The sequence below is a fragment of the Luteimonas changyuni genome (genome assembly GCF_039548395.1).
Taxonomy (GTDB): Bacteria; Pseudomonadota; Gammaproteobacteria; order Xanthomonadales; family Xanthomonadaceae; genus Luteimonas.
The window spans coordinates 55,382-110,739 of sequence record NZ_JBCLUZ010000003.1; the positions used below are offsets into that span (position 1 = coordinate 55,382).

56 protein-coding genes and 1 tRNA gene (2 of these 57 running past the window's edge) are annotated in these 55,358 nt (G+C 67.7%); 22 read left to right on the forward strand and 35 right to left on the reverse strand.

The genetic code is table 11. The features are described from left to right. Positions 1-200 carry the final stretch of a GspH/FimT family pseudopilin gene (locus tag WCD84_RS01915; protein WP_343280227.1) on the forward strand. Its footprint begins 328 nt before the window's first position, so 200 of the gene's 528 nt are visible here — the last part of the coding sequence; the start codon falls outside the window, past its left edge; its stop codon occupies positions 198-200. Between the two features lie 58 nt (positions 201-258). Then, positions 259-335, forward strand: a tRNA-Asn gene (locus WCD84_RS01920). 49 nt (positions 336-384) lie between these two features. Here WCD84_RS01920 and WCD84_RS01925 read toward each other — a convergent pair. Continuing rightward, complete coding sequence (locus tag WCD84_RS01925; protein ID WP_343280228.1) at positions 385-1,425, reverse strand: magnesium transporter CorA family protein; 1,041 nt, start codon at positions 1,423-1,425, stop codon at positions 385-387. 156 nt (positions 1,426-1,581) lie between these two features. Between WCD84_RS01925 and WCD84_RS01930 the strand changes: the two genes are divergently transcribed. The 3 genes from WCD84_RS01930 to WCD84_RS01940 all read left to right on the forward strand — a co-directional run bounded on the left by WCD84_RS01930 (position 1,582) and on the right by WCD84_RS01940 (position 3,658). Beyond that, positions 1,582-3,000, forward strand: a complete 1,419-nt coding sequence (locus tag WCD84_RS01930; RefSeq protein ID WP_343280229.1) for an alpha,alpha-trehalose-phosphate synthase (UDP-forming) — start codon at positions 1,582-1,584, stop codon at positions 2,998-3,000. Positions 3,001-3,111: 111 nt separating this feature from the next. Beyond that, on the forward strand, positions 3,112-3,411 hold the full coding sequence (locus WCD84_RS01935) for a hypothetical protein (protein ID WP_343280230.1): 300 nt from the start codon (positions 3,112-3,114) through the stop codon (positions 3,409-3,411). Beyond that, positions 3,398-3,658 carry a hypothetical protein gene (locus tag WCD84_RS01940; RefSeq protein WP_343280231.1) on the forward strand — a complete coding sequence of 87 codons (261 nt, stop codon included), beginning with the start codon at positions 3,398-3,400 and terminating at the stop codon, positions 3,656-3,658. Before WCD84_RS01935 ends, WCD84_RS01940 begins: the two co-directional genes overlap by 14 nt. 137 nt (positions 3,659-3,795) lie before the next feature. Here the strand turns inward: WCD84_RS01940 and WCD84_RS01945 are convergent, their stop codons facing one another. Next, positions 3,796-4,377, reverse strand: a complete 582-nt coding sequence (locus WCD84_RS01945; protein WP_343280232.1) for a COG4315 family predicted lipoprotein — start codon at positions 4,375-4,377, stop codon at positions 3,796-3,798. 148 nt (positions 4,378-4,525) lie between these two features. Here WCD84_RS01945 and WCD84_RS01950 point away from each other — a divergent pair, with 148 nt between their 5' ends. Next, positions 4,526-6,196: an ABC1 kinase family protein gene (locus WCD84_RS01950; protein ID WP_343280233.1), complete on the forward strand. Its 1,671-nt coding sequence runs from the start codon at positions 4,526-4,528 to the stop codon at positions 6,194-6,196. Between the two features lie 74 nt (positions 6,197-6,270). Here WCD84_RS01950 and WCD84_RS01955 read toward each other — a convergent pair whose 3' ends face one another. The 3 genes from WCD84_RS01955 to WCD84_RS01965 form a co-directional block, all read right to left on the reverse strand. Next, positions 6,271-6,540 carry a hypothetical protein gene (locus WCD84_RS01955; RefSeq protein WP_343280234.1) on the reverse strand — a complete coding sequence of 90 codons (270 nt, stop codon included), beginning with the start codon at positions 6,538-6,540 and terminating at the stop codon, positions 6,271-6,273. Between the two features lie 299 nt (positions 6,541-6,839). Continuing rightward, the gene (locus WCD84_RS01960) at positions 6,840-7,256 is read right to left on the reverse strand and encodes a type IV pilin protein (protein ID WP_343280235.1); all 417 of its coding nucleotides are present in this window, start codon (positions 7,254-7,256) and stop codon (positions 6,840-6,842) included. Between the two features lie 5 nt (positions 7,257-7,261). Then, on the reverse strand, positions 7,262-10,456 hold the full coding sequence (locus WCD84_RS01965; RefSeq protein ID WP_343280236.1) for a pilus assembly protein: 3,195 nt from the start codon (positions 10,454-10,456) through the stop codon (positions 7,262-7,264). On the opposite strand from WCD84_RS01965, the gene WCD84_RS01970 reads away from it, so the two are divergent. Then, positions 10,449-10,658, forward strand: coding sequence for a hypothetical protein (locus WCD84_RS01970; RefSeq protein ID WP_343280237.1), 210 nt, complete (start codon positions 10,449-10,451; stop codon positions 10,656-10,658). The genes WCD84_RS01965 and WCD84_RS01970 overlap by 8 nt on opposite strands. Here the strand turns inward: WCD84_RS01970 and WCD84_RS01975 are convergent. The 4 genes from WCD84_RS01975 to WCD84_RS01990 are packed head-to-tail and all read right to left on the reverse strand — an operon-like array spanning position 10,645 to position 13,152. Next, a complete protein-coding gene (locus tag WCD84_RS01975; RefSeq protein ID WP_343280238.1) occupies positions 10,645-11,163 on the reverse strand; it encodes a pilus assembly PilX family protein in 519 nt (172 codons plus the stop codon). The genes WCD84_RS01970 and WCD84_RS01975 overlap by 14 nt on opposite strands. Next, on the reverse strand, positions 11,160-12,122 hold the full coding sequence (locus WCD84_RS01980; RefSeq protein ID WP_343280239.1) for a PilW family protein: 963 nt from the start codon (positions 12,120-12,122) through the stop codon (positions 11,160-11,162). Before WCD84_RS01980 ends, WCD84_RS01975 begins: the two co-directional genes overlap by 4 nt. Before the next feature lie 20 nt (positions 12,123-12,142). Then, on the reverse strand, positions 12,143-12,646 hold the full coding sequence (pilV, locus tag WCD84_RS01985; RefSeq protein ID WP_343280240.1) for a type IV pilus modification protein PilV: 504 nt from the start codon (positions 12,644-12,646) through the stop codon (positions 12,143-12,145). Continuing rightward, on the reverse strand, positions 12,637-13,152 hold the full coding sequence (locus WCD84_RS01990; protein ID WP_343280241.1) for a GspH/FimT family pseudopilin: 516 nt from the start codon (positions 13,150-13,152) through the stop codon (positions 12,637-12,639). The genes pilV and WCD84_RS01990 overlap by 10 nt, the downstream gene beginning before the upstream one ends. Positions 13,153-13,344: 192 nt before the next feature. Here WCD84_RS01990 and WCD84_RS01995 point away from each other — a divergent pair, with 192 nt between their 5' ends. Further along, positions 13,345-14,373, forward strand: coding sequence for a sensor histidine kinase (locus WCD84_RS01995; RefSeq protein ID WP_343280242.1), 1,029 nt, complete (start codon positions 13,345-13,347; stop codon positions 14,371-14,373). A gap of 106 nt (positions 14,374-14,479) precedes the next feature. On the opposite strand, the gene ppnN is transcribed toward WCD84_RS01995, so the two are convergent. The 5 genes from ppnN to grxD all read right to left on the reverse strand — a co-directional run bounded on the left by ppnN (position 14,480) and on the right by grxD (position 21,031). Next, the gene (gene ppnN / locus WCD84_RS02000; RefSeq protein WP_343280296.1) at positions 14,480-15,856 is read right to left on the reverse strand and encodes a nucleotide 5'-monophosphate nucleosidase PpnN; all 1,377 of its coding nucleotides are present in this window, start codon (positions 15,854-15,856) and stop codon (positions 14,480-14,482) included. A 127-nt stretch (positions 15,857-15,983) separates the two neighbouring features. Continuing rightward, positions 15,984-19,199 (reverse strand): TonB-dependent receptor, encoded by a 3,216-nt coding sequence (locus tag WCD84_RS02005; RefSeq protein WP_343280243.1) that lies wholly within the window; start codon positions 19,197-19,199, stop codon positions 15,984-15,986. A gap of 154 nt (positions 19,200-19,353) precedes the next feature. Then, on the reverse strand, positions 19,354-19,953 hold the full coding sequence (locus WCD84_RS02010) for a YhgN family NAAT transporter (RefSeq protein ID WP_343253787.1): 600 nt from the start codon (positions 19,951-19,953) through the stop codon (positions 19,354-19,356). Continuing rightward, complete coding sequence (locus tag WCD84_RS02015) at positions 19,950-20,708, reverse strand: SDR family NAD(P)-dependent oxidoreductase (protein WP_343280244.1); 759 nt, start codon at positions 20,706-20,708, stop codon at positions 19,950-19,952. The genes WCD84_RS02010 and WCD84_RS02015 overlap by 4 nt, the downstream gene beginning before the upstream one ends. Beyond that, positions 20,705-21,031 (reverse strand): Grx4 family monothiol glutaredoxin, encoded by a 327-nt coding sequence (gene grxD, locus WCD84_RS02020; protein ID WP_343280245.1) that lies wholly within the window; start codon positions 21,029-21,031, stop codon positions 20,705-20,707. The genes WCD84_RS02015 and grxD overlap by 4 nt, the downstream gene beginning before the upstream one ends. Positions 21,032-21,104: 73 nt before the next feature. Here grxD and WCD84_RS02025 point away from each other — a divergent pair, with 73 nt between their 5' ends. Beyond that, positions 21,105-21,692 carry a Fe-Mn family superoxide dismutase gene (locus WCD84_RS02025; protein WP_343280246.1) on the forward strand — a complete coding sequence of 196 codons (588 nt, stop codon included), beginning with the start codon at positions 21,105-21,107 and terminating at the stop codon, positions 21,690-21,692. Positions 21,693-21,904: 212 nt separating this feature from the next. Here WCD84_RS02025 and WCD84_RS02030 read toward each other — a convergent pair whose 3' ends face one another. After that, positions 21,905-23,062, reverse strand: coding sequence for a 5-(carboxyamino)imidazole ribonucleotide synthase (locus WCD84_RS02030; RefSeq protein WP_343280247.1), 1,158 nt, complete (start codon positions 23,060-23,062; stop codon positions 21,905-21,907). A gap of 29 nt (positions 23,063-23,091) precedes the next feature. Beyond that, entirely contained in the window at positions 23,092-23,598 is a 507-nt protein-coding gene (purE, locus tag WCD84_RS02035; protein ID WP_343280248.1) for a 5-(carboxyamino)imidazole ribonucleotide mutase, read from the reverse strand. Positions 23,599-23,655: 57 nt separating this feature from the next. Here purE and WCD84_RS02040 point away from each other — a divergent pair, with 57 nt between their 5' ends. Together WCD84_RS02040 and nadC are read left to right on the forward strand one after the other, a co-directional pair. Then, on the forward strand, positions 23,656-23,925 hold the full coding sequence (locus WCD84_RS02040; RefSeq protein WP_343253793.1) for a Trm112 family protein: 270 nt from the start codon (positions 23,656-23,658) through the stop codon (positions 23,923-23,925). After that, the gene (nadC, locus tag WCD84_RS02045) at positions 23,922-24,848 is read left to right on the forward strand and encodes a carboxylating nicotinate-nucleotide diphosphorylase (RefSeq protein WP_343280249.1); all 927 of its coding nucleotides are present in this window, start codon (positions 23,922-23,924) and stop codon (positions 24,846-24,848) included. Before WCD84_RS02040 ends, nadC begins: the two co-directional genes overlap by 4 nt. Here nadC and WCD84_RS02050 read toward each other — a convergent pair. Continuing rightward, positions 24,845-25,351: an FHA domain-containing protein gene (locus WCD84_RS02050; protein WP_343280250.1), complete on the reverse strand. Its 507-nt coding sequence runs from the start codon at positions 25,349-25,351 to the stop codon at positions 24,845-24,847. The two genes, nadC and WCD84_RS02050, sit on opposite strands and share 4 nt — an antisense overlap. Before the next feature lie 79 nt (positions 25,352-25,430). Here WCD84_RS02050 and WCD84_RS02055 point away from each other — a divergent pair, with 79 nt between their 5' ends. Then, a complete protein-coding gene (locus WCD84_RS02055; RefSeq protein WP_343253796.1) occupies positions 25,431-25,763 on the forward strand; it encodes a DUF3301 domain-containing protein in 333 nt (110 codons plus the stop codon). Between the two features lie 33 nt (positions 25,764-25,796). On the opposite strand, the gene WCD84_RS02060 is transcribed toward WCD84_RS02055, so the two are convergent. From WCD84_RS02060 to WCD84_RS02085, 6 genes are all read right to left on the reverse strand, one after another. After that, complete coding sequence (locus tag WCD84_RS02060; RefSeq protein ID WP_343280251.1) at positions 25,797-26,339, reverse strand: ClpXP protease specificity-enhancing factor; 543 nt, start codon at positions 26,337-26,339, stop codon at positions 25,797-25,799. A 29-nt stretch (positions 26,340-26,368) separates the two neighbouring features. Next, positions 26,369-27,004 carry a glutathione S-transferase N-terminal domain-containing protein gene (locus tag WCD84_RS02065; RefSeq protein WP_343253867.1) on the reverse strand — a complete coding sequence of 212 codons (636 nt, stop codon included), beginning with the start codon at positions 27,002-27,004 and terminating at the stop codon, positions 26,369-26,371. 16 nt (positions 27,005-27,020) lie between these two features. After that, positions 27,021-27,761, reverse strand: coding sequence for a cytochrome c1 (locus WCD84_RS02070; RefSeq protein WP_449280046.1), 741 nt, complete (start codon positions 27,759-27,761; stop codon positions 27,021-27,023). Between the two features lie 4 nt (positions 27,762-27,765). After that, complete coding sequence (locus WCD84_RS02075; protein WP_343253799.1) at positions 27,766-29,025, reverse strand: cytochrome b; 1,260 nt, start codon at positions 29,023-29,025, stop codon at positions 27,766-27,768. 3 nt (positions 29,026-29,028) lie between these two features. Further along, positions 29,029-29,664: a ubiquinol-cytochrome c reductase iron-sulfur subunit gene (gene petA, locus WCD84_RS02080; RefSeq protein ID WP_343280252.1), complete on the reverse strand. Its 636-nt coding sequence runs from the start codon at positions 29,662-29,664 to the stop codon at positions 29,029-29,031. A 151-nt stretch (positions 29,665-29,815) separates the two neighbouring features. Continuing rightward, a complete protein-coding gene (locus WCD84_RS02085; protein ID WP_449280047.1) occupies positions 29,816-30,769 on the reverse strand; it encodes a lytic transglycosylase domain-containing protein in 954 nt (317 codons plus the stop codon). 245 nt (positions 30,770-31,014) lie between these two features. On the opposite strand from WCD84_RS02085, the gene miaB reads away from it, so the two are divergent. The 9 genes from miaB (at position 31,015) to WCD84_RS02130 (ending at position 39,976) form a co-directional block, all read left to right on the forward strand. Further along, the gene (miaB, locus tag WCD84_RS02090) at positions 31,015-32,481 is read left to right on the forward strand and encodes a tRNA (N6-isopentenyl adenosine(37)-C2)-methylthiotransferase MiaB (protein ID WP_343280253.1); all 1,467 of its coding nucleotides are present in this window, start codon (positions 31,015-31,017) and stop codon (positions 32,479-32,481) included. Positions 32,482-32,489: 8 nt separating this feature from the next. Further along, the gene (locus WCD84_RS02095) at positions 32,490-32,753 is read left to right on the forward strand and encodes a hypothetical protein (protein WP_343280254.1); all 264 of its coding nucleotides are present in this window, start codon (positions 32,490-32,492) and stop codon (positions 32,751-32,753) included. A gap of 94 nt (positions 32,754-32,847) precedes the next feature. After that, entirely contained in the window at positions 32,848-33,873 is a 1,026-nt protein-coding gene (locus WCD84_RS02100) for a PhoH family protein (protein WP_343280255.1), read from the forward strand. A 10-nt stretch (positions 33,874-33,883) separates the two neighbouring features. Next, positions 33,884-34,372 (forward strand): rRNA maturation RNase YbeY, encoded by a 489-nt coding sequence (ybeY, locus tag WCD84_RS02105; RefSeq protein WP_343253804.1) that lies wholly within the window; start codon positions 33,884-33,886, stop codon positions 34,370-34,372. Positions 34,373-34,427: 55 nt separating this feature from the next. Next, entirely contained in the window at positions 34,428-35,306 is an 879-nt protein-coding gene (locus WCD84_RS02110; protein ID WP_343280256.1) for an HlyC/CorC family transporter, read from the forward strand. A 22-nt stretch (positions 35,307-35,328) separates the two neighbouring features. After that, complete coding sequence (locus WCD84_RS02115) at positions 35,329-36,546, forward strand: lipoprotein N-acyltransferase Lnb domain-containing protein (protein ID WP_343280257.1); 1,218 nt, start codon at positions 35,329-35,331, stop codon at positions 36,544-36,546. 7 nt (positions 36,547-36,553) lie between these two features. Further along, positions 36,554-37,552 (forward strand): magnesium and cobalt transport protein CorA, encoded by a 999-nt coding sequence (locus WCD84_RS02120; RefSeq protein WP_343280258.1) that lies wholly within the window; start codon positions 36,554-36,556, stop codon positions 37,550-37,552. Between the two features lie 124 nt (positions 37,553-37,676). Beyond that, entirely contained in the window at positions 37,677-39,752 is a 2,076-nt protein-coding gene (locus tag WCD84_RS02125) for a carbon starvation CstA family protein (RefSeq protein WP_343280259.1), read from the forward strand. Continuing rightward, positions 39,752-39,976, forward strand: a complete 225-nt coding sequence (locus WCD84_RS02130; protein ID WP_343277698.1) for a YbdD/YjiX family protein — start codon at positions 39,752-39,754, stop codon at positions 39,974-39,976. The genes WCD84_RS02125 and WCD84_RS02130 overlap by 1 nt, the downstream gene beginning before the upstream one ends. 32 nt (positions 39,977-40,008) lie before the next feature. Here WCD84_RS02130 and WCD84_RS02135 read toward each other — a convergent pair whose 3' ends face one another. The 11 genes from WCD84_RS02135 to ssb all read right to left on the reverse strand — a co-directional run bounded on the left by WCD84_RS02135 (position 40,009) and on the right by ssb (position 53,744). After that, positions 40,009-41,958 carry a hypothetical protein gene (locus WCD84_RS02135; RefSeq protein ID WP_343280260.1) on the reverse strand — a complete coding sequence of 650 codons (1,950 nt, stop codon included), beginning with the start codon at positions 41,956-41,958 and terminating at the stop codon, positions 40,009-40,011. Further along, positions 41,948-42,676 (reverse strand): class I SAM-dependent methyltransferase, encoded by a 729-nt coding sequence (locus tag WCD84_RS02140; RefSeq protein ID WP_343277863.1) that lies wholly within the window; start codon positions 42,674-42,676, stop codon positions 41,948-41,950. The genes WCD84_RS02135 and WCD84_RS02140 overlap by 11 nt, the downstream gene beginning before the upstream one ends. A gap of 2 nt (positions 42,677-42,678) precedes the next feature. After that, positions 42,679-43,905 carry a glycosyltransferase family 2 protein gene (locus WCD84_RS02145; protein ID WP_343280261.1) on the reverse strand — a complete coding sequence of 409 codons (1,227 nt, stop codon included), beginning with the start codon at positions 43,903-43,905 and terminating at the stop codon, positions 42,679-42,681. Continuing rightward, on the reverse strand, positions 43,902-45,173 hold the full coding sequence (locus tag WCD84_RS02150; RefSeq protein ID WP_343280297.1) for a DUF819 family protein: 1,272 nt from the start codon (positions 45,171-45,173) through the stop codon (positions 43,902-43,904). The genes WCD84_RS02145 and WCD84_RS02150 overlap by 4 nt, the downstream gene beginning before the upstream one ends. 158 nt (positions 45,174-45,331) lie before the next feature. After that, positions 45,332-47,410, reverse strand: a complete 2,079-nt coding sequence (locus tag WCD84_RS02155; protein WP_343280262.1) for a dipeptidyl-peptidase 5 — start codon at positions 47,408-47,410, stop codon at positions 45,332-45,334. Positions 47,411-47,542: 132 nt separating this feature from the next. Then, on the reverse strand, positions 47,543-49,495 hold the full coding sequence (locus tag WCD84_RS02160; RefSeq protein WP_449280050.1) for an alpha/beta hydrolase family protein: 1,953 nt from the start codon (positions 49,493-49,495) through the stop codon (positions 47,543-47,545). Positions 49,496-49,606: 111 nt separating this feature from the next. Continuing rightward, complete coding sequence (gene rfbD / locus WCD84_RS02165) at positions 49,607-50,506, reverse strand: dTDP-4-dehydrorhamnose reductase (RefSeq protein WP_343280264.1); 900 nt, start codon at positions 50,504-50,506, stop codon at positions 49,607-49,609. Next, positions 50,503-51,060 (reverse strand): dTDP-4-dehydrorhamnose 3,5-epimerase, encoded by a 558-nt coding sequence (rfbC, locus tag WCD84_RS02170; protein ID WP_343253815.1) that lies wholly within the window; start codon positions 51,058-51,060, stop codon positions 50,503-50,505. The genes rfbD and rfbC overlap by 4 nt, the downstream gene beginning before the upstream one ends. Beyond that, positions 51,057-51,944, reverse strand: a complete 888-nt coding sequence (gene rfbA, locus WCD84_RS02175; RefSeq protein ID WP_343253816.1) for a glucose-1-phosphate thymidylyltransferase RfbA — start codon at positions 51,942-51,944, stop codon at positions 51,057-51,059. Before rfbA ends, rfbC begins: the two co-directional genes overlap by 4 nt. Then, positions 51,941-52,996, reverse strand: a complete 1,056-nt coding sequence (rfbB, locus tag WCD84_RS02180; RefSeq protein ID WP_343280265.1) for a dTDP-glucose 4,6-dehydratase — start codon at positions 52,994-52,996, stop codon at positions 51,941-51,943. The genes rfbA and rfbB overlap by 4 nt, the downstream gene beginning before the upstream one ends. A 190-nt stretch (positions 52,997-53,186) precedes the next feature. Next, on the reverse strand, positions 53,187-53,744 hold the full coding sequence (gene ssb, locus WCD84_RS02185) for a single-stranded DNA-binding protein (protein ID WP_343280266.1): 558 nt from the start codon (positions 53,742-53,744) through the stop codon (positions 53,187-53,189). Positions 53,745-53,913: 169 nt separating this feature from the next. Here ssb and WCD84_RS02190 point away from each other — a divergent pair, with 169 nt between their 5' ends. Further along, positions 53,914-54,921, forward strand: coding sequence for a polyprenyl synthetase family protein (locus WCD84_RS02190; RefSeq protein WP_343280267.1), 1,008 nt, complete (start codon positions 53,914-53,916; stop codon positions 54,919-54,921). Positions 54,922-55,091: 170 nt separating this feature from the next. Here WCD84_RS02190 and murD read toward each other — a convergent pair whose 3' ends face one another. After that, on the reverse strand, positions 55,092-55,358 hold the 3' end of the coding sequence (gene murD, locus WCD84_RS02195) for a UDP-N-acetylmuramoyl-L-alanine--D-glutamate ligase (protein ID WP_343280268.1). The gene runs 1,173 nt beyond the window's last position; 267 of the gene's 1,440 nt are visible here — the last part of the coding sequence; the start codon falls outside the window, past its right edge; it ends in the stop codon at positions 55,092-55,094.

The following is a 55,358-nucleotide window of genomic DNA, read 5'->3' on the forward strand; positions in this document are numbered from 1 at the left end:
ACGCCCCCGCTGGCGGCGCGGAACGGCTTCGCCTCACCTCCACGCGCCCCTGGCTCCGCTACCAGGCCAACGGCATGGCCGCGCACAGCAACCTGAGCGTGAACGCCTGCGCCCGCGGGCTGCTGCGCGGAAAGGTGGTGGTGAACCGCCTGGGGAGGGTGCGAAGCGAGCGGCCACGGCAGGAAACGCCGTGTCCCTGAGCCGGTTCGTGCTTCCCTCCTTGACCCGGCCGGAACAAACACTAAAATGTGCGTCCCCGCCCGAATAGCTCAGCTGGTTAGAGCACTTGACTGTTAATCAGGGGGTCGTTGGTTCGAGTCCAACTTCGGGCGCCAGAAAATCCAGGAGGCCTGCGGAGCAATCCGCAGGCCTTTTTTTCGTCCGCTAGAACCAGCCCCGCGAACGCGCCAGCGCCACCGAGCCGCCGCCAAACACCAGCATCGCCCCCACGGCAATCAGGAAGCCGGCATTGCCGGCATCGAAGAAGCCGGCCTTGAAGTTCATGCCGAGCACTCCGGCCACCGTGGCCAGCAGGCCTGTGATCACGGTGACGAAGGTCAATACGCGCATCGATCGGTCGGTGCGCAGCGCGGTCTGGCTGCTGAACAGTTCGAAGCTGCCGATGACCAGGCTGCGCGCGTTTTCCACCATGTCCATGGCGCGCTCGAAGCGAGTGTCCAGCGCCGCGAAGTGCCGGTCCGATTCCGGGCGCTCGTCGTGGCGGAAATCCGGGCGCGACAGCGCCGCAAACACGGCGCGGTGCGGGGCCAGCAACCGGCGCAGGCGCGAGGCCGCCTGCCGCAGCTGGCGCAGTTGGGGCAGGCAGCTGCCTGCGTCCTCGGCCAGGATGGTCTGCTCCAGCGCATCCACCCCGGCCTCGAACGTGCTCACGGCTTCGAAGTAGGTCGACAGCTGCCAGTCCAGCAGCGCGGCCACGAAGCTGTCCGCGCCGAGCCGCCCGATATGCGAGGCCGCGGCTTCGCGGCTCATGAGGTCGTCTATGAAACCGATGTCGCGCCCGTGCACGCTCACGACGATGTTGTCGCCAGCCACCAGCACCAGCGGCGCGCCCTGGACTCCGGCCAGTCCATCGTCGACCACGGCGATCGCGCAAACCATGAAATGGCTGCCGAAGCGCTCCAGCCGCGGTCCGGACTCCTGTGCCAGGCAGTCCAGCATGTCCTCGGGCAGCCCGCACCCGGACCAGACCCGCCGCAGCGTGTCCCCGTCCGCGCGCACCAGGTCGACCCACAGCAGCGCGTCGCGGTCCGGGCAGACCGATCCAAGCTCTTCGCAGGCTAGTTCGCGAACGCTGGCGTCGGACAGGAACAGCCTGGCGCGACACGACGCCTCCGCGGGGCCTGCCCCGGTGTAGCGCACACGCGTCGCGGCTGGCGGCAGCGGTGCCTCGCGCTGAGTGGACATGGGCCTCCGGCTTTGGGAGAGGGCCAAGGCTCCCAAAAGCCACGCCAAGCCGGGGTGAACTTCCGCCGGTCGGGCAGCCGGAGACCGACGTGGCTTCATTCACGCCGCCTATCCATCAGCACGCTACCGTCGAAGACCCGACTTTCTTCGCAGCAGATGTCGCGCCTTGTCATCGTTTCCAACCGCGTCGCCGTACCGGGACAGTCGCGTTCGGGTGGGCTGGTGGTTGCGCTGGACGGCGCCCTGCGCGCCACCGGTGGCGTCTGGTTCGGCTGGAGCGGCAAGACGAGCCGCGACGGCACCCGCGGGCTGAATTCGACCAGCGAAGGCAACGTCGACTACGTGACCATGGACCTCACCGAGGCCGACGTCTCGGGCTATTACGACGGCTTTTCCAATCGCACGCTCTGGCCCGCGTTGCACTACCGCCTCGACCTGGTCGAATACAGCCGCGAGACCCACGTCGCCTACCGCCAGGTCAACGCGCAGTTCGCCGAGCGCCTGGCCGCGCTGTTGAGGCCGGACGACCGGGTCTGGATCCATGACTACCACCTGCTGCCGCTGGCCGGCGAGCTGCGTGCGCGGGGCGTGGAGAATCCGCTGGCGCTGTTCCTGCACGTGCCGTTCCCGCCGTCGGACCTCGCGCGCGCACTGCCCAACCACGACAGCGTCTTCGGTGCGATGTCCGCCTACGACCTGGTGGGCTTCCAGACCCGCCGCGACTGCGAGAACTTCGATGCCTACCTGCGCGATGCCGCGGACGCGGGGGAACACGCGCCCGGCCGACACGATCGCAGGCCGCTGACGCGTGCGTTTCCGATCAGCATCGACGAAGACGAATTCGCACGGGCGGCGGCGCGTGCGCGCGGTTCCGCCGGCCTGCGTGGCCTGCGTGGCCTGCGCGACAGCCTGGGCGGCAGCGCGCTGGCGATCGGCGTCGACCGGCTGGACTATTCCAAGGGACTGGCCGAGAAGTTCCAGGCCTTCGGCGAGTTCCTGCGCCGCCACCCGGCCAACGCCGGCGGCCTGACCCTGCTGCAGATCGCGCCGCTCTCGCGCAGCGGTGTGCGCAGCTATCGCGAACTGCGGCGCGAGCTCGAGCAGATCGCAGGCCACATCAACGGCGAGCACGCCAATCCTCAATGGACGCCGATCCGCTACGTCAACCGCAACCTCGGCCGCCAGACGCTGGCGGGGTTCTTTTCCGCCTCGCGCCTGGGCCTGGTCACGCCGCTGCGCGATGGCATGAACCTGGTGGCCAAGGAGTACGTTGCCGCGCAGGATCCGGACGACCCCGGCGTCCTGCTGCTGTCGCGCTTCGCCGGCGCCGCGGAGCAGCTGGGCGGCGCGCTGCTGGTCAATCCCTACGATATCGGCGGTGTCGCCAATGCGATCGCCGCGGCGCTGCGCCTGGACGTCGCGGAGCGGCGCGAGCGCCACCTGCAATCGCTGCGATCGCTGCAGGAAGAAGGCATCCACTGGTGGACGTCCAGCTTCCTGCAGGCGCTCGAATCCCGTGCGAACGGGGACGGCCCCGCTGCAGCGGCACGGGACGCGCCGCCGCGCCGGCCGTGACGCCGCGGGCCGTGACGCGGTGTTTCCACCGCCACTGCTATACACCAGCCATGGCGACCCCTGCCCAGCGCGCGGCTGGCTAGGTGCCAATCGACAGACAGGAGAAGAACGATGCCCGACAGGGACAGCCCGGAACGACCGACATCCAGCGGCTACGCCGAACGCGGGCCCGGGCGCGGGGATTACCCCGGCCGCGGCGAAGGTACGAGCAGAAAGCCGCAGGCCGAGGAGGAAGCATCCGATCGCAGCCGCTGGCGCGATGCCGACCCGGACGAACGCAGCGAACGGTGGAGCGACACCGGCGACGACGCGCTCGACCCCGAGATCCCCGCACGCGATGAAGAGGGTGGCGCCGGAAGCGCCGGCCCTACCGACACCGGCTCCGCGGACCAGGACCGTGCAGACCATTGAGCTGATGAGCCGGCTGCACGCCCTCGATTCCGCACTGACCTCCTGCCAGCGGCAGGCGATCGCGGTGGGTGAACTCCGCGCCGTGTGGGAACTGCACTCACATGGCCTGGACGAGATCGGTGGCAACGATGGCGAATGGGTCGACGTCCTGCTGAGGAGAATGGCGACGCGCCACGGCATCCTCGGACTGGTCAGCCTGCGTCCGCCTCCGCAGCCAGACGACGGCGGGACACTGCCCGAAGCCTGATCGCGGACCGCGCGAGACCGGCGTCGATGGTGCTGATCGGCGAGCAACCGGGCCCTACAGACTCGAAATGGGCGCAGAGTCGACGCCGAGTTCCCCGGGCACCGCGAACCCAGGCAGCAGGACGCGAGGCTGGATCCCTACTGCGGATCGGGCAAGGTCCGGCCGTCCAGGCCCACCAGCGACCATTTTCCCCACTGGTCATCCACGCCCGCACCGCTGGTGCGGTTTGCACCGGCATCGCCCGAATAGCGGTACAGCGGCTCGCCACCATAGGTCACATGGATGCGGCCTTCGCGCTCAAGGGTGCCAATCCGCGCCGACTCCACTCCGGCGGCGCCCGTGGGCTGCAGGTCGTGCGCCATCACCGGCGGCCAGACCTCCTCGCAGACCGCGTCGCACTTGCTGCCATCGGCATTGCCGGCCAGCACATAGACCGCACTGCCAGCGCCATCCACCAGGTGCGAGGACGGCGAGCCGGACATCGCCAGGGTCGCATTCTCGTTGCCGGCGCCCGCCTGCATCCCGGAGCCCTGGATCGGCGCAGGTGTCCCGGTGGGACGGCCCTCGATCGCAGACAGCGACTCCTGCGACGCGCGCCCCTCCTCCGCCTGGCTTCGCGCCTCGCCCGCATCGGTGCGCATGTCATCGCGATCATTGCAGCCGGCCAGGGCCAGGGCGCTGCCGACGCCCAGCGCAAACATCATCGTATAGCGGCTCATGGCGTGCCTCCCAAGGGGTAGGCGTCGACACTAGAACGCGGTCCGTAGGAGGTGCGTGAACAGGCCGCTGCGGCCCTCAGGCCACCTTGACATCGCTCCCGCTAGGTTGGGCCCATTCAAGGAGGGGTCCATGGCCGGAAACAGCAGCATGGCGCGCAGCGCGCAGGTCTTGCGGTTCGTGTTGAAGCATCGCGGCGCCGGCCTGTTCGGCGGTGCCGACCTGGACATCGCCGATCTGGACGCAGAAGTGGCGACATCCAATGACCACACCACCGGACCGGAGGCATTCGTCGACGACCTTGAGGCCTTGGGGCCGACATTCATCAAGATCGGCCAGTCGCTTTCAACCCGTCCGGACATGGTGCCTGCGCCGTATCTCGTCGCACTCGAACGCATGCAGGACGACGTCCTGCCGGTACCCGCAGCCGCGATCCGCGAACTGATCGAAGCCGAGCTGGGCGTGCGCCTGGGCAAGCTGTTCCGCGAGTTCGACGACGTGCCGCTGGGCTCCGCCTCGCTGGCGCAGGTGCACCGAGCCGTGCTCAACGACGGCCGCGAGGTCGCCGTGAAAGTGCAGCGACCGGGCGTGGATCTCGAGATCCGCTCCGACCTCGACACGCTTGCCGGCATCGCGCGCCGCGCCGATGCCAGCACCCGCATCGGCCGTCGCCTGCGCTTCTCCGACTGGGTCGACGAATTCCGCAAGACCCTGCTGGCCGAACTCGACTACCACCTTGAAGCCGACAACCTCGAACGGTTCCGCGAACGCCTGGCCGACTACCCTGAACTGCTGGTGCCCGCCCCGCTGCGCGACCTGAGCACCCGCCGCGTGCTGACCATGGAACTGATCCGCGGCACAAAGGTCACCGCACTCAGCGGCCTTCGCCGCACCGAGCACGATTACGCAGCGCTCACCGCCGCACTGATGCGCGGCTACCTGGACCAGGTCTTCGTGCACGGCGAAATCCACGCCGACCCGCACCCCGGCAACATGCTGGTGACCGAAGACGAGCGGCTCGCGATCTTTGATCTCGGCATGGTCGCGCACGTGCCCCCGAGGCAGCGCGAGCATCTGCTGAAGCTGCTGTTCTCAGCGATCGACGGGCGCGGTGAAGAGGTGGCGGACGAGACCATCGCGATGTCGATCAGGCTCGAAGACTTCGACGAAATCCGCTACGTGCGCGAGGTGAGTCATCTGGTCGCGCGCTATGCGGCACATGGCAGTTCGCAGGCGCTGTCGGAAGGCCGGCTGATGATGGAGCTGGCGCGGCTGAGCGTGGCCTGCGGACTGCGCTCGCCTCCCGAACTTCACATGCTGGGCAAGACCCTGCTGAACCTTGAAGGCGTGTGCAATGTGCTAACGCCCGAGCTGGATGTGAAGCGCGTGGTCGAGGGGCACCTGCAGGCGCTGATGCGGCAGCGCGTGCGGCAAGCGTTCTCGCCGGCGCGGCTGGCGGGCGACGCGATGGAGCTGCAGGCGCTGCTGCAGGAGGCGCCACGCAAGTTGTCGACCATTCTGTCGCTGGTGTCCGAGAACAAGCTGCAGGTGCGAATGGTCGGGCTGCAGGAGTCGCGGCTGACGGAGAATCTGCAGAAGATTGCGAACCGGGTGGCGACGGGGGTGATCGTGGCTGCGTTGATCCTGGCCAGCGCGATGTTGATGCGAGGGGATGTGGCGGGGCCTACGTTGTTCGGTTACCCGGCGGTGGCGATGGGGATGTTCCTGTTGGCTTCGGCGTTGGGGTTTGGGATCGTGCTGAGCGTGCTGTTCAGCGATAGGCGGCCGAAGGTGCGGGAAGAGAGGAGTCCGAGGGCTTGAATCAGCTGCCTCGGATGTAACATGTCTGATATAGCTCACATTCACTGAGAACACGACATACAAAGCCAAGGAAGCTACGACGCAATCGCCCGCGTCATCGCGGCGTTCAGCAGCTTCTCGTCAAGCGCCAACCTCAAGGCCTTCAGCGCATCTTTGTTGATATGGGTGACGGTTCGCAACGGCGACGCCCATCTGAGAATGTTCGGGCTGTTGTATTGCGACCCGGCCGCCAGCCGCACTTCTGCTCTTCGGCGAGACGTTCGCCACCGAAGGTACACCTGCTGGGCAAGACCCTGCTCAACCTTGAAGGCGGGAGCCGCGCATTGGACCAGGAATTGGACCATAAGGCAGGTGGTCGAAGCTGTCCTGCAGGCGCTGATGCGACAGCGCGTGCGACAGGCGTTCTCGTCGACGCGGCATACGGGCAATGCAACGGGGCTGCAGGCGCTGCTGCAGGAGACGCCGCGAGGTTCGCGCTCCGTGAGATAGAAGCGCGGACGCGGCGACGAAACCGCGGCAACTGGGAGCAGACCGCTTCCGACGCGGTCCAGAAGCCTGCGTCCGCGACTTTGAAGCCATCGGCCCGGCTTCATCGAGGTCGGTGCCAGTCGCTTCCCGCACGCGAAGACATTGCCTGACGCTACTACCAGCACTGTTCCGGCGTGGCGGTATAGCTCCCGCTGGCGGTCCTGACGCCTTGGGCATTGATGCCCAAAACTGCGCATTTGGTATCCGCCTGCCTTGAGGTAGGTGTGGCCTGAATCACGTATGTCTTGCCATCTGGGACACCGTCAAAGGCCACGGTATAGAAGGCGTCGAGGTCCGGGCCGCAGGCAGCTGGAGCGGCGGCCCCGGCATAGGTCAGGTTGGTGGTGTAGTAGCGCTCCATGAACTGCGCCCGTTCCTGCAGGCAGGTGGCCGCGGCCGCACGCCGCGACTTGATCACGTGTCCGCTGTAGCTGGCGTACGCGATACTGCTCAGGATCGCCAGGATGACGACCACGATCATCACTTCGATGAGGGTGAAGCCGGCTGCCAGGCGGCTCGGATGGCTCGACATCGCGGTCACTCCTTGATCACTTCGCGCCAGGAAACACGGCCGACATTGCGTGCGTCGCGGATTGGGACGCTGCCGACGCCACCCGAAGAGCCACCGGCAACCAACAGGCGGCGCAGCAGGCTTGGCAAGGTCGGCATGCCGACGCCCAGGCCCACGGAACCCACGGGCAGGTTGCTGCCGCCATCTGCAATGGTCTCATCGTTGAACAGGCCATCATCATCAAGGTCGAAGTAAGACGAACTCGCGCTGGTTCCGGTGAATGCATTCAGGGCGTTGATATAGCCGGTGCCGTCGGCCTGACAGTCGGTTGCAGTCGGGATCAGGCTTGGAAATACCAGGATGTCGCCGACAACCTGCCCTTCGGCCACCACGCGTTCACCCTCGGCCGTGCCGGGGGCCGGCGGCGTCCGCAGATCGATATACCAGCCCTTCGAACTGGCGGGAAGCGGTCCGTTGGCCTCGAAGCTGCGCACGGGAAAACTAGAAAGGGTATCGGCGACGACGACCGTTCTTTCGGTCAGGTTGGCGTCGGCACCCAGTCGCGCGATCCCGGTCCCGTCGTCCACGAATGCATACATGCTCTGCACGGCCATATTGGTCATGTCCGAATTCAGCATGAGCCTGCCGGTTCCAAAGAAGAGCCAGGTCTTGTAGGTCTGCGGGTGCAGGGCAACCGTCAGTCCGGCCGTGATGGGCTGGCGTGTACCGCTGGAATCCGTCGCGACAAACAGCGGATCGCCAGCATTGGCAACGCCCCAGGTTCCGGGACTGGCCGATGTCAAATTGAACTTCCAGACATTGCCGAGCATGTCACCCGCATAGACATAGTCGACGGTACCGTTCGCGTTGGAATCCCAGCCGACGGCCGGCGACAGGCCATTGGGGTTGAGGGCTGTTCCCTCACCGGTATCGATTTCCGCGATCAGGGCGCCGGTCGCGATGTTGAAGATGAGCAGCGCGGCCCGGTTGTTGGTGCTGTTGAGCCCGTTGCTGACGATGAGCGCAGTGGTGCCGTTGTTCAGCTTGGCGACAATGGGCGCTCCTTGTACCAGGCCCATGTGCCCACCGACCGTGTCGCCCACCTCCCAAAGCACGTCCGATGCGTCGAACGACCCGGGCTCGGTCACGTCCAATGCGAACAGGCCCTTGCCACCCTTGCCAAGCGCGCCAACCAGGATGTGCTGGCCGGGCGTCTGCGTCTTGCTGGTGACCACAACCGGACCATCCACGAAAAAGCGATGCTGATAGTCCGGCCGGCTGAGCATGCCCAGTTCAGCCCAATCCACCAGCCCCGGGATGAAGGCAAAACGTTCGCTGCCGTCATCCGAATTGATCGCATGCAGCATGCCGTCATTGGCACCGACATACACGGTCTTGGTCTCCGGCTCGAAGGCGGGTGACGACCCGACGATGTCACCCAGCAGGTGCGTGCGGTTGCGCAGCGTTCCGGCGTTGCTCATCTCCAGCGTACGGTGGCCAGCGATATAGGCTGCGTTGTTCGCGCCGGTCACCGGGAAATCCGCTGCCGGGCCTCGCGTCAGCGCATCGACCTGCGCCGTGGTCGCGCCGGCCGGGAACACGTGACCGTTGCCGTCCCCGTCGGATGAAATCACCTTACGCGAAGCGACGAGGGGAATGCCCAACGAAGCCTGCCAAGTCGGGACAATGCCCACGCCGGTCGAGCTCACCGGATAGGCATTGAACTCACCCGTCCACTGCAGGGTTCGATACTTGGCCTGGAAGATCCGGGTGCCAGCGTCGATCGACGTCGAGTTGGCGGCCACATTGGAGAAGGATCCGGTACGGTCGATGATCGCGGCAAGCGCACCTTCCAGCGCCTCCCTGAATCCATCCGGGTCGCTGGCAACGGCAAAGGTGCCGCGGGAGTTGACGGCCGCGTGCAGCATGTCGTCGATCTTGTTGCTTCCCCAGGACGCGGCCCCACCTGTCTGCCCGGGATACGGACCGCCCGGATTGATGTTTCCCCTCATGCCGATCGAGATGGCAAACGTCACCATGTGCTGCCAGTACGCCGGGTTCGCCGTGGTCGTGGGCACGATGTCGTCCATCCCGTCTCGCAGGTCGTTCTTCCAGTAATGCATGGCCACGTCGGCCAACGTATCGTCCTTCTGTGAAGCACCATCGCTGTAGGGAGCTTCAACCACGTAGTCGTTGGGACCTGCCGTTCCGTCCGCATTGTTGATCCCGCTGGGAGTGGGTCCGTTCCACTCGCCATCGGAGGTAAGAATGGCGAAGTTCTGACGGCACGCGAGCTGCGAACTGCCCGTGCCCGGGCCGTAGGGGCCGCTCGCCCCGTCGCCCGAGAAGTACTCGCCCGTATTCCGCAATGCATTACGCAACGGAGTCGAGCCCGTGGTGGTTGCATTGTGCAGTTTGTCGTACCACGCCGTCTTGTTCATAGCCGACGGCTCGTCGGTGAAGATGCCATCGGTGGCGCTACCGACAGGGATGTTGTAATTGCTGTTGGTAATGCCGTCGCTACGGGTTGTATTGATCGTGCGGAACCCGACACGCACATCCTTCCCCATGTTCTTGAACGCCTCGCTGGCGCCCGCCTTGGCGGCTTTTACGCGAAAGGAGTGGTAGGAGAACCAAGTTGCGAAGTTCGCCTTCTCCTCCGCCTCGGTCCGGTCAAAATCCGAGAATGGCAGATACATGCAGTTCTTCCACTCCCAGCCGCTCCCGCTTGCATCGCACCCGGCATTGTCCAGACCGCGCTCGCCGCCGACTTTGTTTTTCCGCTCGCTCCGGATGATGCGGCCCGCATGATGGGACGCACCGCTACGGATGATGGTGTAACGATAGTAGTTGGTGGCGTTGTTGAGTGCGGTGCCCGTCGTTCCCGGCTTGGGGACGTAGTAAGTGCGATCCAGAGACGAAAGGTTTCTGTCGCCCGTGGCCCGGGCAGCGTTGTTGTGGGCGGAGGTGTACGAGGTTCCCGTAGTCAGCACCGAGCCATCGGCCTTGACCCACGGCTGATAGGTCTTGCCTGGGTTATAGAAGATCACATTCCCCACGTAGGTATTGCGGGTAATGCCTGTGTAGTTGGATGAAGCATCGTTATCAGGCCTGAGCTCCGTGGACTGGATGCTACCTCCGGTGATGCTCGTATGTTCTGGATTGCCCATGCGCCAGCCCGTCGTCGTACTCATCGACGTGGAGTTGTCCAGGATGAACATCACGTTCGCCGGAACCCGTTCGCCCGTGGTCAAGGGCTCGGTGGGCAACACGATGCCTGCGCTCGCCGGCACCGCCAGCAACGTGGCTATGAACGCGATCAGCGAAGGCCAGGCCTTCCTCGTCCAACCGTGGGTCGCGGTGGCTTTGGCTCGCAGGTTCCGGGCAGTGGGCATTGGGATTCTCTCGCTTACTGCAGGATGAAATTGGTTTGAAGGAGCACGTCCGCGCGGTCGGGCGCGGTGCTGCGGGCCGTGATGCGATAGCGGGGTGACATGCAAAGGTCCGACATCGGGATCTGCCGGTCGCAGCCAGGCCAGGTCGGTGCCTCCCCCATGTACTCGACAATGAAGCTTGCAGGCGCAGGCAGTGGACCCAGATCGCTGGACGCGGATTGCCAGCCGGTGAAAGCCGCGCTCGTCCAGCGGTCCGGGTCTGCAGCAACAGGTATGGCACACAGGCCTGCCGCACAGCCGGCAACAGGGACGAGCGGGTTGGTCGCTGCCAGTGCTTCGCCTTCCCGCAGCGCGGATTCGGCGGCCTGGAAGCCCAGGCTCCGGTCGTACATGTTGGCGCTCATGCGCTCTTCCAGCAGGGTACTGCCGAGCACGGCCAGACCCAGCAGCGTCATGACCAGCAACAGGACCAGCACAACGATCAGCGAAACACCGGACTGGCGCAGGCGGCGCATGGGAACGGGCTGATTCATGGATTGCGGTTCCGCAGACTGGCGACCTGGACGACCTGACGCGTGATCGGATCACCGTTGGCGCCGACGTTGTCAGGGCTCTGAAGGACAAGGGTTGCACGCACGGAGATCACCTCGGCCCAGTCGACAACCGTACCTGCCGCTACATAGTTCGTGCCGCCTCTCACCAGATACGCCAGGGTCATTGCGGACACGCCCTCGACCACCTCTTCCCTGGTCACGGTGGTGCCGCCGAGGCGGGCCTGGTACAGCGATGGAACGCCCCTGGCGTTGTTCGCGACATACCACCGCGTGGCATGCAAACCGGCCAGCACCGAGTTGGGTGCAGCGTATTCGTACGAATCCGGATTGGATGAGTCCAGGTGAAGGTTGATGCTGGTGTTTCCAGGCAAGCCGCCCAGCCCGTGCCCGATGTCCAGGCCACTGACCGAACTGACCTGGAACACCGCACCCTGCTGCGCATTGCATGCTATGCCCAGGTCGCCGGGACCAAGACCATGGGCCGTGGTATTAACCGTGAACACCGCCGTGCCGGCATCGTGGTTGCTGATCGTGGATACGTTGTCGTCGCCAGACAGCATCTGCAGCGCTTCTGTACCGGCAAGTCGTTGCGCGGCTCCCGTTGTGAACGTTTCGCCCGGAAAGGCCGTACTGCCGTCAAAACCCTGCAACGCAGTGCTCGGGTTCATGTCGCTCCACCAGTTGCCTGCACCGCCGCTGACGACATTCACCCATGGCACGTTGTTCACGCATGGGTTGCCAGCCGCCTCACGAATGTCGCGGGCCATCAATTCGAAGGCCACGCGAGCGCCCTCTTGGACGCGGCCGAGGTTTTCGGCGGCGCGGTAAACCTGGCTATTGGAAATAAAGATGCCGATTGCGGCGCCCACCACCAACAAGCCCAGGATCATGGCGATCATGAGCTCGATCAGGGTCATGCCTTGCACGTGGCGCCGCATGACCGGATGCAGGGGGCGACTCACAGCAGCACCCTCGTTTCGACCGTTCGTGCCGTGGTACCTGCAGCGCCATTGTCCGACGCACGGCTGTCGTCCCACTGCACGCCGATGGTGCACAGGCCCGCATCACAGTCGACGTCGCCGCATGTCGTGCCGTCTGTGGAAATGCCCATGGTTGCCTTGAGCGAAGTGACCCATGCATCAAGATCATTCGCCGCCAGGTCGGTGCCGCTCACGCTGCCGCACTGGTAGCCGCCAGTGTTGTACGCACCGGTCAATGCCTGATCGCGGTTTGCACGCATGGCATCGACAATGGCGTAGGTCTGGATAACCGCCTGGCTCCGCTCAAGTGCGCTCTGGCTGTTGCGCAGGGCGGTGGTCTGCAACGCGGCGATGCCAAGCAGGCCGATGCCCATAATCAGCACCGAAACCATCACTTCGATGAGGTTCATTCCCAGCTGGCGCGAGCGCCTGCCGGAGCGCGGCTCATGGAGACGACGTGAATCCTTGTGTTTCATGGACATGCTCCGCTCCCGTCGGCCGAGTCGGTGGAGAACCGCGAGCCGGAGGCCACGGCGATGACGCGCTGGTTTTCCACGGGACGGTTGGTGGGAATACAGGCGATGAAATTTCCCGCCAGCAGATTGCCCGCCGCATCGCGCGCCAGACCGTCTGCCCGGAAGCTCACGCGCTGGATGGTGCTGGACATCTGCACTGGTGCTTCGACGCCGTGATTGCGCAGCACCTCGTCTCCTGTACTGCTGGTTGCAAGGGTGATCCAATCCTGCCAGTTGCCGGACGCGGAACAGGTCGCGCCGTCGGCACTCGGGCAAACGATGACCCGGCCATTGCGGCGCACGGCTTCGCTGCGCGCGTAGTGCATCGCCGTCACCAGCGTGTTGGAGCTGGAGGTGAGGCGGTTGTTGTTTATCACCCCGGTAAACGATGGCATGGCGATCGCCAGCAGGATGCCCGCCACCGCGACGGTGATGACCAGCTCCAGCAGGCTGATGCCCGCCGCCCTTTTCATATGCCCCGGGTACATCCGGGTCCCCTCGACTCTCATCGCCCACTTCTTCCCCGTTTGGTACGGTGCACGCTAAATGGCTTAATGTGCCATCGCCAGCCTTGCCGGACCGACGGCACGTCCGGGGTGTCCAGCGGCACCACCGCTTCCCCTGATGGACCTGCGCAACAGGCAACTCCAAACACCGGGAACCGTATGGCGCACGAACAACACGGGCCGCTGGACACACTCTGGCGCCCAACCACCCTGATCTGGATCCTGATCGCCGGCGAGGCCCTGAGCCTGGTACTGGCCGCGGCTCCCGGGATGCACGGAGACCGCCTTGTATATTTCGGGCTGACCTCCCTGATGGTGCAGTGGATTGTCCTCCTGACGGTCGGTGCACTCTATCTTCTGCGGCGACGGCTGACCCCCGCCCCCGCGCAGCGAATCGCTTGGTTGACCCTCGTTCTGCTCATGCTGTCCACGTGGCTGGTCGGTGGGCTGGCATGGTCGGTGCTGCGAAGCATGGGCCTTCCGCTGGGAGACTGGTGGCGGTTCTTTTCCCAAATCAGCACCATTGCCCTCACCATGGGCCTGGCCGGGCTGGCGACCTTCCAGAACCACTGGCGCTCGCGCCAGCTCGCCATCCGCGCCAAACAGTCCGAACTGGACACCCTGCGTGCGCGCATCCGCCCACACTTCCTGTTCAACACGCTCAACACCGGCATCGCACTCGTGCACGGCCGGCCAGAGGAGGCCGAGCGCTTGCTGCTGGACCTGGCCGACCTGTTCCGCGCAGCGCTGGCGGGGCCGGCAGAGGTCACGCTGGAAGAGGAGCTTGCGTTGGCCAGGCGCTACCTCGAAATCGAATCGCTGCGGTTTGGCGAGCGCTTGGAAACCCGCTGGCAGGTGTCCGCCACGACTGCCGAGTTGCAGGCCGCAATGCTGCCTGCGTTATCCGTGCAGCCCTTGGTCGAAAACGCGATCAAGCACGGCATCGAGCCGGACAACTGCGGCGGGCGTATCAGTATCGATGTCGATTGCAGCGGGACGTTCGCAACAGTGACCGTACGCAATCCGGTGCCAGCAGGCAGTCGGGGCAATGGCAGGGGTCACGGGATCGGACTGGCTGCCGTCAGGGCGCGCATCGAGGCGATGGACAATGGAGGAGTGCTCGAAACCTCGTCGGGCGCCGACGGATTCACCGCGACCATCAAGATCAGAAAGCACGCCACATCCTGATTGCATGACCTGACCACAGGAGCACCAGCACCCCTAAGCGCGATGGATCCCTTTTGTGCGGTGAGGGCCGAATCGCGGCTATAGCCGCTCCTACACGTGCGTTCCTTCAGGTCACTACCTCGTAGCAGGGCCGGTACTCACCGGAAATCTTCATCCGCCGCTGCACCACAAACGCCCTCAACAGCGCATCCAGCGACTCCATCATGTCCTTGTCGCCGTGGATCTGGAACGGCCCGAACGCTTCGATCCGGCGCATCCCATCCTCCTTCACATTCCCCGCCACGATCCCCGAGAACGCCCGCCGCAGGTCCGCCGCCAACTCATGCGGCTTCCGCCCGTGGTGCAGGTCCAACCCCGCCATCGCCTCGTGCGTCGGCACGAAGGGCTGCTGGAACGGCAGCGGGATATCCAGGCCCCAGTTGAAGTAGAACGAGTCCTTGTGCTCGATCCGCGCCTCGCGCACGCGCTTCACGCCCGCCGCCATGCGCCGCGCCACCGCCTGCGGATCGCCCACGATGATCTCGTAGCGCTCGGTCGCGGCCTCGCCCAGCGTCAGGCGGATGAACTTGTCGATCTGCTCGAAATACGGCGCTGACGCCACCGGGCCGGTCAGGATCAGCGGGAACGGCAGCGCGGCGTTCTCTTCGCGCAGCAGCAGGCCCAGCAGGTACAGGATTTCCTCGGCGGTGCCCACGCCGCCGGGGAACACGATGATGCCGTGGCCAACGCGGACAAAGGCCTCCAGGCGCTTCTCGATGTCCGGCATGATCACCAGCTGGTTGACGATCGGGTTCGGGCTCTCGGCGGCGATGATGCCGGGCTCGGTGATGCCGATGTAGCGCGGGCGGCGCTGGCGCTGCTTGGCGTGGGCGATGTTGGCGCCCTTCATCGGGCCCTTCATGGCGCCGGGGCCGCAGCCGGTGCAGATGTCCAGGCCGCGCAGGCCAAGCTCGTAGCCCACCAGCTTGGTGTACTCGTACTCGACGCGGTTGATGGAGTGCCCGCCCCAGCACACCACCAGCTTGGGTTCGACGGGAAACAGCAGGCGGGCGTTGCGCAGCTGGCCGAACACGGCGTCGGTGATGCCGGCGGACGAGTCGAGGTCGGCGGCGTTTTCGGGGCCAAGCTCGATGGCCATATAGGCCAGGTCGCGCACGGTGGCGAACAGAAGTTCGGCCACGCCGCGGATGATCTGGCCGTCGACGAAGGCCATCGCGGGGGCGGCGACCAGCTCGATGCGCAGGCCGCGGTCCTGCTGCAGCACCTGGATGTCGAAGTCGGGGTACATCTCCTGCGCGGCGCGCGGGTCGTCGTTGGCGCTGCCGCTGGTCAGCACGGCCAGCGCGCAGCGGCGCAGCAGGTCGTGCAGGCCGCCGGATGAAGCGTCCTTGAGCCGGGCCACTTCCTCGCGCGAAAGCACGTCCAGGCCGCCGCGCGGGTAGATGCGGGCGTCGACGGTGGGCAGGGTGGTGGTTTCGGGCATTGTTGCCTGGGTCATCGGTGTTCTCTTCTTCTTGTTGTCGTCGTCGTTTTCGGGCATCGACTCTAGCGCAAAAAAAGAAACGGCCGGGGCATGCCCGGCCGTTCCGTGTATCGCTGTGCGTCGCCGCTTAGAACTTGTACTTCACGCTCAGCATGACCGACCAGCGGGAGACAGCGGTGTTGATGCCGTCGCCGTTGTTCTCCTGGATGCCGGTGTTGTCGGTGGAGCCGGTGAAGTTGTAGACGTACTTGCCGGTCTCCGGGTTGATGCCCGCGTAGTTGGCCACGCGGCGGGTGGAGTAGAAGCCGTAGTCGTCGATCAGGCCCCAGTCCTTATTGATCAGGTTGCCGACGTTCATGATGTCCAGGGCGATCTCGGCCTTGTGACCTTCGAAGAACATCGGGACTTCCTGGCTCACGCGGACGTCGAAGCTGTTGGTCCAGTCGGTGCGGAAGGCGTTGGCCGGGGCCACCTGGCCACGGAAGCGCTGCAGCTCGGAACCCTCGCTGGCCATCCAGTCGAAGAAGTTCTGCTCCATCGCGGCGCCACCCACCCATTCGACGTCGCCGGGGCCGGCGGGCACGTAGAACAGGTCGTTGGTGCCGGCGCTGTCACCGTTGAAGTCGTTGTAGTAGATGTAGCTGAACGGACGACCCGAGCGACCTTCGTAGAACAGGCCGGCGGTGGTCATGTTGTCGCCGAACAGCGCCTTCTGCCAGGTCAGGGCCGCGGTGAAGCGGTCCTTGATCGCGTAACGCGAGTTGTAGCCGACCGGGTCGTTGGAGTTGAACACCATGGTGTTGTTCCAGTTCGACGAGTTCTGCGAGCTCGTCGCCGGGCTGAACTCCGTGGCGCTGGTGTAGGTGTAGCCCAGGGTCCAGGCCCACTGGTCGACCATCGGCTTGGACAGCGCAAGGGTCAGCTGGCGGGCCGAGCCCTTGTCGGTGTTGCGGATCACGATGGCCTGGTCGACTTCCGGGTGCTTGTTGGCGCGGTTACCGGCGTTGTTGCGACCGTTGCTGATGCCATTGCCCGAGATGTTGTCCGGGTTGTAGCCGGCGTCGTTCCAGTACATCGCGCGGCCGTCCTGGCCGTAGCGGGTCGGGTTACCGATGTCGATGCGGTCGAACCACAGCGCGTTCTTGTTCTTGGTGACCAGCAGCTCGGCCGAGGCGACCAGGCCGTACCAGGGCAGCTCGTGGTCGAACGCCAGGTTGGCCTTCCAGATCGAGGGCAGGGCCAGGCCCGGCTCCATGATGTCGGCGGTGATGCGCGGCGCCAGGGCGCCGCCACCGGCGGGGATGCTCGGCGGGACGCTGGGATCGAAGTCCGGCACGGCATCGCCGGTGATGTTGTACGAGTCGAAGTTCAGGCCGGTGTTCTGGAACGGGCCGGCGAGCCACACGTTCGGGTTGCCGCCCTGGAACAGGCCGACGCCGCCGCGCAGCTGGGTCGGACGCTCGGTGTCGAAGGTGTAGTTGAAGCCGAAGCGCGGCTGCCACAGCTTCTTGTCGACGGTCACCGAGTTGTCGAGGCCGTAGATGTCCTGGATGCGCTGGTTGTAGATCGGCGAGTTGCCGAAATCGGGCATGTCCACGCGCACGCCGAACATCAGGGTCAGGTTGTAGTTGAGCGCCCAGGAATCCTGCACGAACAGGCCGAGGTTCTCGAACGAGTAGGCCGCCGGGATGTCGGCCATGCTGCCGCCGGCACGCGGCGCGCGCAGCTGGTAGCTGCGGGCCCTGCCGGCCTCGAAGTCCTCGAGGCTGTCGAAGGTCCACGCGCCGTTCACGTCACGGCCGTAGAAGTTGAGGATGTCGTTGTCTTCGTAGTCGAAGCCGAACTTCAGGGTATGGTCGCCCACGTACCAGGTACCCGCGCCGAACACGGTCAGCTGCTCGGTGTCGACGACGTTGACGTGGCGGTTGCGCTCGGTGCCGATGTTGATGCTGTCCTGGCCCGGGCCGATGTTGTTGATGAAGATCGTGGGCAGGTTGGCGTAGGTCGCCGCGATCGACGAGTAGTCGCGCTGCGAAACCTTGAACTCGGTGGAGAAGCTGTCGCTCCAGTCGCTGAACAGCTCGACGACCGTGCTCTCGAAGCTCTTGTTCTGGTCGTACCAGTAGCTCGACAGCGAAATGCTGCTGTTGCCGAAGCCGACCAGCTTGGGCACGACTTCCTCGGTCTTGCTGTAGCGCAGGGCCGCGCGGTGGTTGTCGTTGATGTTCCAGTCGAGCTTGACCGCGTATTCCTCGATGTCGGTCTCGGAAATGCTCGGCGGATTCATGGTGCCGGGATCGAAGCCGAAGCTGTTGGCGGCGGCGATCACGCGGGCGATGTCGGCATCGGTGATGTCACCGTCGCCGTACGGGGTGCCCGACAGGCTGGTGCCGGGGCGCGCGCGCTTGAACTGCTCGTAGTTGGCGAAGAAGAACAGGCGATCCTTGACGATCGGGCCACCGAAGGTGAAGCCGTAGGTCTCTTCCTTGTCGAAGCCGTTGAACTCGACGCCGCGCAGGTTGCTGCGCACCCAGTCGCCGTCGCGCAGGGTGTAGTACGCGCTGCCATGGAATTCGTTGGTGCCCGACTTGGTCACGGCGTTGACCACCGCGCCGGTACCGCCGGAAATGGTGGTGTCGTAGTTGGCCAGGTCGATCTGGATTTCTTCGATCGCGTCCATGGAGACCGGCTGGCGCTCGGTCGGCATGTTGTTGGCTTCGAGGCCGAACGGGTCGGAGTTGCTGACGCCGTCGATGCGGATCACGTTGAAGCGCGAGTTCTGGCCACCGGCCGAGATCGAGCCATCGGCCTTGCTGACCTGCGAGATGCGCGGGTCGAGGCGGATGTAGTCCTGGATGTTGCGGCTGGCCGAGGGCAGCGCTTCGATGGTCGCGTTGTCCAGGTTGGTGCCGGTGCCCATCTTGTTGGCGCTGAAGATCTCCGAGCCGCCCGCCACGCCGACCGCGGTCACGGTGGCGAGGGTGGTCACGTCGCCGGTGAGCTGGGCGTTGACGGTGTTGGCCTGGTTCAGGCCGAGGAAGACGTTGTCTTCGGTCCTGGTGCCGGCGCCGGCCTTGGTGATGATGATCTCGTACGGGCCACCCACGCGCAGGCCCCGGGCGCTGTAGCGGCCGCTCGCGTCGGTGGTCACGCGGCTGGTGGTGCCGGACTCGATGTGAACGATGGTGACTTCTGCATTGGTGACCGGCAGGCCGTCGCTTCCAAGGACGACACCACCCACGCCGGCGGACGTGCCGCTCTGGGCGAAGACGGGTGCGGCGGCAAGCGCGGCGATCAGGCCGAGCGAAAGTTTCGACACACGGAGGACGTTGCGACGGGTCATGGCTGGACTCTTGGTGGCAAAGTAAACGGACCGCACCCCGGGGCACGGCAGGAAGAATTCGGGTTGTCCCTGGTCACGCCGCGACCGCCGGAGCGGCAGCGGTTAACAACAGATTAACACGGTAGCCCGGCTATGTGACAGCGGGATGACGGCTTCACACCGGGCGCATGCTGGCCAGATAGCTGGCCACGCCGTCCAGCAGCATCTGCACTGAAATGGCCACCAGCAGCATGCCCATCAGGCGCTCCACGGCGGTCAGCGCACGGGCACCGAGCAGCCGGTACAGGTAGGGCGCGCAGAACAGGATGGCCGCGGTCGCACCCCAGGCGATCATCAGCGCCAGGCTCCATTCCCAGAGCCTGTCGGGTTCGCGGGTGCCCATCAGCATCACTGCCGCCATGCCCGAGGGTCCGGCGACCAGGGGCACGGCCAGCGGGACGATGAAAGGCTCCCCTCCGGGCAGCTCGCCCATCAGGCCCTCGGGCGGCGGGAAGATCATCCGGATGCCGATCAGGAACAGGACGATGCCGCCGGCAATCGACACCGACTCCTGGCGCAGGTGCATGACCTCCAGGGCGTGCTTGCCGATCCAGAGGAAGACCATGAGCACGCCCAGGGCGATCAGCAGCTCGCGCGCCAGGACGATGCGCTGCCGCTTTGGCGGCAGGTTGCGCAGGATGCTGAGGAACACCGGGATGTTGCCCAGCGGGTCCAGGATCAGGAACAGCAGCAGCGCCGCCGACGCGATGGTCACGCCTGCAGCGCCCAGGCCTGCCCGCGATGGGCCGCGCCCGCGGCCGAGAGCAGGATGACGCAGGCCTCGGCGGCAGCGGCCGGATCGCGGGCGCGGCGGTCTTCATCGACCGCATGTGCGCGAGCGCGCAGCGGCGTGCGCAGCGGACCGGGGCGAAGGCCGTGGAAGCGCACCGTGCCGTTGCGGTGTTCGGCGTGCAGGGTGTCGAGCAGGGCGCGCTGGCCGTGCTGGGCGATGCCGTAAGCGCCGCGGTAAGGGGCCGGAACCTGGTCGTCGAGCACGAACACCACCGAGGCATCCGGCGCCTCGCCGAGCAGCGGCAGGCAGGCCTGGGTCAGCCACCAGCGCGCGCTGAGGTTCACGTGCAGGATGCGGGCGAAGTCACCCGGGTCGGTGTGTTCGAGCGGTGTCAGGCCGGCGAAGTCGGCGGCGCAGTGCAGGATGCCGTCCAGCCGGCCCAGCTGGGCGCCGATGCGTTCGGCAAGTTCGGCATGGTCGCCGTAATCCGCCCCGGCCAGGTCGAAGGGATAGTTGACCGGTTCCGGCAGCCCGGCCGGGTCGCGCGTGATCGCGTCGTACACGCGGTTGAGCTTCGGGACCTTGCGACCCAGCAGGACCACGGTCGCGCCCGCGCGCGCGCAGGCGTGTGCCGCGACCGCGCCGAGCCCGCCGTGGGCACCGGTCACCAGGACCACGCGACCGGCCAGTGCGGCCGCCGCGACGGGCGCCTCCGCGGCGGCCGGGGGCGTACTCACGCCTTCTGCGTCTCCGCGACCATGCGCGCCAGCTCACCGGACTCGAACAGCTCCATGGTGATGTCGCAGCCGCCGATCAGCTCGCCGTTGATGAACAGCTGCGGGAAGGTCGGCCAGTTGGAAATGCGCGGCAGGTTGGCGCGGACTTCAGGGTCTTCGAGCACGTTGACGCTGTGCAGGGTCGCCATGTCGGCGCCGGCTTCGCGCAGCGCAGCCACGGTGCGGCTGGAGAAGCCGCACATCGGGAACTGCGGCGTGCCCTTCATGAACAGGACGATGGGATGGCCGCTGATTTCGGCCTGGATGTTTTCGACGATGGCCATGGGGGCTCCGACGTGGTGCGCAGCGGGCCGTGGCCGCGCAGCGCGTGATGGGGATCGCGCTATTGTAGCGTCCATGGCCATTGAACTTGCCGCCCTGCCCTGGGACCGCACCGCGCTCGAGCCGCACATCTCGGGCGATACCCTCGACCTCCACCACGGTCGCCACCATCGTGCCCACATCGAAGCCGTCAACGCCCTGGCGCCGGCGGCGGGGATGGGCTCGGCCACGCTTGAAGAGCTGGTGCGCGGCGCCCAGGGCGCGCTGCAGCAGCACGCGGCACAGGCCTGGAACCTGGCGTTCCAGTGGCGCTGCCTGAAGCCGGCCGCGGCCGGCGGCGGCGGCGAGCCGGAGGGTGAACTGGCCGATGCACTGGTGCGCAGGTTTGGCGACATGGCGCGTTTCCGCCAGCGCTTCGCGGCGGTGGCCTGCTCTTTGCAGGGGTCCGGGTGGATCTGGCTGCTGCAGCGGCCGGACGGCTCGCTCACTCTGGCGCTGACGGCCAACACTGCATCACCGCTCACCGGCGACGACCGGCCCCTGCTGGCGCTGAGCCTGTGGGAACACGCCTACCTGCTGGACTACCGTGAAGCCCGCGGACGCTACATCGAAGCGGCGTGGAACCTGGTGGACTGGAGCTTCGTCGCCTCGAACCTCCGCTAGCCGCGGAGCTCAAGCAACAGGGTGTGGAAGCCGTCATAGCGGCGATCGCGGCAATGGCCGCTCCCACAGAAGTGCGTGTGTGGATGCTGCCATCGCGGCCATGGCCGCTCCCACAGAATGGCCGCTCCCACGGAAGCTGCTCTTGTGGGAGCAGCTACAGCTGCGATCGCGGCGCCCGCCGAGCCTGATCGCCGCTGTCGCGGTTCCGACGATTACAGGAGCGGCGGGCGTTCCTGCAGGCGGGCGATCACGGGTGCGACCTGGGCCTCGCGGCCCAGCGCGGCGCCAACGCGCGCCAGGGCATCGGCCAGCTCCCCGTCGCCATCCGCGCGCAGGGTGGCATGGCCGACCTTGCGCCCAGGGCGCGCGGTCTTGCCATAGTCATGCCAATGGCCACCGGCCTCGGCCAGCACCGCGGCGGGGTCCGGCATGTCGGCGATCCAGTTGAGCATGCAGCTGCGGCCCAGCGCGCGCGTTGCGCCCAGCGGCAGCCCGAGCACGGCGCGCAGGTGGTTTCCGAACTGCGAGGTCTCGGCGCCTTCGATCGTCCAGTGGCCCGAGTTGTGCACCCGCGGCGCCATTTCATTGGCCAGCAGTTCGCCATCCCGGCAGAACAGCTCCAGTGCGAACACGCCGACGTAATCCAGGGCTTCCGCCAGCGCGCGGGCGTGCTCCACCGCGCGGGCTTCCAGCGCAGGCGCGACGCGCGCCGGCGCAAGGCTGGCCGACAGCACGCCATCGACGTGCCAGTTCTCCGTCAGCGGCCAGGTGCGGAATTCGCCGTCGCGGCCGCGCACGGCGACGACACTCAGCTCGCGCTCAAAAGGCACGAAGGCTTCGAGGATCAGGCCGACGGTGGCTGCCTGGGCACCAAGCGCCTCCCAGGCCGCCGCGGCATCGGCCAGCGCGCGGATCCGGAACTGGCCCTTGCCGTCATAGCCCAGGCGCCGGGTCTTGAGGATGCAGGGCACGCCGAGCCCAGCCACCGCGGCGTCGAGTTCCGCGCGGGTATCGACCGGCACGTAGCCCGGCACCGGGATGCCAAGCTCGCCGAACAGGGTCTTCTCGGCCAGCCGGTCCTGGCTGGTGCCAAGCGCGCGCGGGTTGGGGAACAGCGGCACCCGCTCGCCCAGCCACTCTGCGGACCCGGCGGGCACGTTCTCGAAGTCGAAGGTGGCGATGTCGATGCCGGCCGCGAACTCCGCCAGCACTCCGGCGTCGCGGTAGTCACCCACCACCAGCGGCGCGAGCTGTCCGGCGCAGGCCTCGGCGCTGGTGTCCATCACCCTGAAGCGCAGGCCCAGAGGAGCCCCGGCCAGGGCCATCATCCGCGCCAGTTGGCCGCCGCCAAGGATGCCGACGGTGGTCATCGCGCGCATCTCGCGCCGGACGCCGGCGCTCACAGGCGCGGGTCGTCGCCGGCGGCGACGTCTTCGGTCTGGCGCTGGCGGAAGGCGTCCAGCGCAGCCGCGACGTCCGCATCGCCTGCCGCGGCCAGCTGCGCGGCGGCAAACAGGGCCGCATTGGCCGCGCCGGCATTGCCGATCGCGAACGTGGCCACCGGCACGCCGGCCGGCATCTGCACGATCGACAGCAGCGAATCCATGCCGTTGAGCGCCTTCGACTGCACCGGCACGCCCAGCACCGGCAGCGGCGTCTTGGACGCGATCATCCCCGGCAGGTGGGCGGCACCGCCGGCACCGGCGATGATCACTTTCAGGCCGCGGTCGCGCGCGCCGGCCGCGTACTCGAACAGCACGTCGGGCGTGCGGTGCGCGGAAACAACGCGCACCTCGTGCGCGATGCCGAGCTCTTCGAGCTTCTGCACCGCGTGCTGCATGGTGTCCCAGTCGGATCGCGAACCCATCACGACGCCGACGACGGGCGGACTGTTGGTGGCGGTCATTGGCCGTCCCCGGTGGCAAAGACGTATTCTAGCGGCCCCACGCCGCGACGTACCGCCATGGACCGCAAGCTGCTCGACATCCTCGTCTGCCCCGCCAGCCGCCAGCCGCTGGCGCTGCTGGAACCTGCAGGGCTCGAAGCGCTGAACCGCGCCATCACCGCCGGTGGCGTGCAGCGCGGCGACGAAGCCGTGCAGGCCGAGCCGCTGCGCGAAGCCCTGGTCACCCGCGACCGGCGCACGGTCTATCGCGTCGACGACGGCATCCCGGTGTTGCTGGCCGAGGACGCGATCGCCACCGCGCAGATCGGCGGCTTCCCGGGCGCATGAGCGCCGTCGGCCCGGGTCCGGACGCCGCCCCAGCCGGGGTTTCGCCCGGCACCGTGTCCGGCGGCCCGGGATCCGCCGCCATTGCCGTACCACCGGCCGCCACCGTCTCCGCCGACGTCGAGCGCGCCCTGGCCGAAGACATCGGCAGCGGCGACGTCACCGCCGCCCTGCTGCCAGACGCGCCGGAATCGGCCTACCTGCTGTGCAAGGAAGACGCCGTGGTCTGCGGCCGGCCGTGGTTCGACGCCTGTCACCGCGCGCTGGACCCGGACGTGGCCATCGACTGGCGCGTCGCCGAGGGCGACCACGTGCGTGCCGGCACCGTGCTTGCCACGTTGCGCGGCCGTACCCGCGCCCTGGTCAGCGCCGAGCGCACCTCGCTCAACTTCATGCAGACGCTGTCGGGCACGGCGACCGCCGTGGCAGCCCACGTGGAAGCAGTGCGCGGCACGCGTGCGCGCATCCTCGACACCCGCAAGACACTGCCCGGCCTGCGCATCGCGCAGAAGTACGCGGTCCGGGTGGGAGGCGGCGACAACCACCGCATGGGCCTGCACGACGCGGTGATGCTGAAGGAAAACCACGTGCGCGCCGCCGGCTCCATCGCCGCGGCCATCGCCGCCGCGCGCGCCAGCCAGCCGCGGCTGCCGCTGATCGTCGAGGTCGAGACCCTGGCCGAGCTGCGCGACGCGCTCAAGGCCGGCTGCGACCGCATCCTCATCGATGACTTCGACGCCGACGCCCGCCGCGAGGCGGTGCGCATCACGGCCGGGCGGATCCCGCTCGAGGTGTCGGGTGGGGTCGACCTGGATTCACTGCGCGCGATCGCCGCCGACGGCGTCGACTGCATCTCGATCGGTGGGCTGACCAAACACGTGCAGGCAGTCGACCTCTCGCTGAAACTCGGGCCGGTTCCTGCCTAACGCAGCAGCAGCCACGCCGCTGCCCCCAGGACGGCGACCGCGGCGACCCACCACCACGCGGACACCCCCGCCGGGCGCCGCTGCGTGGCGCCCGGCCGCGGCCGTTCCAGCGGAGCGCCCGGCGCTACGACGCGGAAGCGCAGCACGTCGAAGCCGAGTTCGTCGCCGTGCCGCGCCCAGGCGCGTTCCCGCGGCTCCTCGTTGAGCAGCCAGCCGTTGGTGGAGTCGAGGTCTTCCACCAGCAGGCCTTCCACGGTCGGCGTCAGCCGGACGTGCTGGCGCGAAATACCCGGATGGTCGAGATGGATCCCGGAGTCCGCCGCGCGGCCAAGGACCGTCGGCCCCACCAGCGGGAAGGTGCGGCCGAAGCCCGCCCCGCCCACGCCGCGCAGGACGTAGCGCGGCAGCGCCGGTCGCACGACGGTGGCCGTGGTCGACGCGCGCGCGATCGGCGGGGACGTCGACAGGTCGAGGGTTTCATCTGCGTCGCGGAGGCTGTTCATAGGTGGAAACTGGGATGTGGTGCGTGAAGCCCGCGCAAAGGCTTGCTCAATCTTCGGCTTGGCCCCAGATTGCACAGCCATGCCCAGCCTTATTCTGCTCATGATAGCCGGTGCCCTCGCCTACGCGTGGTGGAACGCGGCCCGCGCGGCCAGCGAACACGCCATCGACGTCGGGCACGCCGCCTGCCGTACCGCCGGCGTGCAGTTGCTCGACCAGACTGTGCATGCCATCGGACTGCGCCTGCGCCGCCGCGGCGACGGGCGGCTCGGGCTCGAGCGCAGCTTCCGCTTCGAGTATTCGCACGATGGCACCGACCGCCAGCGCGGCCGCATGGTGTTCCACGGAAACCGGCTGGTGTCGTTCACCGGCCCGGCACCGGCCGTGGAGTCCAGCCTGCAAGGCGAGGACTGAGCCAGCCACGGCCACCCGACCCGCCCGGATCGGCTACTTGATCACGCGCAGGTGCGCACCGCGCCGCGGAGGGGGTGAACCATCGTCGTCACCGTCGCCGTCATCGTTTCCGTCGCGATCCTCGCGCGGCGCTTCGTCAGCCACGCCGCCGGGCACCACGCCGAGTACGACGTCGCCAGCGGGCGCTGCACGGCCGTCTTCGTCAGCGCCCACCGCGTCGCCATCGCTGCCGCCAGTACCGGCGTCCACCTGGTCTTCGGGCAGGGCCATGCCCTGGCCGGTCTCCCGGGCATAGATGGCCAGCACTGCGCCCACCGGCACGGCCACGGGATGGCTGACACCGCCAAAGCGCGCGGTGAAGCTCACCGACTCGTTGTCCATGTGCAATCGGGAGACCGCGCGCTCGGCGACGTTTAGCACCACGCGCCCGTCCTTCACGGTATGCGGGGGCACGCGCACGCCGGGACCGAGCGCATCCACCAGCAGGTGGGGCGTCATCCCGTTGTCCACGATCCATTCGTACAGCGCCCGCAGCAGGTAGGGGCGGTGGCTGGTCATCCGGGACACGTCATTCATGCCCCGATTCTACCGCGAGCGGGCCGGAGTCAGGCCGGCAGCTCGCGCAGGTGGCGCTCCTGCGGGGTCAGGCTGCGCGTGAACCCGGGATTGCGGAAAATCCGGCTGCCGTAGTCCTCGATCGCCTTGCCATCCTTCGGCAGCGGCACGCCAAGCGCTTCCAGGCGCCAGATGATCGGCGCCATCGCGCAGTCGGCGAGGCTCATTTCGGGATTGAGGAAGAACTTGTAGGCCTTGAACAGCGGCACCGACGCGGTCAGCAGGTCCTTCAGGCGCTTGCGCGCGGCATCGGCCTGGGCCTTGGTGCCGGTCTGGATCGTGCGCACCTCGGGCACCCAGTCGTGCTCGAGGCGCAGCATCGCCAGGCGCAGCCGCGCGCGCGACAGCGGATCGACCGGCATCAGCGGCGGGTGCGGATAGCGCTCGTCGAGGTATTCGGTGACCACGCTCGAGGCGTAGAGCACCAGGTCCCGCTCCACCAGGGTCGGCACCGAATGGTAGGGATTGAGGTCGAGCAGGTCCTCGGGCGGGTCCTTGGGGTCGACGGTGATCAGGTCGTAGGTGACGCCCTTGGCCGCCAGCACCAGCCGCACGCGGTGGCACAGGACATCATCGGCGGAGGAAAAGAGCGTGAGTGCATTACGCATGCGCGGACTCGCTGCCATCATCGAACAACTCCCTTCAGTGCACGTCCTTCCAGTATTCCTTCTTCAGCAGCCACGCCAGGAAGGTGAAGAATGCGAGGAACAGCAGTACCCACACGCCGATCGCCTCGCGCTTGACCGCCACCGGCTCACCCGCGTACTCGAGGAACGCGGTGATGTCACGCGCGGCCTGGTCGAACTGCAGCGGATCCATGGTGCCGGGCGATGCCACTTCCAGGCGATCGATCAGCGGATCGCCCGTGGCCTCGTCCTTGCCGCCGTAGATCGGGCGCTGGATGCCCTGCATTTCCCACAGCACGTTCGGCATCGACGCATTGGGGAACACGGTGTTGTTCCAGCCAAGCGGACGCTCTTCGTCGATGTAGAAGGACTTGAGGTAGCTGAAGATCCAGTCTCCGCCGCGCACGCGCGAGGTCAGGCTGAGGTCGGGCGGCACGATCCCGAACCAGTCGCCGGCGTGCTCGGCCGGCATCGCGGTCAGGATCTGCTCGCCGAACGCGGCGCCGGTGAAGTTGAGGTTGGTCATCACCTCGTCTTCGGTCAGCCCGAGGTCCTCGGCCATGCGCGAGTAGCGCAGGTATTTCAGCGAATGGCAGGACGAGCAGTAGTTCATGAACAGCTGCGCGCCACGCTGCAGCGACGCCTTGTCGCTGAGGTCGGTGCCGGCGTGCTGGACCGGGCCGCCGGCCGCGGCCAGCGCCGAGAACGAGAGCAGCATGGATGCTGCGAACACCGCGACGCGGCTGATGAGGGTCATGGGCTTAGTCATGCGTGGTCACCCGATCCGGCACCGGCTTGGTCTTGTCGAGCTTCGTCCACAGCGGCATGGTGATGAAGAAGGCGAAGTAGAAGAAGGTCAGGAAGCGGCCGACGATGGTTTCGACCGGGTCGGTACCCGGGCCGGCGCCGATCTTGCCCAGCCAGATGAAGGTGAGCGCGAACAGGCCGAGCAGCACCTTCGACATCAGGCCGCGGTAGCGGTAGGACTTGACCTTGGCGCGGTCGAGCCAGGGCACCAGGAACAGGATCGCGATGGCGCCGAACATCACCAGCACGCCGCCAAGCTTGTCCGGCACCACGCGCAACATCGCGTAGTAGGGCGTGTAGTACCACACCGGCTTGATGTGCGCGGGCGTCACCAGGTGGTTGGCCTCGGTGAAGTTGTCATGCTCGAGGAACCAGCCGCCGAAGGCCGGCGCGAAGAAGATGATGAAGGCCGCGATCATCAGGAAGAAGCCCACGCCCACCAGGTCCTTGACCGTGTAGTAGGGGTGGAACGGGATGCCGTCGGCGGGCTTGGTCGCGTCCCAGCGATTGCCCTTGGGTCCCTTCTTGATGTCGACGCCGTCGGGGTTGTTCGAGCCGACCTCATGCAGCGCGCCCAGGTGCAGCACGACCAGAAGCAGCAGCACCAGCGGCAGCGCGATCACGTGCAGCGCGAAGAAGCGGTTGAGCGTGGCGTCGCTGGGCAGGTAGTCGCCCATGATCCATTCGACCAGGCCGTTGCCGATGATCGGGATCGCGCCGAACAGCGAGATGATCACCTTCGCGCCCCAGAACGACATCTGGCCCCAGGGCAGCACGTAGCCCAGGAAGGCCTCGGCCATCAGCACCAGGTAGATCAGCATGCCGAGGATCCACACCAGCTCGCGCGGCTTCTGGTAGCTGCCGTACATCAGCCCGCGGAACATGTGCAGGTAGACGACGATGAAGAACAGCGACGCGCCGGTGGAGTGCATGTAGCGGATCAGCCAGCCCCACTCGACGTCGCGCATGATGTACTCGACCGAGGAGAAGGCCTCGGCCGCGGACGGCTTGTAGTGCATCGTCAGGAAAATGCCGGTGACGATCTGGTTGACCAGCACCAGCATGGCCAGCGAGCCCATGTAGTACCAGAAGTTGAAGTTCTTGGGCGCGTAGTACTCGGTCATGTGCTTGCGGTACATCGGCATCATGCCGGGCGCCCGCTCGTTGACCCAGTCCGCCACGTTGTTGGCGGTGCGCGTGATCAGGTTCGACATGGCTTACACGGCCCCCTGCGGATCGACGCCGATGACAATCGTGTTGTCGTCCGCGAAATGGTGCGGCGGCACCACGAGGTTGGTCGGCGCCGGCACGCCCGAGTACACGCGGCCGGCCATGTCGAACTTCGACTTGTGGCAGGGGCAGAAATAGCCGCCCTTCCAGTTGGCGTCGAACGGCGCCGGGCGGATCTCGGCGACCATTTCCGGCGAGCAGCCCAGGTGGGTGCAGATGCCCACGAGCACGGAAATTTCCGGCTTCAGCGAGCGCAGCTCCGGGTTCGCCTCGCGGATGTACTCCGGCTGCTGCTCGATGTTTTCGGACATCGGATCGCGCAGCTGGTCGTCCAGCGTCGGCAGCAGCTGCAGGACTTCCTGCGAGCGCTTGACGATCCAGATCGGCTGGCCGCGCCACTCGAACACCAGGCGCTCGCCCTCGGCCAGGGCGCTGATGTCCGCGGTCACGGGCGCACCCGCGAGCTGCGCGCGCTGGCTCGGGAACCAGGTCTTGACGAATGGAACCACGGCCACGCCGGCGCCCGCGGCGCCGACCACCGCAGTGGTGGCTGTCAGGAAGCGGCGGCGACCATGATCGATCGTGCCTCCCTCGACAGGATCCAGAACCCCTTCATTGCCCATCCGCCACTCCGAAAGATCGTACGGTCGCCATGTGTAAGTCGCTGTCCCGGCGGGGGCCCGGCCTGCAGGCCCGCCGCCAAAGACAATGAAGTGTAGCGGAACGCCGATTCAGGGGACAACGTGGAAGGCGCGATTCCGCCCCGCCGGCCGCTCAATTGGCCGCCTGGTGTCCCCGATAGCGGTCGGCAAGGACGGCCACGCGCTCGACGTAGCGCCGGGTTTCCTTGTACGGCGGCACGCCCTTGTGGCGATCGACCGCGCCTTCACCGGCGTTGTAGCCCGCAGCGGCCAGGGTCAGGTCGCCGTTGAAGCGCTTGAGCAGCCAGGCCAGATACCGGACCCCGCCGCGGATGTTCTGCGCCGGATCGAAGGCATTGGTGACCCCGAAGCGGTCGGCGGTGGCCGGCATCAGCTGCATCAGGCCCTGGGCACCGACGCGCGACAGCGCATTGGGGTTGAAGGCGGATTCCGCGTGCATCACCGCGCGGATCACCGCCTCCTCGACGCCGAATTCGGTCGCCGCCGCCTTGACCTCGGCATCGTAGGAACTGGTGTTGAGCCGGACGTTGCCGAAATTGAGGCCCGGCGAGCCGCAGGCGTAGCAGGTCTCGAAGAAGCTGTAGCTGATGGTGCGCAGCGCCGAGGCGCCACCGCCGGCAGGCCTGCGGCTGGTGTAGTGGCGGACGCCGTCCTTGACGTAGGAATAGACCTGGCCCTGGACCAGGCGCCGCGAGCCGCTGCCCGACGAGGGCGCGGACGGAACCTGCACCGCCGCGGGTGCCGCGGGACCGGAGCCCATGAAGGTGGACGGCGCGTTGGCATCCAGCGAGGCCGGCGAGCCCTGGACCGCGGTCGATGCGTTCACCGCGCCGACCGCGCCCGGCGTGGTGGACGGCTGGCTGGGACGCGACGGGCGGCTGGGCCGGTAGGTGCTGGCCACGGTGCAGCTTGCGCCCTTGATGCGCTTGCTGACATAGCTCGCCACGCCGTCGCCCACGTCGCAGCGATAGATGGTGCCGGCCACGGCCTGGCCGGCCGCTGCCATGCAGGCAAGGCCGACCGTCGCCGCGCAGGCGAACCCGATGATTTTTCCGAAGCACTTCATCCCCGCCCCTCCATCGCGCGCAGTCTCCATGCTTGAGGCGGCCTTGCCAAGGGCTGAAACCGTGACCATGGCCAGGGAAACGCCCACCCGCCGCGTCTCCGGCCATCGTCCGACGCGCCAACCACTGCAGGATCACTGCGACGAGCACCGTGGTCCGCAAAGCCCCTGGCGGAGCCGACGGGTTTAGACTGACGCCTCCGCATCTGCAATCCGGCCCGGATTCACCGCCGTGCCCCGGAACCACCATGACCACCCAGACCCTGCCGGATTCCGCGTCCGAAGCCTCCGCCCCGCCCGCGCGCAAGCTGTTCATCCAGACCCACGGCTGCCAGATGAACGAGTACGACTCGGCCCGCATGGCCGACGTGCTGGCTGCCTCGGACGGACTGGAACTCACCACGAACGTCGACGAAGCCGACGTGATCCTGGTCAATACCTGCTCGATCCGCGAAAAAGCGCAGGAGAAGGTGTTCAGCCAGCTCGGCCGCTGGAAGTCCCTCAAGCAGGGCGACCGCCCGGTGCTGATCGGCGTCGGCGGCTGCGTCGCCAGCCAGGAGGGGGCGGCGATCGTGAAGCGCGCACCCTACGTCGACCTGGTGTTCGGACCGCAGACCCTGCACCGGCTGCCCGAGATGCTTCGCGGGCGCCGCGAGACCGGCCTGCCCCAGGTCGACATCAGCTTCCCGGAGATCGAGAAGTTCGACCGCCTGCCCGAACCGCGGGCCGACGGGCCCAGCGCCTTCGTCTCGATCATGGAAGGCTGCAGCAAGTACTGCTCGTTCTGCGTGGTGCCCTACACCCGCGGCGAGGAGGTTAGCCGGCCGTTCGAGGACGTGCTGGTCGAGGTCATGCAGCTCGCCGCGCAGGGCGTGCGCGAGGTGAACCTGCTGGGCCAGAACGTCAACGCCTACCGCGGGCCGATTGCCGGGGCCGACGCCGCGGACGGACCTTCCGGCGGCCATGTGGCCTCGAACGAGCCGCAGTTCGCCGACCTCGGCCTGCTGATCCGCACCATCGCCGAGATCGACGGCATCGACCGCATCCGCTTCACCACCTCGCATCCGCTGGAGTTCTCGGATTCGCTGATCGAGGCCTATCGCGACGTGCCGCAGCTGGCCAACTACCTGCACCTGCCCGTGCAGTCCGGCAGCGACCGCATCCTGACGGCGATGAAGCGCGGCTACACCGCGCTCGAGTTCAAGCAGAAGATCCGCAAGCTGCGCGCGGTGCGGCCGGACATATCGATCAGCTCGGACTTCATCGTCGGCTTCCCGGGCGAGACCGATGCCGACTTCGAGAAGACCATGAAGCTGATCGCGGACGTGGGCTTCGACCAGTCGTTTTCCTTCATCTATTCGCGCCGCCCGGGCACGCCCGCCGCCGACCTCGAAGACAAGGTGACCGGCGCGGAAAAGCACGCGCGGCTGTCGCGGCTGCAGGCGCATATCAACGAACACGCCGCGGGCATCTCGCGGGCGATGCTCGGAAGCGTGCAGAAGGTGCTGGTCACCGGTCCGTCGCGCAGGGACCCGAACGAGCTCACAGGAAAGACCGAGAACATGCGTTCGGTGAACTTCGCCGGCCCGACGCGGCTGATCGGGCAATTCGTGGACGTGGTGATCACCGGGGCGTTCAGCAACTCGCTGCGTGGCCGGGTGGCCACGGTCGAAGCACCGGCCGAAGCGCCCGCCGAAGCACCCGCCGGGTCCTGAGGGGCGCCGTGACGCCGCGGCATCAGCATGCCCCCGGAGCACCGTCGCCGCGCCGGCGGCTCGACCCGCTGGGGCTGTGGCTTTGCGGGCTGGCCATCCTGGGCCTGGCGCGCACCTGGATGTACCTGGTGCGCGACGGCGGCGCGGCCGACGCCGTGGGCTGGATCTGGCTGGCTGGATCGCTGCTGATGGCCGGGATCGGCATCGTGCTGCTGGCACGCGGCCTGCCCGGCGCTGCCCGGCGGCGGCCGGACCCTCCGCCGCCGCGCTAGGCAGCGGCCGGGGCGTGGCCGGCCCTGTCCCCCAGCCATCCGTCGCGCCGCGATCATGGTCCCCGGACGGGCGGCGCGCTACCCTGCTCCGCCTATGCCCAGCCCATACCAGCGCGACTTCACCCTCGAACCCGCCGACACCGAACGGCTGGCCAACCTCAGCGGGCCCTTCGACGGCCACCTGCGCCAGATCGAACTGGCGCTTGGCGTCGAAATCGCCAATCGCGGCAACGTATTCCGCGTCACCGGCGACGATGCCGGACGCGTCGACGGCGCCGAGCGCCTGCTGCGCGAGCTCTATGACGAGGCCGGCGGCGAAACCTTCGATGGCCATGCCATCCACCTGCGCCTGAACGCGGTCCGCGCCGCGAAGGATGACCGGGACGCGGACGGCGGCGTCCAGGCCGCGCGCAACGCCGACCCGGACTTCGTGCCCCAGGACGTCGCGATCCGCGTCAAGCGCGGCACCATCCGTGGCCGCGGCGCGAACCAGCAGAAATACCTGCACGCCATCGCTACCCATGACATCAACTTCGGCATCGGGCCGGCGGGCACCGGCAAGACCTTCCTCGCCGTGGCCAGCGCGGTCGAGGCACTCAACGAATCCCGCGTGCAGCGCCTGGTGCTGGTGCGTCCGGCGGTCGAGGCCGGCGAAAAGCTCGGCTTCCTCCCCGGCGACCTGTCGCAGAAGGTCGATCCCTACCTGCGGCCGCTGTACGACGCGCTCTACGAAATGATGGGCGTTGAAACCGTGCTGCGGCTGCTGGAGAAGAACGTCATCGAGATCGCGCCGCTGGCCTATATGCGCGGGCGCACGCTCAACGACGCCTATGTGATCCTCGACGAGGCGCAGAACACCACCATCGAACAGATGAAGATGTTCCTGACCCGGCTCGGCTTCGGCAGCACGGCGGTGGTCACCGGCGACCTCACCCAGATCGACCTGCCGAAGACGGTGAAGTCGGGCCTGCGCGACGCGGTCGAGGTGCTGCACGACGTCGAAGGCGCCAGCTTCACCTTCTTCGAGTCGCGCGACGTGGTCCGCCATCCGCTGGTGGCGCGCATCGTCAACGCCTACGAGCGCCGCGACGCGCAGGACGCGTCCACCGGCGCGGCGTAGACTGCAGGTCATGACCAAAGGCCCGGTCCGCCTCGATGTCGCCGTGGGCTATGCCCTGCCCCGGGCCGGGCTGCCTGCGTCGGTGAGCTTCCGCAAGTGGGTGGCCGCGGCGCTGGCCGGCCGCATCCGCGAAGCCGACCTCGCCATCCGCCTGGTCGACGCGAAGGAGGGCCGCTCCCTCAACCGCCACTACCGCGGCAAGGATTACGCCACCAACGTGCTCAGCTTCCCGGCCGAGCTCGACGAAGACATCAAGCTACCCCCCGGCGTGCACATGCCGCTGCTGGGCGACCTGGTGCTGTGCGCGCCGGTCATCGCCCGCGAGGCCCGCGAACAGGGCAAGCCGCTGGCCGCCCATTACGCCCACCTGACCGTCCACGGCAGCCTGCACCTGCTGGGCTGGGACCACGGCAACGACGTCGAGGCCGAGGCCATGGAGCAGCTGGAGCGTGAAATCCTGGCCGGGCTGGGGATCGACGATCCCTACCGCGTGGCCTGAGCGGACGCGGTAAACTGCAGGGCCGCCCTTCCCCCAGGGCGATGACACGAGCGAGATGTCCGAAGACGACAGTAGTAGCCAGGGCAACAACGGTGCCGGTCCGGATCACCCGGAACGGCGCCGCGGCTGGCTGGAGCGCCTGAGCTCCGCGATTTCCGGTGATCCCACCACGCGCGACGACCTCATCGAGCTGCTGCGCGATGCCCAGGCCGACGGCCTGGTCGAAGCCGACACCCTGCGCATGATGGAAGGCGCCATCGCCGTGTCCGACATGACCGTCGGCGACGTCATGGTGCCGCGCTCGCAGATGGTTTCATTGCCGGTCGAATCCCGCTTCATCGACCTGATGAAGGAGGTGGTCGAATCCGGCCACTCGCGCTTCCCGGTGCACGGCGACGACAAGGACGAGATCCTCGGCATCCTGCTGGCCAAGGACCTGCTGCGCGGCGTGGTCGCCGACAACGGCCCGGGCACGGTGCGCGCGCTGCTGCGCCCGGCGGTGCTGATCCCGGAGTCGAAGAAGCTCAACGTGCTGCTGCGCGAGTTCCGCCAGTCGCGCAACCACATGGCGATCGTGATCGACGAGTACGGCGGCGTCGCCGGGGTGATCACGATCGAGGACGTGCTCGAGGAAATCGTCGGCGAGATCGACGACGAGCACGACGACGCCAACGATCCCGACGCGCAGATCGCCGCCCAGGCCGACGGCCAGTACGTCGTCGATGCGCTGACCCCGATCGACGACTTCAACGAGCGCTTCGGCGCCGACTTCGACGACGACGAGTACGACACCATCGGCGGCCTGGTCACTGCCGCCATCGGCCACCTGCCCGAAACCGGCGAAGAGCTGACGTTGGGCCGCTTCAGCTTCCGCGTCGCCAGCGCCGACGCGCGCCGGCTGCACGCGCTGCACCTGTCGATCCATGGCGACTGAGTCCCGCCGGGCATCGGCCGGCATGTCCGCGGGCCCGGATCGCACGCCACGCGCCACGCGGACGCTTGCCCGCCGCCTGGCCGGTGCCCTGCTGCTGGCCCTCCTCGCCTGCGCGCTGCCTGCGCTGGCGGCGCCGCGCATCGGCGTGGCCACCATGCAGCCGGGCGAGATCTTCTTCGAGCGCTTCGGCCACAACGCGATCGTGGTCGATGACCCGGCGGCCGGCCCGCCGCTCTCCTACAACTTCGGCTTCTTCGATCCGGGCGAACCGGATTTCGTGGGCCGGTTCGCGCGCGGGGACATGCGCTACCGGCTGGTCGTCCTGCCGCTCGCCGACGACCTTGCCTACTATCGCGACGTCGGCCGCGGCGTGTCGATCCAGTGGCTTGATCTCGATGCCACGCAGGCAGCCGGCCTCGCCGCCCGGCTCGCCCGGAACGCGCGCCCGGAGAACGCCGAATACAGCTACGACTACTTCACCGACAACTGCTCCACGCGCGTGCGCGACGCCATCGACGAGAGCCTCGGCGGTGCGCTGCGCCGCCACATGCAGGGTCGCTCCCAGGGCAACACCTACCGCAGCGAAGCCGTGCGCCTGGCGCGCCCCGCGGCGTGGATGGCGCTCGGCTTCGACCTCGGCCTGGGGCCCGCCGCCGACCGCCCGAACGCGCTCTGGGACGATGCCTTCGTGCCGATGCGCTTGGCCACCGCGCTGCGCGACGTGCGCCATGCCGACGGTCGCCCGCTGGTGGCCTCCGAGGAAGCGCTGCTGCCGCACCGCATCGGCCCCGAGCCCGAACCGCGACAGGTGGCGTGGATCCCGTGGCTCGTCGCCGGACTCGCGCTGGCCGCACTCGCCTGGTCGCAGCGCGGGCACCCGCGCGCCGTGGCCTGGGCGGCGATGGCAACCTGGCTGGCCTGCGCCCTGGTCGGCGCGCTCATGCTGTACATCTGGCTGGGTACCGCGCACCGCTTCGGCTGGGCCAACCACAACCTGTTGTTGTTCAATCCGCTGTGCCTGCTGCTGCTCCCGGGCGCATGGCGCGTCGCACGTGGTGGCGAAGGCGGCACGGCGTTCCGGATCGTGTCGGGGATCGTCGCCGCGCTGGTGCTGCTGTCACCTTTCCTGCTGTGGATGCCGCTGCAGTCGCAACGCAATGGCCACTGGATCGCGCTCATGCTGCCGCTGCACCTGGCCCTGTTGGCGGTCCTTCGTCGCCCCCGGCGCGAAGGCGCATGACGGCGCGATGACCGCCCCCGCGCCGCCGCTGCCCGCCTGCGTCATCAACAGCGCCGCGTATGACCGCGAAGGCCGGCGGCGCGACATCGGCCTCGATGAAATCAGCGATGTGCTTGCGATCGACGACGGCAGCTTCGTCTGGGTCGGACTGTTCGAGCCCGACGAAGCGGTGCTGGCCAAGCTGCAGGAGGAGTTCGACCTGCATGCGCTGGCCGTCGAGGACGCCCACCACGCCCACCAGCGCCCGAAGCTGGAGGCCTATGGCGACTCGCTGTTCGTCACGACCAACACCGCGCAGGTGGCCGACGAACGCATCCGCTACGGCGAAACCCATGCCTTCCTCGGCGCACGCTACCTGGTGACCGTGCGCCATGGCGCCTCGGCGTCCTACACCCCGGCGCGGGCGCGGGTGGAGCGCAACCCGGGGCTGCTCGGGCTGGGTCCCGGCTTCGCCCTGTATGCGGTGCTCGACGCCATCGTCGACGACTACGTGCCGATCGTGGACGAGTTCAAGGCGACGCTGCTTGCGCTGGAACAGGACATTTTCCGCGACACCTTCCACCGCGGCATCGTGCGCCGCCTGTACGACCTCAAGCGCGAACTGACCTACATGCGCGTGGCCCTGACCCCGATGCAGGACGTGCTCTCGCAGCTGCTGCGCAGCAACACCCCGCTGCTGCACGACGAGATCCGCCTGTACCTGCGCGACGTGCTCGATCATTCGGTGCGGATCAACGACAGCATCGACATGCTCCGCGACATGTTGGGCACCGCGATCAGCGTCAACCAGGCGCTGGTGACGCTGGCACAGGGCGAGGTCGTGAAACGCCTCGCCGGCTGGGCCGCGCTGCTGGCCGCGCCCACCCTGATCACCAGCTGGTACGGCATGAACTTCGCGCACATGCCGGAGCTGGCCGGGCGCTTCAGCTACCCGGTGCTCGTGGGCGCGGTGGTGGTGGTGGTGGCCGGCCTGTACGCGTACCTGCGCAAGGTGCGCTGGCTCTGAATCGCCACGGCGGACCGCGACCAAAGTCTTAGGGCGCTTTCTCCCGCATTGCAGCATCCGCGATTGACCGCGCCCCGCCTTGGGTAGACCCTTGGGGACAGCCTGCAACCGGACGGGGAATCGCATGAAAGGTGGACTCGGGAAATTGGCCTGGGCGGCGCTCGCCCTGCTTGGCGCGTTCTGCCTCGGTACGGTGGCCCTGCGCCGCGGCGAGCCGATCAACGCGCTGTGGATCGTGGTCGCGGCGGTCTCGATCTACCTGGTGGCGTACCGCTTCTACGCACGATTCATCGCCGACCGGGTCTTCGGGCTGGACGCGACCCGCGCCACCCCGGCGATGATCAACAACGACGGCCTCGACTACGTGCCCACCAACAAGCACGTGCTGTTCGGGCACCACTTCGCCGCGATCGCCGGCGCCGGCCCGCTGGTCGGCCCGGTGCTGGCGGCGCAGATGGGCTACCTGCCCGGCACCCTGTGGCTGATCGTTGGCGTGGTGCTGGCCGGCGCGGTGCAGGACTTCATGGTGCTGGTGGTCTCCAGCCGCCGCGACGCCCGCTCGCTCGGCGACCTGGTGCGCGAGGAGATGGGCCAGGTGCCCGGCACCATCGCGCTGTTCGGCGCCTTCCTGATCATGATCATCATCCTGGCGGTGCTGGCGATGATCGTGGTGAAAGCCCTGGCCGAGAGTCCCTGGGGCATGTTCACCGTGATCGCGACGATGCCGATCGCGATCTTCATGGGCCTGTACATGCGCTACCTCCGGCCCGGAAAGATCGGTGAGATCTCGGTGATCGGCCTGGTGCTGCTGATGGCCGCGATCTGGTACGGCGGCCAGGTCGCCGCGCATCCCACGTGGGGTCCGGCCTTCACCTTCACCGGCACCCAGATCACCTGGATGCTGATCGGCTACGGCTTCGTGGCGGCGGTGCTGCCGGTATGGCTGCTGCTGGCGCCGCGCGACTACCTGTCCACCTTCCTGAAGATCGGCGTGATCCTGGGCCTGGCGGTCGGCATCCTGATCGTGATGCCGGAGCTGCGCATGCCCGCGCTGACCCAGTTCACCGACGGCACCGGCCCGGTGTGGAAGGGCTCGATGTTCCCCTTCCTGTTCATCACCATCGCCTGCGGCGCGGTGTCGGGCTTCCACGCGCTGATCGCCTCGGGCACCACACCCAAGCTGATGGCCAACGAGCGCCACGCGCCCTACCTCGGCTACGGCGGCATGCTGATGGAATCGTTCGTGGCGATCATGGCCATGGTCGCAGCCTCGATCATCGACCCGGGCGTGTACTTCGCCATGAACAGCCCGGCGGCGATCATCGGCACCGACCCGGCCGCGGTCGCACAGGTCGTGTCGAGCTGGGGCTTCGTGGTCACGCCGGACGTATTGATCCAGACCGCCAACGACGTCGGCGAGGCTTCGATCATCTCCCGCGCCGGCGGCGCGCCGACGCTGGCGGTGGGCATCGCGCAGATCTTCCACGCGGTGATCCCGGGCGAAGGCATGATGGCCTTCTGGTACCACTTCGCGATCCTGTTCGAGGCGCTGTTCATCCTCACCGCGGTCGACGCCGGCACGCGCGCCGGGCGCTTCATGCTGCAGGACCTGCTCGGCAATTTCGTGCCGGTCATGCGCAGGACCGACGCCTGGGTGCCCAACCTGGTCGCCACCGCGGGCTGCGTGGCGCTGTGGGGCTACTTCCTCTACCAGGGCGTCACCGACCCGCTGGGCGGCATCAACATGCTGTGGCCGCTGTTCGGCATCGCCAACCAGATGCTGGCCGGCATCGCGCTGATGCTGTGCACGGTGGTCCTGTTCAAGATGAAGAAGGACCGCTACGCCTGGGTGTCGATCGTGCCCACGGTGTGGCTGCTGCTCTGCACGCTCAGCGCGGGCTGGATCAAGATCTTCGACGGCAATCCGGGCGTGGGCTTCATGGCCCAGGCCAACAAGTACCGCGCGGCGCTGGATGCCGGCGAGCTGATCGCGCCGTCGAAGGACTTCGGCGGCATGCAGCAGATCATGATCAACAACTACGTCAACGCGGGCCTGACGGCGCTCTTCATGTTCGTGGTGCTGGCGATCCTGTTCTACTCGGTCGGCGCCGTCCGCAAGGCGCGCGCGAACCCGGCGCGCACCGATCGCGAGACGCCTTACGTCGCGTTGACCGAAGAACAGCAGAAGGTCTGGCTCTGATGTCCGGGCAGCTGGTCACGCTGGACCACTTCGCCACGCACAAGCGTGTGTGGCGGAGGATGGTGCAGACCGCCCGGCTGTGCTGCGGCATCCCGGACTACGACAACTACGTGCGCCACGTGCTGGAAAAACACCCGGACCGGGAGCCGATGGACTACCCGACCTTCTTCCGCGAGCGCCAGGAAGCCCGCTACGGCGGGCGCGGCGGGTTTCGCTGCTGCTAGCAGGGCGTCGCGAGGCCGGCGCGCCTCGAGTCTCAGTGGCGATTCCTGCGGCCACGGGCCTGCCACAGCAGGCCCATCGATGCCAGTGCAGCCAGCGTCAGGAGCGGGAACGCGGGCTGCATGTAATGGATGCGGATGGCCGGAAAGGCGGACGCTTCAACCAGGACAAGCAACAGCAACCGCGCGCCGACCAGGGTCCACGCCGCAGCGGCAAGCAGCCAACCACGCTCCAACCGACGCCGCCTGACAGCACGGGCCGTGACCCAGGCGAATGCGACCAGCCCTGCGCCGGCAAGCCAGGGCAAGGCAAAAGCGTGGATGCGGCTGATCCAGGCGCGAACCGTCCTGGCCGCAGGATGCGCCTGCGCCGACTGCGGGATACCAGTGCGAAGCTTGTCGATGTGCAGGTGGCCGGATTCAAACGCGAAATCACGGCGCATGTCCGCAATTTCTGAGAATCGCGCCCTGTCCGTGCCCTGTATGGATTCGAGCGCGCAGCCTTCGATGGCCGGCACCACGACCTCGAAGCGGCTCGCCTGGGCCATCGGGTCATTGAAATGCGCCGCAACATCCTGGCTGGGCATGCGCGCGACTGGCGCGACTCCACGCTCATCGTCGCATGCCAGCCGGATCCACCCCCCGTCCCGCCCGTGGTACCAGCCCGCGACCAGGTCACCCAACAGCCTTTCATCCTCGAGCACCCGTGGGCGCCCGACGAACATCCACATGGGGCTGACGGCGGGCACCTTCATGTGCCCGCCGCCCCAACCGTCGCGTCGTCCCTGCCACGTCAGCAGCGATACCGCCCTGCCCATGTGGGATGGCAGGCTGCGCCACTGCCCGTCGGTCATGGCGGGCATCAGCCCCAACGCACCACGCACGCAATCCAGGCGGCCTTCGTCGCAGGCGCCCGCGACCTCATCGGCAAGCTGGCGATAGAACGCCTCGGCAGCAGGAGCGTCTGCGTAGGCGCCGATGGACGCGACCGCGGCCCTCAATGCCCATGGCCAAGCTCCAGCGCCGTAATCACCGCAGTTCTGCTGCTGGTCCCCACAGTCCGGCTGTCTCCAGGATTGGCCATCGGCCTCCAGCTTGGAGCGCAGGCGGGCGAAGCCGGGGCTGGCGATATAAACAGCCTCGCGCACCGCGCCCGGCACGGGCACGTAGGCGACCGGCTCGCCGACGCGAACGCGCTGCAGTGCCGCCATCGCGTCGCCGAAGGCCCCGCCGCGGAAATCATTGGTGACGAATACGCCGTATTTCCCCTGGTTGGCCATTGCCACCAGCGCAAGCGGCGACGCGAACGCCAGCAATGCCGCCAGCGCGCCCATGGCCAGCTGACGCCGCCGCGGCCGGTCCTGCCGGACCTGCCACGCGAATCCGAGCACGAGCACCAGAAGGCCCGGCAACACCCAGTCCCCGTCCTCACGGGTCAACCAGAGCCAGGCGAGGGTCCAGCCACACAGGGCCGCCCACCACCGGCCATGCTTTCCGGCACGGATTGCGCACAGACAATGCAGCAACGCCGCCAGCGCCAACAGCACCTGCGCCGCCACGATGTTGTCGCGGATGACCCGGCTCCATGACAAGGCGGCAGGATGCCACTGCAAGGCAAGCAGCATCAGCAATACCCACCACGGGCGGCCGTTGATCCTGTAGATGGCGGCACCCAGCAAGAGGCACGCAACCGAATACAGCAACGCCTGGGCAGTCATCACTGAAAGCCCGAGTGCATGCCCGGCGGCGAGGAACAGCGGGTAACCGGCCCCCTTCATCAGGGTCATCTCGTCATAGGGCCCCAGCCAGTGGCCTTTGACGATCGACTCTGCACGGTGCCAGAACCATGCATCGTCGTGTCCCGCACCGGCGAGGATCTCGACGGGCAGGCAGGACACCACGAGGACGAACAGTGCGGCGGAAATCAGCGCCAACAGGCCCGGCAGGACCGCGGGGGCCCTTGCGGCCGGCGCATCACCGTTCATGAGTGGCCACATCGCCTTTTGCACCCTGGTCGCCGCTGCCGTGCTTGCGTGCGAGCAGCAACAGATTGCTGGGCCAGCCGCCAAGCGACACGCTGTCGATCCGCCAGTCCGGCAGCCCGGCGTGTGTGCAGGCCTTCGCAAGGTCGCTGCGGCTCATCAGGTTCAGGTGTTCCTCAAGCGCGAGTTCACGGTGTCCCAATACGCGCAGCAGGGTCCGGAACCAGCGCTTCGGCAGCCAGTGCACTAGCGGCAGCACCGTGTGGAATTCCACGGGGAACCAGCGGTTGGGCGTGGTGGCGAAGACCCCTTGCCTGCACACCCGATGCAGCTCCGCGATGAACCGTGCCTGTTCCACCGACGAACCCACGTGCTCAAGCACGGCGCTGGAGTGGACCCAGTCGAAACTGCCGGACCGGAAGGGCAGGTACTTGCCGTCACCGCGCACGAATTTCAGGCCTGGATACAGCTGCTCAAGGAACGACGCGTCGTCGATGCCACATGCGGTGATCCTCTCGCCATGCGGGTACCACGCCTCCAGGTAGTTCGACGCCAGCTGGTCCTGGTCGCTGGTCACGCCAACGTCGAGGATGGTGTCTTCGGCCTGCACGCCGCAGCCAATGAAGCGCGCGTACATCTTCCGGCGCATGTGCGTTGACACGCGGTCGGTGATGCTTCCGCGATGCGTGCGGTTGTACTGGGCATTGACGTCACGGTGCACGCTCAACGCGATTCATCCCCCGCGTCCCGGGGCGCGTCGGGAAGACGCAGTGCCTCGAGGAAAAAGGCCGCCAGCCCAAGTTCCCCACCCACCGCCATCAGGGTCACCGACGGAAGGACCCAACGCATCGTCTCCCTCGGATCCAGGGGACCAAACTGGTGCGCGGACCACAGGTATACCGCATACAGCGACATTGCCACGCCGGCCAGGAACAGCAGCACCGCCACAACCAGACAGCGCTCAAGCGTCAGCACCGGCAACAGGCCTTTCCCGCACCCTCCGTCGGGAAGCCAACCGTTGCGGACACCGACCGCCTTGGCAAGGATCGCGAACAGCACCATCTGCATGCCCAGGATGACCGCAGCCCCGGCATAGGACAGGGTATGGATATCGAGGTTGACCCCGCCGATGCTGACGCTGCGCATCGCGATCACCACCATTCCCAGCGCTCCCACCGCGGCCAGCGCGATGCCAGGCACCAGGAACAGCCAGCGCGGGCTGTGCACCAGCAGGAAGCGCAGGTGCCGCCAACCGTCGCGCCAGGTCCGCAGGTGGGGCGCGCGCGTACGCCCGTCCGGCTTGAGGGTTGTAGGCACCTCGCTGATGCGATAGTTGGCGAGCGACGCCTTGACCACCATTTCGCTCGCAAACTCCATTCCCGGTGCCACCAGGCCCAGTGCCATGATGCGCTCGCGGTCGAAGCCCCTCAGTCCGCAGTGGAAGTCACGCGCCCCGATCCCGTAGAACAGCCGGCCCAGGAAGCTGAGCACCGGGTTGCCGAGGTAGCGGTGCAGGAAGGGCATCGCCCCCGGCGCGATGCCGCCGCTGAAACGGTTGCCCATCACCAGGTCGCTGCCGTTGCGCAGGGCCTGGACGAATGCATCAAGCCGCGCGAAGTCGTAGGAGGCGTCGGCATCTCCCATCACCACATAGCGACCACGCGCGGCGCCAATGCCGGCCAGCAGCGCGGCACCGTAGCCACGCTGCGCAACTTCGACCACGCGAGCGCCTTCGCGCCCGGCGATCTCCAGAGAACCGTCGGTGCTGCCGTTGTCCGCGACCAGCACCTCCCCGTCCACGCGGAATGCGGCGAGGAAGGACTTCGCCATGCCAATGCACTCCGCCAGCGTCTCGGCTTCGTTGAGGCAGGGCATGAGGATGGTCAATTCCAACGGGCGCGGATCGCCGGCCTCATTCCAGCGCGCGTGCAGCCCCGGGGCGTCGCTCATGCCCCGGCCATCACCCGCAGGACCTGCCCGATGCCGTAGGCGACCACGGTGCCGGTGGCGTAGCCCACTGTCCCCAGCAGAACACCCACGGGCGCCAGCGTCGGATGGAAGGCGGCGGCCACCACCGGCGCGGATGCGGCAGCGCCGATGTTTCCCTGCGAACCCACCGCGAAATAGAACAGCGGTGCCCGCACCAGCTTCGCCGCGGCGAACAGCACGAGGATGTGAACCGCCATCCAGATCAGGCCGATCAGGACCAGCTCCATGCGCTCGGCGAGCTTGAAGAAGTCCATCTGCATGCCGATGCAGGCGATCAGGAAGTAGAGGAACACCGTACCCAGCTTCGATGCGCCGGCGTTCTCCAGGCGACGCATCGGCGTGAAGCTGAGCAGCAGGCCGCCCAGCGTGGACAGCACGATCACCCAGACGAAGGGCGCGTCGAGGCTGAACTGGCTGGACCATGGTGCGTTGGCCTTGAACCAGGCCGAGGCCGGGTCGGCGACGAAATGCGCCAGGCCGACCAGACCGAATGCCACGCCCACGATCACCATCAGGTCGGTGAGCGTGGGGATGCGGGCGTTGGCTGCCTCGTAGGCCGAAATGCGGTCCTTCATCTCGTCGATGGCGCGGGTGTCGGCGCCGGTGCGGGCGTCGATCTGCGGCGCGCGGTTGGCCAGGAACAGCAGGGTGGCCAGCCACAGGCTGGCGATGGCGACGTCGACGACCGCGAACTGGCCGAACAGGGTCGCGTCGACCTCGTAGATCTCGCGGATCGCCACCATGTTGGCGCCGCCGCCAACCCAGCTGCCCGACAGCGCGGCCATGCCCTTCCAGGTGTCGCCGGCCACGGCCTCCGGCCAGAACCACTCCATCAGCTGGAAACTGGTGAAGGCGCCCAGGGCGATGCCCAGGGTGCCTGCGCAGAACACGAACAGCAGCCGCGGCCCGAGCTTGAGTACGCCCTTGAGGTCGATGGACAGCGTCAGCAGCACCAGGGCCGCCGGCAGCAATACGCGGCTGGCAACCGGGTTGTAGAGCGCGCTGCTTTCGCCATCGATCAGCCCGGCGGTGTTGTAGATCGCAGGCACGAAATAGCACAGCAGCAGTGCCGGCACCCAGGCGAAGAACTTCTTCCAGAACGGCGTCGGCCCGGAAGCCAGCCAGAAGATCAGCCCCAGCGACGCGGCGATCAGGCCGAACACGACGATGTCGTTGGTGATCAGCGGGGCGACGGCATCGATCGCATCGCCCGCAGCGGCCGGATCCATGGCGTCGATGGCGGCGGCTTCGGCGGAGGCGTCGGGCGCGGTGGATGCAGGTGCCATCGGCAGGTTCCTGTCGGTCGTGTAGGAGCAGCCATGGCTGCGAATCAAAAGTATGCAGCGTTACGCGCGGCCGGCATCGGGCCGGCCGCGCGCGGCAACGCCTATTCGCCGATGTGCTGTTCCAGCCAGGCGTTGACGGTGTCATGCCAGAGGATGCTGTTCTGCGGCTTGAGCACCCAGTGGTTCTCGTCGGGGAAGTACAGCAGCTTCGACTCGATTCCCCTGCGCTGCAGCGCGGTGAACGCCGACAGGCCCTGGTCCACCGGCACGCGGTAGTCCTTCTCGCCCTGCACCACCAGCATCGGCACCTTCCACTTCGACACGTGGTTGACCGGATTGAACTTCTCGTAGGCCTCAGGGTTGTCATACGGCGTGCCGCCGTTCTCCCACTCGGTGAACCACAGCTCCTCGGTCACGTAGCCCATCGAGCGGGTGTCGAACACGCCGTCGTGGTTGACCAGGCACTTGAACGGCGCGTTGCCCTGGCGGTCGAACCAGTTGCCGGCCAGCCAGTTGATCATGTAGCCGCCGTAGCTGGCGCCGAGCGCGCAGGCGCGGTCGCCATCAAGGTAGTCGTACTTTTCCTGTGCGGCCGCCCAGCCCTTCTGCAGGTCGACCAGCGGCGCATCGCCCCAGTTGCCGGTGATGGCGTCGGTGAAGTCCTGGCCGTAGCCGGTGGAGCCGTGGAAGTCGATCATCACCACGGCATAGCCCTGGCCGGCATAGGTCTGCGGGTTCCAGCGGTAGCTCCAGCCGTTGCCGAAGCTGCCCTGCGGGCCGCCGTGGATCAGGAAGGCCACCGGATACTCGCGGCCCTCCTCGAAGTTCCAGGGCTTGACCACGTAGCCGTGCACGGTGGCGTCGTCCGCGCCCTTGAAGCTGAACTGCTCGAAGGCGCCGAAGTCGACGCCGGGCAGGCGCTCAGCCGCCGTCGGGGTGATCGCGCGCTGGCCCTGGCCATCAAGCGAGGCCGCGTAGATGACGTCGCCGGTGTCGATGGCGTTGCGGCTGAAGACCAGGCTGTCGCCGGCGACTTCGAACGAGGACACGCTGCCGCCATCGACCAGGCGCGTGGCCTCGCCGCTCGCGATGTCGACGGTGAACAGCGGGTATTCGCCGGTGTCTTGCGCCGCCACGTACAGCTCGCGGCCGTCGGGCGACGGTGTGATGCTGCTGGGCGAACGGTCCCAGTCGGGCGCGATTTCCCGGCGCTCGCCGCTGGCGAGGTCCAGCGCCATCAGTGCATAGCGGTCGGCCTCGAAGCCGGGGCGCGCCATGGCGCGATAGAACAGGGTCTGGCCGTCGGCACTGAACACCGGGCCGGCGTCCCAGGCCTTGTTGTCTGCAGTCAGGTTGACCGGCGCCGCGGAACCCGCGGCGTCCAGGCGGAACAGGTCGTAGTTGGTCGACCAGGCCTCTTCGCGGCCGGCCACGTTCACGCTGGCCACGATGCTGGCCCCGTCCGGCGCCCATGCGTAGTCACCGGCGCCGCCAAACGGCTTGCCCGGCACGTCGCCGTCAAGCGCGCCGCTGACCGCGGTGGCGGCGGCGGCCGGCTTGTCCTTTGCACCCGGCAGCGTGGCGACGAAGAGGCGGTTGCGGCGGCCATCGGCCCAGGTGTCCCAGTGGCGGACGAACAGCTGGTCGTAGACCACGCCGCTGGCCTTGGAGGCTTCGCGTTGATCCAGTCGCGCCTTCGTGCACGCAAAGTCCGCGCCGCAGTCGCCGAAGGTATCGGCACTGAACGCGATGCGGCTGCCGTCCGGCGAGACGTGGTAGGTGCCGACATCGGCCTCGAACGCGGTCAGCTGGCGCGGCTCGCCGCCGGCCAGCGGGATCGCGTAGAGCTGCTGCGAGCCGTTCTTCGCACTGAGGAAATAGACCGTGGCGCCATCGGGCGAGAACGAAGGCGAATTGACGCTCCAGCCCTGCGGCGTGAGCCGCCTGGGCGACGCGAGGTCGCGGGTCACCAGGTTGCGCGCGTACAGGGCGGAAGACGCGCTGTTGGCTTCGAGATCGACCGTGCGCTGCGCGAACACCAGGTGCCTGCCGTCCGGCGACAGCGTCGGCGAAGACACCCGCTCCATGGCGGCGAGGTCGCGCGCCTCGAGGCCGCGGGCATCGGCGACCGCGGGCAGCGCGGCGAACAGGCACAGGCTCAACAGGGCGATGCGCGGCATGGATCGGGACTCCGGACGGAAAGTCCCGATGGTAGGGGCCGGCGGCGGCGGGCGCAAAGGCGGAAGGTCAGGCGTCCCGCTTCCCGCCGTTGCGATACAGCAGCCACGCAACCCCGGCCCAAGGCACCGGCCCTATCGTTCGGTCGCAGTCCTGCCGCCCAGGTGCCTGCCCAGGAAGGCGAGCAGCTGGCTGTAGTACTCGTACCGGTTGGCGTCGTCGTAGTAACCATGCCCTTCGGTCGGGAAGTAGGCCGTTTCGACCGGCACGCCCGCCTTCACCAGGGCGCGCTCCATCTGCTTGCTGTGTTCGATGGGTGCGCGCTCATCCTTGCCGCCCGCCGCCAGGAACACCGGCACCTTGATCCGATCGGCCATGCGCGTGGGCGACACGGCGCCGAGCACGTCACGATCGCCGATCCACTCGTTCAGGTAGGTCACGCCCGAACCGCGCTTCTGCACGTCGCCGTGCGTGTGCATGGTCGGCAGGTCGTAGACACCGACGTTGCCCGCCGCACAGCGGTACAGGGTGGGCTCCTTCACCGCGCCCATCAGCGCCGCGTAGCCGCCATAGCTGCTGCCGTAGATGCAGATCCGGCTGGCGTTGGCGATGCCCTGGGCCACCGCCCAGCGGGTGGCATCGGTGATGTCGTCCTGCATCGCGCCGCCCCATTCGCGCGCGCCCGCGTGCTCGAAGGCGCGGCCCTGGCTGCCGGAGCCGCGGAAGTTCACCTGCAGCACCGCATAGCCGGCGTCGGCAAGCAGCTGCGCCTCGGTGTCGAAGCCCCAGCTGTCGTAGATGCCGAAGGGCCCGCCGTGCGGCAACACCACCATCGGCAGGCCGCGGCCATCGGATCCGGCGGGAATCGTGACGAAGCCCTGCAGCTTCAGACCGTCGCGCGCCTCGAAGCTGACCGGGCGGCGCTCGGCCATCTTCGCGGGATCGAACCACTGCGCGCGCGCAACGACGTATGCGGCCTTCTTGTCCACCGTGTCGTAGACATAGAAATCGCCGGGATTGCGATCGCTCCAGACCTGCACCAGCACCTTGCGCCCGTCGGCCGTGCTGGACGTGATGTACACGGCATGGCCTTCGAACGCGGCCTCGAGGCTGCGGTACAGGCGTGCATGTTCGGACTCCGGATCGAAGAACGCGGTCCGCGGGCGGCCATCGAGGAACAGGGCGCCCACCGGCACCCGCGTTCCAGGGGCATGGAGGACCACCGGGTCGCCGGTCTCGTCGGCAAGGACCGTGGTCCGCTTGCCCGTCGCCACGTCATACGCAACGATGCGGTCGGGGCCTTCCGCCTGTTCGACGTTGAGATAGGCGATCGCATTGTCGGCGGAGAACCCGACCGGCCACTCGGCGTGCCCGCTGGCGGATTCGTCGTTCACCAGCACCCAGTCGGCACCTGCCCCGGTACGGTGGTAGAGCTTGTTGACGATGTCGTAGCCGGCGCCATGCGCGAAGCGCACCGCGCCGGTGTTGTCGGTGGTGAAGCTTGCATTGCGGATCGGCGCGGTGGCCTCCAGCGTGCGGCGGCCGGTGTAGATGTCCAGGCGCTCGGCGCGCGTGTAGGGATCCGTGGCGAAGCGTTCGGTCGACACCAGCGAATAGCGCGCGTCGCCAAGCAGCGGATCGATCAGGAAAGCGGCGACGCGATCGGCGCGCTGGGTCTGGATGCGGGTCCCGGAGCCGGAACCGACGACGCGCTGGCCGATCAGCAGCTGCTTGTCGCTGCCGTCGGCGTCGAGCGCATACAGCTCACCGGTGAGCTGCGGCGCGTCCATCGTTCCCATTTTTTCCGCCACGCTGAGCATCACGCGTTCGGGAGTGACCCAGCTGAAGCCGGCGAAATGCGTGTTCTTGCCGAGCCGCAGCGCGGTCGAGATCTGGTTGTCCGCGGCCTTGATGATGACCAGGCCCATCTGGTCTTCCAGCGGTACCGTTGCCGCGTAGTACTCGCCGGTGGGCGAGAGCTTGATGTCGACGAAGGCATCTTTCTTGACGTATGCGTCCAGGTCGATGCCGGTCGCCGCCATCGCCGGCACGGACGCCATCGCCGGCACGGACGCCATGGCCAGCATCGCAGCCAGTGCGAACCCATTCCCTCGCTTCATCTGTTTCCCCGAAAAATAGAACCAGCCCCTCGCTGGCGGCCCCATTATGGAGCGCCGGCAGCCCCGACGGTACCCGCGTCAGTCCTCGACCATGCCGTCGAGCACGCGCTCCAGGTCGCGGTTCCACTCGGGCAGTTCGATCCCCCACTGCGCTCGCAGCGCGCCGGTGTCGAGCCTCGAACAGGCCGGGCGGCGCGCCGGGGTCGGGTATTCGCTGGTCGGCACCGGCACGATCCGCGGGCGCCCGGCGAGCAGGCCGCGGGCATGGGCGCCGTCGATGATGGCGCTGGCAAAGCCGTGCCAGCTGGTACCGCCCGAAGCCGTGAGGTGCCAGAGCCCGGACGGGCCTTGCGTCGAAGCCAGTACCGATGCCGTCACCGACGCGATCAGGCTGGCCGACGTCGGCGTTCCATGCTGGTCGTCGACCACGCGCAGTTCGTCGCGCTCACCCGCAAGGCGCAGCATCGTGCGCATGAAATTGTGCCCGTGGGCGTCGTAGACCCAGGCGGTGCGGAAGACCATGTGGCGCGCACCACTGCCGCGCACCGCCTGCTCCCCGGCGAGCTTGCTGGCGCCATAGACGCCCAAGGGCGCGGTCGGGTCGTCCTCGCGCCAAGGGCGGCTGCCGCTTCCGTCGAACACGTAGTCGGTCGAATAATGGACCAGCAGCGCGTCACGGCGGGCACAGGCTTCGGCCAGGGCGCCGGGCGCCTCGGCGTTGGCGCGGAAGGCGGATTCGCGCTCGGTCTCAGCGCGATCGACGGCAGTGTAGGCGGCGGCGTTGACCACAACGTCCGGGGCGATCCGCTCGACCAGGCCGGGCAGCGTGCCCGGCTGGTCGAAATCGGCGCGTTCGCAAACGCCCCCGTCGGGCAGCGTGCCGCTGCGGGTGGTGCAGACCACCTCGCCCAGGGGTGCAAGCGCGCGGCGCAGCGCATGGCCGACCTGGCCGTTGGCGCCGAGCAGCAGCAGCCTCAAGGCGCGTAGACCGGCAGCCGGTCCTCGGGCACGTCGGCCAGGAACGGCGCGCGCGCGTCCTTGTCCGACAGCGAAGGCGCGGCCACCGGCCAGTCGACGGCCAGCGTGGCGTCATTCCAGCGGAGGCCGGCATCGGCTTCGCGATCGTAGGTTTCCGTGCAGAGGTAGGTGAACACGGCGCGCTCGCTGAGGGTCACGAAGCCGTGCGCGAAGCCTTCCGGGATCCAGAAATGGCGCTTGTTCTCCGCACTCAGGACCACGGCGGTCCACTTGCCGAAGGTCGGCGAGCCGCGGCGGATGTCGACGGCCACGTCCCAGACCTCGCCTTCGGTCACCGACACATACTTGCCCTGCGGCTTCGGCCACTGGTAGTGCAGCCCGCGCAGCACGCCGCGCGAGGACGCGGACACGTTGCCCTGGACGAACGTCGGCGTGAGTCCGTGCTGCGCCAGCTTGTCGGCGTTGAAGGACTCGTAGAAGAAGCCGCGGTCGTCGCCGAACACCTGCGGCTCGATCACCACGCAGCCCGGCAGGCCGGTCTCCACGACTTTCATCGCACGACTCCGCGCTTGGCCAGCGACAGCAGGTACTGGCCATAGCCGTTCTTGGACAGCGGCGCAGCCAGGCGCTCGAGGTCTTCGTCGCCGATCCAGCCGTTGGACCAGGCGATCTCCTCGGGACAGCACACGCGCAGGCCCTGGCGGGCCTCGACCGTCTCGATGAAATTCGAAGCCTCGATCAGCGACTGGTGGGTGCCGGTATCGAGCCAGGCATAGCCGCGGCCCAGCTGCTCCAGGTGCAGGCTGCCCTCCTCGAGATAGCAGCGGTTGAGGTCGGTGATCTCGAGCTCGCCGCGCGGCGAAGGCTTGAGCGAGGCCGCGAAATCGCTGGCGCGGCCATCGTAGAAGTACAGGCCGGTGACGGCGTAGTTCGAGCGCGGGTTCGCGGGCTTTTCTTCCAGCCCCACGACCTTGCCGTCGGCGTCGAAGTCGGCCACGCCGTAGCGCTCCGGATCGCTGACCCAGTAGCCGAACACCGTCGCGCCGTCCTGGCGCGCGTCGGCGCGCTTGAGGATCTCGGTGAATCCGTGGCCGTGGAAGATGTTGTCGCCCAGCACCAGGCAGCTCGGCTTGCCGTCGACGAACTCGCGTCCGATCAGATAGGCCTGTGCCAGCCCGTCCGGGCTCGGCTGCACCGCGTAGCGGATGTCCATGCCCCACTGCGAGCCGTCGCCCAGGAGCTGCTGGAACAGCGCCTGCTCGTGCGGGGTGTTGATGATCAGCACCTCGCGGATCCCGGCCAGCATCAGCGCGCTCAGCGGGTAGTAGATCATCGGCTTGTCGTACACCGGCAAGAGCTGCTTGCTGATGGCGCGGGTGATCGGATACAGCCGGGTGCCGGAGCCGCCGGCCAGGATGATGCCGCGGCGCGCGGTCATGCTTCGGCCCCGATGCGTTCCAGGCGGTAGCTGCCGTCGAGCACGCGCTGCACCCAGGGCTGGTTGGCCAGGTACCAGTCGACGGTTTCGGCGATGCCGCGCTCGAAGCTGTATTTCGGCTCCCAGCCGAGCTCGTCGCGCAGCTTCGAGGCGTCAATCGCATAGCGGCGATCATGCCCCGGGCGGTCGGCCACGAACGCGATCTGCGACTCGCGTGGCTGCCCGTCCTCGCGCGGGCGGCGCTGGTCGAGCAGCGCGCAGATGGTCTTCACCACCTCGATGTTCTGCATCTCGGCGTTGCCGCCGACGTTGTAGGTCTCGCCCACGCGACCCTTGGCCAGCACGGTGCGGATCGCCTCGCAGTGATCGGTCACGAACAGCCAGTCACGCACCTGTTTGCCGTCGCCATAGACCGGCAGCGGCTCGCCGGCCAGGGCCTTGGCGATCACCAGCGGAACCAGCTTCTCGGGGAAGTGGTAGGGACCGTAGTTGTTCGAGCAGTTGGTGGTCAGCACCGGCAGCCCGTAGGTGTGGTGGAAGGCGCGCACCAGATGGTCCGAGGCCGCCTTCGACGCCGAGTACGGCGAATTGGGCGCGTAGGGCGTGGTCTCGGTGAACAGGCCGGTCTCGCCCAGGGTGCCGTAGACCTCGTCGGTGGAGACGTGCAGGAAGCGGAACGCGTGCTTGGCTTCGCCGTCCAGCGCCTTCCAGTAGTCGCGCACGGCCTCGAGCAGCGCCAGCGTGCCCACCACGTTCGTCTGCACGAAGGCCGCCGGGCCGTCGATCGAACGGTCGACGTGGCTCTCCGCGGCGAAGTTGATGACCGCGTCCGGCCGGTGTTCGGCCAGCAGCCGGGCGACCAGGTCGCCGTCGCCGATGTCGCCGTGCACGAAGACGTGGTCGGGGTTGCCTTCAAGCGAGGACAGCGTGTCCAGGTTGCCGGCGTAGGTGAGCACGTCGAGGTTGACGACGCGGACGCCCGCGGCGACCGCCTCGAGCACGAAATTGCCGCCGATGAAACCGGCACCGCCGGTGACTAGCCAAGTGGCCATGGTGGGGAAATCCTCCGGGAACTCCAGCCACCCCGGCCTGCTCCTGCGGCCGCGGACGATGGCTTGATCCGCCTAGGATAGCGGGCAGGCCCTGCCCGACCAAATCCGCGCCCACGCCTTGCACCGGCCTGCCTGGAGCGGCCTGCGCCACCGGCCCCGCCAAAGCGGGGTTTCCTCCACGTTTTCTGGCTTAGAACGGGATGTCGTCGTCCGAAAAACCGCCGTCGTCGAAGGGCTGCGCCGGCTGCTTCGGGCCGCCCTGTGCGTCACGGCCACGCTGCTGGTCCCCACCGCCGCCGCTGCCACCGCCACGCTGGTAATCCCCGCCGCCGCCGCCGCGCTGGCCGCCACCTTCGCCACCGCCACCGCGCTGGTAGTCGCCGCCGCCACCGCCGCGCTGGCCACCCTCGCCACCGCCGCCGAGCATCTGCATCTCGTCGGCGATGATGTCGGTGCTGTAGCGCTCTACGCCGTCCTTGCCGGTGTACTTGTCGGTGCGCAGCGACCCTTCGATGTAGACCTGGCGCCCCTTCTTCAGGTATTCACCGGCGATTTCCGCCAGGCGCCCGAAGAACTTCACCCGGTGCCACTCGGTGCGCTCCTGCTGCTGGCCGGACTGCTTGTCCTTCCAGGCATCGGTGGTGGCCACGCTGATCGTGGTGATGGTGGTGCCGCTCTGGGTGTACTTCACGTCGGGATCGTTGCCGAGGTTGCCGACGAGGATGACCTTGTTGATTCCGCGGGCCATGGACTTGGGTTCCTTGCGCTCTCCGCCGGGATTGGCAGAGGAAAAGGATGAGTATAACCGCCACCCCGCGGCCATCCGCCCGATGCCCGGCCCGCCGTCGGGCGAATCCCGCGCGGCCCGTAGGCCGGCGTCGGACCCTATAATGACGGCCCCCAGAACCGCGTACGACATGGATCAGACCGCCCCGGCCGCCCCGCCACGCCACGCCCTGCCCCTGCCGGAAACCCAGGCCTTCGCCGCGCCCGACATGGCCGCGGTCGACGCCCTGATCCGCCGCCGCCTGGCTTCGGACGTGGTCCTGGTCAACCAGGTGGCCGAGCACATCGTCGCCGGCGGCGGCAAGCGCCTGCGTCCGATGCTGCTGCTGCTCGCGGCGCGGGCGTTGGGCCACCAGGGAGCCGACGCGCACCAGCTGGCGGCGGTGGTCGAGTTCATCCATACCTCGACGCTGCTGCACGACGACGTGGTCGACGAATCCGACCTGCGCCGCGGCCGCAGCACCGCCAACGCGGTGTTCGGCAACGCGGCCAGCGTGCTGGTCGGCGACTTCCTGTATTCGCGCAGCTTCCAGCTGATGGTCGAGCTGGGCTCGATGCGGGTGCAGGAGATCCTGGCCGACACCACCAACCGCATCGCCGAGGGCGAGGTGCTGCAGCTGCTGCACGTACGCAACCCGGACGTGGACGAGGCCGCCTACCTGCGCGTGATCGAGCGCAAGACCGCGATCCTGTTCGCCGCGGCGACCCGCCTGGGCGCGCTGCTGGCCGGCGCGGACGACGAGGTGCAGCAGCGCCTGCACGATTTCGGCCTCAACCTCGGCATCGCCTTCCAGATCGCCGACGACGTGCTCGACTACAGCGCCGACGAGGCTGCCCTGGGCAAGCACCTGGGCGACGACCTCGCCGAGGGCAAGATGACGCTGCCGCTGATCCACGCCATGGCGCACGCCGGTGACGACCTTCGCGCGCGCCTGCGAACCATCGTCGAGGAAGGCGACGTGGACGCGCTGGACGAGGCGATCGGCGCGATCCGCGCCAGCGGCGGCCTGGAATACAGCATCGGCCGCGCGCGGGAATACGCCGCCCTGGCCGAAGCCGCACTCGACGGGCTTGATGACAACCGCGCCGCAGCCGCCCTGCGCGGCCTGGTCCGCCACGCCGTGGACCGGGGCGCCTGACGCCCTGGACCCGGGCGCCTAACGCCCAGGACCCGGGTGGCAACGAGTCCCGTGGGAGCAAGTCCTGTGGGAGCGGCTATAGCCGCGATCGATCTGTCCCGCGTCACGACCATGTCACGTCCACCGCGAGCTGTTCCACCATCGCGGCCATGGCCGCTCCCACAACGCTTTCAGCCAGGATTCGACGAGGCGATGCCCAGCCCCGGGATCGCCGAGATCGCATCCGGATCGAAGCCTCCAAGCCGCGCGAAATCCCGGCCACGCTCCACGTAGTCGCGGTAGGGACCGAAGCTCGGCGCGCCCGGCGACAGCAGGATGACGTCGTCCGCGGCCGGCCGCGGGCTGGCAGCCAGCGCGTCCCGGGCACCGGCGAGCGCGCCGGGCAGGTCGGACGCCTGGCGCAGGTCGAAGCCGCCATCGCCCGCCACCTGCGCCAG

Bases quoted from the DNA above. Each gene is read 5' to 3' on its own strand.
- WCD84_RS01925 (WP_343280228.1), bottom strand. From the start codon at position 1,425: ATGTCCACTCAGCGCGAGGCACCGCTGCCGCCAGCCGCGACGCGTGTG.
- WCD84_RS01930 (WP_343280229.1), top strand. From the start codon at position 1,582: ATGTCGCGCCTTGTCATCGTTTCCAACCGCGTCGCCGTACCGGGACAG.
- WCD84_RS01935 (WP_343280230.1), top strand. From the start codon at position 3,112: ATGCCCGACAGGGACAGCCCGGAACGACCGACATCCAGCGGCTACGCC.
- WCD84_RS01945 (WP_343280232.1), bottom strand. From the start codon at position 4,377: ATGAGCCGCTATACGATGATGTTTGCGCTGGGCGTCGGCAGCGCCCTG.
- WCD84_RS01950 (WP_343280233.1), top strand. From the start codon at position 4,526: ATGGCGCGCAGCGCGCAGGTCTTGCGGTTCGTGTTGAAGCATCGCGGC.
- WCD84_RS01955 (WP_343280234.1), bottom strand. From the start codon at position 6,540: ATGGTCCAATTCCTGGTCCAATGCGCGGCTCCCGCCTTCAAGGTTGAG.
- WCD84_RS01960 (WP_343280235.1), bottom strand. From the start codon at position 7,256: ATGTCGAGCCATCCGAGCCGCCTGGCAGCCGGCTTCACCCTCATCGAA.
- WCD84_RS01970 (WP_343280237.1), top strand. From the start codon at position 10,449: ATGAACATCACGTTCGCCGGAACCCGTTCGCCCGTGGTCAAGGGCTCG.
- WCD84_RS01965 (WP_343280236.1), bottom strand. From the start codon at position 10,456: ATGTTCATCCTGGACAACTCCACGTCGATGAGTACGACGACGGGCTGG.
- WCD84_RS01975 (WP_343280238.1), bottom strand. From the start codon at position 11,163: ATGAATCAGCCCGTTCCCATGCGCCGCCTGCGCCAGTCCGGTGTTTCG.
- WCD84_RS01980 (WP_343280239.1), bottom strand. From the start codon at position 12,122: ATGCGGCGCCACGTGCAAGGCATGACCCTGATCGAGCTCATGATCGCC.
- pilV (WP_343280240.1), bottom strand. From the start codon at position 12,646: ATGTCCATGAAACACAAGGATTCACGTCGTCTCCATGAGCCGCGCTCC.
- WCD84_RS01990 (WP_343280241.1), bottom strand. From the start codon at position 13,152: ATGAAAAGGGCGGCGGGCATCAGCCTGCTGGAGCTGGTCATCACCGTC.
- WCD84_RS01995 (WP_343280242.1), top strand. From the start codon at position 13,345: ATGGCGCACGAACAACACGGGCCGCTGGACACACTCTGGCGCCCAACC.
- ppnN (WP_343280296.1), bottom strand. From the start codon at position 15,856: ATGCCCGAAACCACCACCCTGCCCACCGTCGACGCCCGCATCTACCCG.
- WCD84_RS02005 (WP_343280243.1), bottom strand. From the start codon at position 19,199: ATGACCCGTCGCAACGTCCTCCGTGTGTCGAAACTTTCGCTCGGCCTG.
- grxD (WP_343280245.1), bottom strand. From the start codon at position 21,031: ATGGCCATCGTCGAAAACATCCAGGCCGAAATCAGCGGCCATCCCATC.
- WCD84_RS02025 (WP_343280246.1), top strand. From the start codon at position 21,105: ATGGCCATTGAACTTGCCGCCCTGCCCTGGGACCGCACCGCGCTCGAG.
- WCD84_RS02030 (WP_343280247.1), bottom strand. From the start codon at position 23,062: ATGACCACCGTCGGCATCCTTGGCGGCGGCCAACTGGCGCGGATGATG.
- purE (WP_343280248.1), bottom strand. From the start codon at position 23,598: ATGACCGCCACCAACAGTCCGCCCGTCGTCGGCGTCGTGATGGGTTCG.
- WCD84_RS02040 (WP_343253793.1), top strand. From the start codon at position 23,656: ATGGACCGCAAGCTGCTCGACATCCTCGTCTGCCCCGCCAGCCGCCAG.
- nadC (WP_343280249.1), top strand. From the start codon at position 23,922: ATGAGCGCCGTCGGCCCGGGTCCGGACGCCGCCCCAGCCGGGGTTTCG.
- WCD84_RS02050 (WP_343280250.1), bottom strand. From the start codon at position 25,351: ATGAACAGCCTCCGCGACGCAGATGAAACCCTCGACCTGTCGACGTCC.
- WCD84_RS02055 (WP_343253796.1), top strand. From the start codon at position 25,431: ATGCCCAGCCTTATTCTGCTCATGATAGCCGGTGCCCTCGCCTACGCG.
- WCD84_RS02060 (WP_343280251.1), bottom strand. From the start codon at position 26,339: ATGAATGACGTGTCCCGGATGACCAGCCACCGCCCCTACCTGCTGCGG.
- WCD84_RS02065 (WP_343253867.1), bottom strand. From the start codon at position 27,004: ATGGCAGCGAGTCCGCGCATGCGTAATGCACTCACGCTCTTTTCCTCC.
- WCD84_RS02070 (WP_449280046.1), bottom strand. From the start codon at position 27,761: ATGACCCTCATCAGCCGCGTCGCGGTGTTCGCAGCATCCATGCTGCTC.
- WCD84_RS02075 (WP_343253799.1), bottom strand. From the start codon at position 29,025: ATGTCGAACCTGATCACGCGCACCGCCAACAACGTGGCGGACTGGGTC.
- petA (WP_343280252.1), bottom strand. From the start codon at position 29,664: ATGGGCAATGAAGGGGTTCTGGATCCTGTCGAGGGAGGCACGATCGAT.
- WCD84_RS02085 (WP_449280047.1), bottom strand. From the start codon at position 30,769: ATGAAGTGCTTCGGAAAAATCATCGGGTTCGCCTGCGCGGCGACGGTC.
- miaB (WP_343280253.1), top strand. From the start codon at position 31,015: ATGACCACCCAGACCCTGCCGGATTCCGCGTCCGAAGCCTCCGCCCCG.
- WCD84_RS02100 (WP_343280255.1), top strand. From the start codon at position 32,848: ATGCCCAGCCCATACCAGCGCGACTTCACCCTCGAACCCGCCGACACC.
- ybeY (WP_343253804.1), top strand. From the start codon at position 33,884: ATGACCAAAGGCCCGGTCCGCCTCGATGTCGCCGTGGGCTATGCCCTG.
- WCD84_RS02110 (WP_343280256.1), top strand. From the start codon at position 34,428: ATGTCCGAAGACGACAGTAGTAGCCAGGGCAACAACGGTGCCGGTCCG.
- WCD84_RS02115 (WP_343280257.1), top strand. From the start codon at position 35,329: ATGTCCGCGGGCCCGGATCGCACGCCACGCGCCACGCGGACGCTTGCC.
- WCD84_RS02120 (WP_343280258.1), top strand. From the start codon at position 36,554: ATGACCGCCCCCGCGCCGCCGCTGCCCGCCTGCGTCATCAACAGCGCC.
- WCD84_RS02125 (WP_343280259.1), top strand. From the start codon at position 37,677: ATGAAAGGTGGACTCGGGAAATTGGCCTGGGCGGCGCTCGCCCTGCTT.
- WCD84_RS02130 (WP_343277698.1), top strand. From the start codon at position 39,752: ATGTCCGGGCAGCTGGTCACGCTGGACCACTTCGCCACGCACAAGCGT.
- WCD84_RS02135 (WP_343280260.1), bottom strand. From the start codon at position 41,958: ATGAACGGTGATGCGCCGGCCGCAAGGGCCCCCGCGGTCCTGCCGGGC.
- WCD84_RS02145 (WP_343280261.1), bottom strand. From the start codon at position 43,905: ATGAGCGACGCCCCGGGGCTGCACGCGCGCTGGAATGAGGCCGGCGAT.
- WCD84_RS02150 (WP_343280297.1), bottom strand. From the start codon at position 45,173: ATGGATCCGGCCGCTGCGGGCGATGCGATCGATGCCGTCGCCCCGCTG.
- WCD84_RS02155 (WP_343280262.1), bottom strand. From the start codon at position 47,410: ATGCCGCGCATCGCCCTGTTGAGCCTGTGCCTGTTCGCCGCGCTGCCC.
- WCD84_RS02160 (WP_449280050.1), bottom strand. From the start codon at position 49,495: ATGCTGGCCATGGCGTCCGTGCCGGCGATGGCGTCCGTGCCGGCGATG.
- rfbC (WP_343253815.1), bottom strand. From the start codon at position 51,060: ATGAAAGTCGTGGAGACCGGCCTGCCGGGCTGCGTGGTGATCGAGCCG.
- rfbA (WP_343253816.1), bottom strand. From the start codon at position 51,944: ATGACCGCGCGCCGCGGCATCATCCTGGCCGGCGGCTCCGGCACCCGG.
- rfbB (WP_343280265.1), bottom strand. From the start codon at position 52,996: ATGGCCACTTGGCTAGTCACCGGCGGTGCCGGTTTCATCGGCGGCAAT.
- ssb (WP_343280266.1), bottom strand. From the start codon at position 53,744: ATGGCCCGCGGAATCAACAAGGTCATCCTCGTCGGCAACCTCGGCAAC.
- WCD84_RS02190 (WP_343280267.1), top strand. From the start codon at position 53,914: ATGGATCAGACCGCCCCGGCCGCCCCGCCACGCCACGCCCTGCCCCTG.